The 55688-nt window shown below is 63.4% G+C and carries 54 protein-coding genes and 1 tRNA gene (1 of these 55 only partly in view); 28 read left to right on the top strand and 27 right to left on the bottom strand.

Going from position 1 to position 55688, the window contains the following annotated elements; all coding sequences use genetic code 11:
• Nucleotides 1-2: 2 nt before the first annotated feature.
• On the bottom strand, nt 3-1070 hold the full coding sequence (locus tag ACT6VE_RS15045) for an alpha/beta hydrolase family protein (protein WP_444799378.1): 1068 nt from the start codon (nt 1068-1070) through the stop codon (nt 3-5).
• A 20-nt stretch (nt 1071-1090) separates the two neighbouring features.
• Here ACT6VE_RS15045 and ACT6VE_RS15040 point away from each other — a divergent pair, with 20 nt between their 5' ends.
• Nucleotides 1091-2227, top strand: coding sequence for a helix-turn-helix domain-containing protein (locus ACT6VE_RS15040; protein WP_444799377.1), 1137 nt, complete (start codon nt 1091-1093; stop codon nt 2225-2227).
• A 4-nt stretch (nt 2228-2231) separates the two neighbouring features.
• Here the strand turns inward: ACT6VE_RS15040 and ACT6VE_RS15035 are convergent, their stop codons facing one another.
• The 4 genes from ACT6VE_RS15035 to ACT6VE_RS15020 all read right to left on the bottom strand — a co-directional run bounded on the left by ACT6VE_RS15035 (nt 2232) and on the right by ACT6VE_RS15020 (nt 6084).
• Complete coding sequence (locus ACT6VE_RS15035) at nt 2232-3545, bottom strand: MFS transporter (RefSeq protein ID WP_444799376.1); 1314 nt, start codon at nt 3543-3545, stop codon at nt 2232-2234.
• Nucleotides 3546-3590: 45 nt separating this feature from the next.
• Nucleotides 3591-3956, bottom strand: coding sequence for a MarR family winged helix-turn-helix transcriptional regulator (locus ACT6VE_RS15030; RefSeq protein ID WP_444799375.1), 366 nt, complete (start codon nt 3954-3956; stop codon nt 3591-3593).
• A 145-nt stretch (nt 3957-4101) separates the two neighbouring features.
• Nucleotides 4102-5799 carry a caspase family protein gene (locus ACT6VE_RS15025; protein WP_444799374.1) on the bottom strand — a complete coding sequence of 566 codons (1698 nt, stop codon included), beginning with the start codon at nt 5797-5799 and terminating at the stop codon, nt 4102-4104.
• A gap of 39 nt (nt 5800-5838) precedes the next feature.
• Complete coding sequence (locus ACT6VE_RS15020) at nt 5839-6084, bottom strand: hypothetical protein (RefSeq protein WP_444799373.1); 246 nt, start codon at nt 6082-6084, stop codon at nt 5839-5841.
• A 173-nt stretch (nt 6085-6257) separates the two neighbouring features.
• Here ACT6VE_RS15020 and ACT6VE_RS15015 point away from each other — a divergent pair, with 173 nt between their 5' ends.
• Genes ACT6VE_RS15015 through ACT6VE_RS15005 form a run of 3 tightly spaced genes read left to right on the top strand, consistent with a single transcriptional unit; the run spans nt 6258 to nt 10612 of the window.
• Complete coding sequence (locus ACT6VE_RS15015) at nt 6258-7973, top strand: heparinase II/III domain-containing protein (RefSeq protein ID WP_444799372.1); 1716 nt, start codon at nt 6258-6260, stop codon at nt 7971-7973.
• Nucleotides 7974-8396 carry a hypothetical protein gene (locus ACT6VE_RS15010; RefSeq protein ID WP_444799371.1) on the top strand — a complete coding sequence of 141 codons (423 nt, stop codon included), beginning with the start codon at nt 7974-7976 and terminating at the stop codon, nt 8394-8396.
• Nucleotides 8393-10612 carry a glycosyltransferase gene (locus tag ACT6VE_RS15005; RefSeq protein WP_444799370.1) on the top strand — a complete coding sequence of 740 codons (2220 nt, stop codon included), beginning with the start codon at nt 8393-8395 and terminating at the stop codon, nt 10610-10612. The genes ACT6VE_RS15010 and ACT6VE_RS15005 overlap by 4 nt, the downstream gene beginning before the upstream one ends.
• Nucleotides 10613-10688: 76 nt before the next feature.
• Here ACT6VE_RS15005 and ACT6VE_RS15000 read toward each other — a convergent pair whose 3' ends face one another.
• Both ACT6VE_RS15000 and ACT6VE_RS14995 read right to left on the bottom strand, forming a co-directional pair.
• Nucleotides 10689-11918: a PD-(D/E)XK nuclease family protein gene (locus ACT6VE_RS15000; protein WP_444799369.1), complete on the bottom strand. Its 1230-nt coding sequence runs from the start codon at nt 11916-11918 to the stop codon at nt 10689-10691.
• Between the two features lie 229 nt (nt 11919-12147).
• Nucleotides 12148-12222, bottom strand: a tRNA-Gly gene (locus ACT6VE_RS14995).
• 220 nt (nt 12223-12442) lie between these two features.
• On the opposite strand from ACT6VE_RS14995, the gene ACT6VE_RS14990 reads away from it, so the two are divergent.
• From ACT6VE_RS14990 to ACT6VE_RS14975, 4 genes are all read left to right on the top strand, one after another.
• Complete coding sequence (locus ACT6VE_RS14990; protein WP_444799368.1) at nt 12443-12952, top strand: prolyl-tRNA synthetase associated domain-containing protein; 510 nt, start codon at nt 12443-12445, stop codon at nt 12950-12952.
• Between the two features lie 64 nt (nt 12953-13016).
• Nucleotides 13017-13982 (top strand): thioredoxin, encoded by a 966-nt coding sequence (trxA, locus tag ACT6VE_RS14985; RefSeq protein WP_444799367.1) that lies wholly within the window; start codon nt 13017-13019, stop codon nt 13980-13982.
• Between the two features lie 135 nt (nt 13983-14117).
• Nucleotides 14118-14798 (top strand): LON peptidase substrate-binding domain-containing protein, encoded by a 681-nt coding sequence (locus ACT6VE_RS14980; RefSeq protein WP_444799366.1) that lies wholly within the window; start codon nt 14118-14120, stop codon nt 14796-14798.
• A gap of 10 nt (nt 14799-14808) precedes the next feature.
• Entirely contained in the window at nt 14809-14997 is a 189-nt protein-coding gene (locus ACT6VE_RS14975) for a Trm112 family protein (protein WP_069060679.1), read from the top strand.
• Nucleotide 14998: 1 nt separating this feature from the next.
• Here ACT6VE_RS14975 and ACT6VE_RS14970 read toward each other — a convergent pair whose 3' ends face one another.
• On the bottom strand, nt 14999-16219 hold the full coding sequence (locus ACT6VE_RS14970) for a ubiquinone biosynthesis hydroxylase (protein ID WP_444799565.1): 1221 nt from the start codon (nt 16217-16219) through the stop codon (nt 14999-15001).
• A 110-nt stretch (nt 16220-16329) separates the two neighbouring features.
• Here ACT6VE_RS14970 and tesB point away from each other — a divergent pair, with 110 nt between their 5' ends.
• The 6 genes from tesB (at nt 16330) to ACT6VE_RS14940 (ending at nt 23967) form a co-directional block, all read left to right on the top strand.
• Entirely contained in the window at nt 16330-17217 is an 888-nt protein-coding gene (tesB, locus tag ACT6VE_RS14965; protein ID WP_444799365.1) for an acyl-CoA thioesterase II, read from the top strand.
• Nucleotides 17218-17448: 231 nt separating this feature from the next.
• Nucleotides 17449-17787: a P-II family nitrogen regulator gene (locus ACT6VE_RS14960; protein WP_444799364.1), complete on the top strand. Its 339-nt coding sequence runs from the start codon at nt 17449-17451 to the stop codon at nt 17785-17787.
• 30 nt (nt 17788-17817) lie between these two features.
• Entirely contained in the window at nt 17818-19179 is a 1362-nt protein-coding gene (locus tag ACT6VE_RS14955) for an ammonium transporter (RefSeq protein WP_444799363.1), read from the top strand.
• 354 nt (nt 19180-19533) lie between these two features.
• The gene (locus ACT6VE_RS14950; RefSeq protein ID WP_444799362.1) at nt 19534-22200 is read left to right on the top strand and encodes a DNA translocase FtsK; all 2667 of its coding nucleotides are present in this window, start codon (nt 19534-19536) and stop codon (nt 22198-22200) included.
• A gap of 97 nt (nt 22201-22297) precedes the next feature.
• Complete coding sequence (locus ACT6VE_RS14945; RefSeq protein ID WP_444799361.1) at nt 22298-22972, top strand: outer membrane lipoprotein carrier protein LolA; 675 nt, start codon at nt 22298-22300, stop codon at nt 22970-22972.
• A gap of 188 nt (nt 22973-23160) precedes the next feature.
• Nucleotides 23161-23967, top strand: coding sequence for an exodeoxyribonuclease III (locus ACT6VE_RS14940; RefSeq protein ID WP_444799360.1), 807 nt, complete (start codon nt 23161-23163; stop codon nt 23965-23967).
• A 3-nt stretch (nt 23968-23970) separates the two neighbouring features.
• On the opposite strand, the gene ACT6VE_RS14935 is transcribed toward ACT6VE_RS14940, so the two are convergent.
• Nucleotides 23971-24426 carry a cyclic nucleotide-binding domain-containing protein gene (locus ACT6VE_RS14935; protein ID WP_444799359.1) on the bottom strand — a complete coding sequence of 152 codons (456 nt, stop codon included), beginning with the start codon at nt 24424-24426 and terminating at the stop codon, nt 23971-23973.
• A 19-nt stretch (nt 24427-24445) separates the two neighbouring features.
• Nucleotides 24446-25129, bottom strand: a complete 684-nt coding sequence (locus ACT6VE_RS14930; RefSeq protein WP_444799358.1) for a response regulator transcription factor — start codon at nt 25127-25129, stop codon at nt 24446-24448.
• A 132-nt stretch (nt 25130-25261) separates the two neighbouring features.
• Here ACT6VE_RS14930 and ACT6VE_RS14925 point away from each other — a divergent pair, with 132 nt between their 5' ends.
• Both ACT6VE_RS14925 and ACT6VE_RS14920 read left to right on the top strand, forming a co-directional pair.
• Nucleotides 25262-25807, top strand: a complete 546-nt coding sequence (locus ACT6VE_RS14925) for a L,D-transpeptidase family protein (protein WP_444799357.1) — start codon at nt 25262-25264, stop codon at nt 25805-25807.
• A gap of 131 nt (nt 25808-25938) precedes the next feature.
• Nucleotides 25939-26769, top strand: coding sequence for an aldo/keto reductase (locus ACT6VE_RS14920; RefSeq protein WP_444799356.1), 831 nt, complete (start codon nt 25939-25941; stop codon nt 26767-26769).
• 34 nt (nt 26770-26803) lie between these two features.
• Here the strand turns inward: ACT6VE_RS14920 and ACT6VE_RS14915 are convergent, their stop codons facing one another.
• Both ACT6VE_RS14915 and leuC read right to left on the bottom strand, forming a co-directional pair.
• Nucleotides 26804-27316, bottom strand: coding sequence for a SixA phosphatase family protein (locus tag ACT6VE_RS14915; protein ID WP_444799355.1), 513 nt, complete (start codon nt 27314-27316; stop codon nt 26804-26806).
• Between the two features lie 70 nt (nt 27317-27386).
• Nucleotides 27387-28796, bottom strand: coding sequence for a 3-isopropylmalate dehydratase large subunit (gene leuC, locus ACT6VE_RS14910; RefSeq protein ID WP_444799354.1), 1410 nt, complete (start codon nt 28794-28796; stop codon nt 27387-27389).
• 348 nt (nt 28797-29144) lie between these two features.
• Between leuC and ACT6VE_RS14905 the strand changes: the two genes are divergently transcribed.
• On the top strand, nt 29145-31043 hold the full coding sequence (locus ACT6VE_RS14905; RefSeq protein WP_444799353.1) for a CASTOR/POLLUX-related putative ion channel: 1899 nt from the start codon (nt 29145-29147) through the stop codon (nt 31041-31043).
• 2 nt (nt 31044-31045) lie between these two features.
• Here ACT6VE_RS14905 and ACT6VE_RS14900 read toward each other — a convergent pair whose 3' ends face one another.
• Together ACT6VE_RS14900 and ACT6VE_RS14895 are read right to left on the bottom strand one after the other, a co-directional pair.
• Entirely contained in the window at nt 31046-31852 is an 807-nt protein-coding gene (locus ACT6VE_RS14900) for an amino acid ABC transporter permease (protein WP_444799352.1), read from the bottom strand.
• 9 nt (nt 31853-31861) lie between these two features.
• Complete coding sequence (locus ACT6VE_RS14895) at nt 31862-32659, bottom strand: transporter substrate-binding domain-containing protein (RefSeq protein WP_444799351.1); 798 nt, start codon at nt 32657-32659, stop codon at nt 31862-31864.
• A 142-nt stretch (nt 32660-32801) separates the two neighbouring features.
• Between ACT6VE_RS14895 and ACT6VE_RS14890 the strand changes: the two genes are divergently transcribed.
• Both ACT6VE_RS14890 and ACT6VE_RS14885 read left to right on the top strand, forming a co-directional pair.
• Entirely contained in the window at nt 32802-34130 is a 1329-nt protein-coding gene (locus ACT6VE_RS14890; RefSeq protein WP_444799350.1) for a caspase family protein, read from the top strand.
• Entirely contained in the window at nt 34130-34723 is a 594-nt protein-coding gene (locus ACT6VE_RS14885) for a peptidoglycan recognition protein family protein (protein ID WP_444799349.1), read from the top strand. The genes ACT6VE_RS14890 and ACT6VE_RS14885 overlap by 1 nt, the downstream gene beginning before the upstream one ends.
• A 67-nt stretch (nt 34724-34790) precedes the next feature.
• Here ACT6VE_RS14885 and rplS read toward each other — a convergent pair whose 3' ends face one another.
• Nucleotides 34791-35348, bottom strand: a complete 558-nt coding sequence (rplS, locus tag ACT6VE_RS14880; RefSeq protein WP_444799348.1) for a 50S ribosomal protein L19 — start codon at nt 35346-35348, stop codon at nt 34791-34793.
• A gap of 305 nt (nt 35349-35653) precedes the next feature.
• Between rplS and ACT6VE_RS14875 the strand changes: the two genes are divergently transcribed.
• A complete protein-coding gene (locus ACT6VE_RS14875; protein WP_444799347.1) occupies nt 35654-36400 on the top strand; it encodes a sulfite exporter TauE/SafE family protein in 747 nt (248 codons plus the stop codon).
• Here ACT6VE_RS14875 and trmD read toward each other — a convergent pair.
• The 5 genes from trmD to ffh form a co-directional block, all read right to left on the bottom strand.
• Nucleotides 36382-37074 carry a tRNA (guanosine(37)-N1)-methyltransferase TrmD gene (trmD, locus tag ACT6VE_RS14870; RefSeq protein WP_069060660.1) on the bottom strand — a complete coding sequence of 231 codons (693 nt, stop codon included), beginning with the start codon at nt 37072-37074 and terminating at the stop codon, nt 36382-36384. The two genes, ACT6VE_RS14875 and trmD, sit on opposite strands and share 19 nt — an antisense overlap.
• Nucleotide 37075: 1 nt before the next feature.
• Nucleotides 37076-37651 (bottom strand): ribosome maturation factor RimM, encoded by a 576-nt coding sequence (rimM, locus tag ACT6VE_RS14865; RefSeq protein WP_444799346.1) that lies wholly within the window; start codon nt 37649-37651, stop codon nt 37076-37078.
• Between the two features lie 138 nt (nt 37652-37789).
• Nucleotides 37790-38152 carry a 30S ribosomal protein S16 gene (gene rpsP, locus ACT6VE_RS14860; protein WP_444799345.1) on the bottom strand — a complete coding sequence of 121 codons (363 nt, stop codon included), beginning with the start codon at nt 38150-38152 and terminating at the stop codon, nt 37790-37792.
• A gap of 34 nt (nt 38153-38186) precedes the next feature.
• A complete protein-coding gene (locus tag ACT6VE_RS14855) occupies nt 38187-38510 on the bottom strand; it encodes a chorismate mutase (protein ID WP_069060657.1) in 324 nt (107 codons plus the stop codon).
• 11 nt (nt 38511-38521) lie between these two features.
• Nucleotides 38522-40090: a signal recognition particle protein gene (gene ffh, locus ACT6VE_RS14850; RefSeq protein ID WP_444799344.1), complete on the bottom strand. Its 1569-nt coding sequence runs from the start codon at nt 40088-40090 to the stop codon at nt 38522-38524.
• Between the two features lie 306 nt (nt 40091-40396).
• On the opposite strand from ffh, the gene ACT6VE_RS14845 reads away from it, so the two are divergent.
• The 5 genes from ACT6VE_RS14845 (at nt 40397) to ACT6VE_RS14825 (ending at nt 45914) form a co-directional block, all read left to right on the top strand.
• A complete protein-coding gene (locus ACT6VE_RS14845) occupies nt 40397-41479 on the top strand; it encodes an MBL fold metallo-hydrolase (RefSeq protein ID WP_444799343.1) in 1083 nt (360 codons plus the stop codon).
• A 79-nt stretch (nt 41480-41558) separates the two neighbouring features.
• Complete coding sequence (dapF, locus tag ACT6VE_RS14840) at nt 41559-42458, top strand: diaminopimelate epimerase (protein WP_444799342.1); 900 nt, start codon at nt 41559-41561, stop codon at nt 42456-42458.
• Nucleotides 42455-43744: a tRNA (N(6)-L-threonylcarbamoyladenosine(37)-C(2))-methylthiotransferase MtaB gene (gene mtaB, locus ACT6VE_RS14835; RefSeq protein WP_444799341.1), complete on the top strand. Its 1290-nt coding sequence runs from the start codon at nt 42455-42457 to the stop codon at nt 43742-43744. Before dapF ends, mtaB begins: the two co-directional genes overlap by 4 nt.
• Nucleotides 43745-43755: 11 nt before the next feature.
• Nucleotides 43756-45267: a signal recognition particle-docking protein FtsY gene (gene ftsY / locus ACT6VE_RS14830; protein ID WP_444799340.1), complete on the top strand. Its 1512-nt coding sequence runs from the start codon at nt 43756-43758 to the stop codon at nt 45265-45267.
• The gene (locus ACT6VE_RS14825) at nt 45264-45914 is read left to right on the top strand and encodes a septation protein A (protein WP_257950427.1); all 651 of its coding nucleotides are present in this window, start codon (nt 45264-45266) and stop codon (nt 45912-45914) included. The genes ftsY and ACT6VE_RS14825 overlap by 4 nt, the downstream gene beginning before the upstream one ends.
• A gap of 195 nt (nt 45915-46109) precedes the next feature.
• On the opposite strand, the gene ACT6VE_RS14820 is transcribed toward ACT6VE_RS14825, so the two are convergent.
• The 5 genes from ACT6VE_RS14820 to ccmA all read right to left on the bottom strand — a co-directional run bounded on the left by ACT6VE_RS14820 (nt 46110) and on the right by ccmA (nt 49186).
• Nucleotides 46110-46724 carry a DsbE family thiol:disulfide interchange protein gene (locus ACT6VE_RS14820; protein WP_444799339.1) on the bottom strand — a complete coding sequence of 205 codons (615 nt, stop codon included), beginning with the start codon at nt 46722-46724 and terminating at the stop codon, nt 46110-46112.
• Nucleotides 46721-46885 carry a heme exporter protein CcmD gene (gene ccmD, locus ACT6VE_RS14815; RefSeq protein WP_444799338.1) on the bottom strand — a complete coding sequence of 55 codons (165 nt, stop codon included), beginning with the start codon at nt 46883-46885 and terminating at the stop codon, nt 46721-46723. The genes ACT6VE_RS14820 and ccmD overlap by 4 nt, the downstream gene beginning before the upstream one ends.
• The gene (locus tag ACT6VE_RS14810) at nt 46882-47643 is read right to left on the bottom strand and encodes a heme ABC transporter permease (RefSeq protein ID WP_444799337.1); all 762 of its coding nucleotides are present in this window, start codon (nt 47641-47643) and stop codon (nt 46882-46884) included. The genes ccmD and ACT6VE_RS14810 overlap by 4 nt, the downstream gene beginning before the upstream one ends.
• A 60-nt stretch (nt 47644-47703) precedes the next feature.
• Nucleotides 47704-48363 carry a heme exporter protein CcmB gene (gene ccmB, locus ACT6VE_RS14805; RefSeq protein ID WP_444799336.1) on the bottom strand — a complete coding sequence of 220 codons (660 nt, stop codon included), beginning with the start codon at nt 48361-48363 and terminating at the stop codon, nt 47704-47706.
• Nucleotides 48364-48544: 181 nt separating this feature from the next.
• On the bottom strand, nt 48545-49186 hold the full coding sequence (ccmA, locus tag ACT6VE_RS14800) for a heme ABC exporter ATP-binding protein CcmA (protein WP_444799335.1): 642 nt from the start codon (nt 49184-49186) through the stop codon (nt 48545-48547).
• 267 nt (nt 49187-49453) lie between these two features.
• Here ccmA and acnA point away from each other — a divergent pair, with 267 nt between their 5' ends.
• From acnA to ACT6VE_RS14785, 3 genes are all read left to right on the top strand, one after another.
• Entirely contained in the window at nt 49454-52147 is a 2694-nt protein-coding gene (acnA, locus tag ACT6VE_RS14795) for an aconitate hydratase AcnA (RefSeq protein WP_444799334.1), read from the top strand.
• 173 nt (nt 52148-52320) lie between these two features.
• Nucleotides 52321-53082, top strand: coding sequence for a DUF1223 domain-containing protein (locus ACT6VE_RS14790; RefSeq protein ID WP_171902423.1), 762 nt, complete (start codon nt 52321-52323; stop codon nt 53080-53082).
• A gap of 336 nt (nt 53083-53418) precedes the next feature.
• Nucleotides 53419-53793 carry a DUF2794 domain-containing protein gene (locus ACT6VE_RS14785; protein WP_444799333.1) on the top strand — a complete coding sequence of 125 codons (375 nt, stop codon included), beginning with the start codon at nt 53419-53421 and terminating at the stop codon, nt 53791-53793.
• Between the two features lie 5 nt (nt 53794-53798).
• On the opposite strand, the gene ACT6VE_RS14780 is transcribed toward ACT6VE_RS14785, so the two are convergent.
• Complete coding sequence (locus ACT6VE_RS14780; RefSeq protein WP_444799332.1) at nt 53799-54350, bottom strand: GNAT family N-acetyltransferase; 552 nt, start codon at nt 54348-54350, stop codon at nt 53799-53801.
• A gap of 175 nt (nt 54351-54525) precedes the next feature.
• A protein-coding gene (pyc, locus tag ACT6VE_RS14775) for a pyruvate carboxylase (protein ID WP_444799331.1) crosses the window boundary here: on the bottom strand, nt 54526-55688 show its 3' portion. Its footprint extends 2296 nt past the window's final position; only the last 1163 of its 3459 coding nucleotides appear in the window; the start codon falls outside the window, past its right edge; it ends in the stop codon at nt 54526-54528.

Genomic DNA, 55688 nt, shown 5'->3' with positions numbered 1-55688 from the left:
GCTCAGAACGACCCCTTGAGGCTGCGCTGAAGCGCATCGACGATGAGGCGTTTCAGCTCCGCATGGATGTCCGCCCGCGACCGGCTACCCGTTTCGTCGCAGATCGGATCGATCTCGCCGACCGATTTCAGGAAGTCGCCAGCGCCGTCCTTGCACTCCGGCAGGAAGCTGAAATGCACGGCTTCCGTGACCGCCGCATAGCTTGCCTGCGGCACCAGCGCCGCCAGCTTGTCGGCGATCACCGCTTCGGGGATCACGCCCGGGCCGCCGAGATTGATGAAGCTCAACGGAATGTCGATCGCCTTCAGGCTGTCATCGACATAGGCCTGCGCCAACCCGGGATCCACCAGCACGGCCGCACGGATGCGCAGGTCTTGGTTCGACTGTTCGAAACGGGCCTTGTCGAGCTTGCGCAGGTCGACCTTTTCCACGTCGACGGGCATCTCGCCGACATAGCCGCGTCCGCCGGCAAACCAGGCGCAATCCCACTTGTCATAGCTGTCGCAATAGCGGGCATAGGCTTCGAGATCAGCCCGCGCGCCGGCAATTTCCAGCGCGGTCGAACCGCCAAGCGAGAAGCCGACGACGCCGATCCGCGCGGGATCGATCGCAGCACTCCACGTCGGATCGGTCGAGAAGCGGTCGATCACCGCAGAAAGATCGGCCGTGCGCTCCCAGATGAGGGGCGTTGCCGCAGGCGTGGAATCCCCGCTCGTCGTGCCGGGATGGTTGGGGCCGACCACGACGAACCCCGTTTCGGCAAGCTTCGTCGCCAGCCAACCCATGGTTTCGACACGCGCACCGGAGCCGTGCGACAGAAGCACGAGCGGAAAGCGGCCCGTGGCGATCGCCGCATCGCGCGTGGCGGGCTCTCCTTTGAAAATCCTGTTGTCGCCGACCAGGCCTGGCGTTCCACCGTCAGCGGCAGGGTACCAGACGGTGACCTCTATGTCGCGGCCACGTTCCGGCGCGGCAACGCCGAAGGTGCGAACGCCGACCTCGGCGGCATGGACGGATGTGATGGATGCACCCGCCATGAGAAGGACGGAAAACATGCGAAAGGGAAACATGGGAGCCTCGCTCGATTGATTTGACGGGCAAATCATCGCCGCTGACGCCCTTCCCGACGTCCTCGATCATGTTTGAGGTCGCCCTTGATCGCGATCCGGATCATGATGCGTCCATCGTCAACAGAACCGTTCCTGCCGTGCTCTTCATTCCCCTGCCCTTCGTCGTCGCCCTGTTGCTCGCCATCCGCTTCGTGGCGCTCCTGCGCAATCAGGAAAGCGGCAACCGACCGTTTCTCGCCTTGATCGGGCTCTGCATCCTGCAATCCGTCATCGTCGGCCTGCGCTGGGGCTACGACCTGACCGCACTACGCTATGTGCTGCCTGTGCTGGCGGCGTCGCTACCGCCGCTGGTGCTGGCGAGTTTCCGCAGCCTGATCCAGCCTGACCGGCAAGACATGCCCTGGCTCAACGGGCTGCCGCCGGTCGTCGTCATCGCCCTGCTGCTGTTTGCGCCCTATTTCATCGACGTTGCCCTCGTCGTCATCTTCGTCGGCTATGCCGCGATCCTGCTGCGGCTCGCCACGGCCGGCCCCGACGGGCTGGACGAGGCGCGGCTTGATGGCGCCGCGGGCGCACACAAGGCCCTGCTGATTGCTGCCGGCGCGCTCTGCATTTCCGCCTCCTTCGACATCGCAGTCGTGCTCGATTTCGAATGGAGCCGTGGGGAGAACGTGCCGATGATGGTCAGCAACGCCAACCTGCTCAGCCTCTTCCTCCTCGGCCTGACGGCGACCGTCGCCGCCCGCGCCCGCGCGCTCCCCGCGGCGCCCGGCGAGACGGATCAGGATCCTTCCGCGGATGAAAGGGACCGCGACGTTCTGGAGCGCGTCGACCGGCTGCTCGCCACGCAAAACCTTTTCCGCGATGAGAACCTGACGCTCTCGCGTCTGGCCCGGCGGGCAGGCGTACCGGCCCGGCAGATTTCCGGCGCCATCAACCGCCTCGCCGGCAAGAACGTTTCGCAATATATCAACGACTTCCGCATCGCCGAGGCCTGCCGGCTGCTGCGCGAGACCGACATGCCGGTGACCTCGGCCATGTTCGAAGCCGGCTTCCAGACGAAATCGAACTTCAACCGCGAATTCCGTCGGGTCACCACGCAGAGCCCCGCCAGCTGGCGGGCGGAGAATCGCTCGCCAAGCCCGGCAGGCAGTTGATGTTTCATGCCGGCTGCGGCGCCGCTTCCGGCATTTTCGGTTCGCGGATCGTAACCACGGCAAGGGCGCCGATGAGGCACAGCACGCCCGCAATGAAGAAGGCCGGGAGATAGGTCTCGTATGCCGTCCGGGTGAAACCCGCGCCCCAGGCGGCGAAGGCGGCGCCGAGCTGGTGACCGGCGAAGACCCAGCCGAACACCATGGGCGCCCGTGCTCCGAAGCGGTCGATGGTGAGCTTGAGGGTCGGCGGAACGGTGGCGACCCAGTCGAGACCGTAGAACACGGCAAAGATCGACAGTTCGTAGAAGCTGAAGCTGGTGAAGGGCAGATAGACCAGCGAAAGCCCGCGCAGCCCGTAGTACCAGAACAGCAGGATGCGGCTGTCGAATCGATCGGACAACCAGCCCGAACCGATCGTGCCGGCAATGTCGAAGATGCCGATGATCGCCAGCATGCCGGCAGCCGCGGTGGCGGCCATGCCGAAATCACCACAGAGCGAGATGAAATGTGTCTGCACCAGGCCGTTCGTGCTGGCGCCGCAGATGAAGAAGGTGCCGAAAAGCACCCAGAAGATCCGGGTTTGCGCCGCCTCCATCAGGACCGCAATGGGGGAGGCAAGCATCGCGCCCAATGTTGCCGGTGGTGCGGGGGCGACGACCACTCCGTCCTTCGCGCCATAGGGCGCCAGGCCGACGTCGGCCGGGTGATCACGCATAAAGACGAGGACCACGACGGCCGCGAGGAACAGCATGGCGAGAATAAGCGTAAGCGCGTCACGCCAGCCGAGGCTCTCCGTGAGCGACGCCATCAGCGGCAGAAACACCAGCTGGCCGGTCGCCGTGCTGGCCGTCAACAGGCCGACCACGAGGCCACGCCGGGTGGCAAACCAGCGCGTCGCAACCGTCGCGGCGAGAACCATGGCCGTCAGCCCCGTGCCGAAGCCGACAACGACGCCCCAGAGCAGGGTGAGCTGCCAGAGTTCCGTCATCGCGAAAGATCCGAGAATACCGGCGCCGATCAGTAGAAGCGCGACGCTCGCGACCCGGCGAATGCCGAAGCGGTTGATGAAGGCGGCGGCGAAGGGGCCCATCAACCCGAACAGCACGAGGCGGATGGCGAAGGCGGAGGAAATTTCCGACGTGCTCCAGCCGAATTCCTGTTGCAGGGGGCCGATCAGCACGCCCGGCGTGCCGACGGCACCCGCCGTCACCAGCATGGTCAGGAAGGTGGTGGCCGCCACCACCCAGCCATAGTGAACGCCATGGCGGGCGGCGAAGCGCGAGATCGTCGTGCCGGTGGAGAATACGGTGTTCGGCATGCGGCATCCAATCTACGGGTAGCTACCCGCTTAGCGGTCAAAAAATCACAGCAGGCTGTTCAGTTCGGTTATGAGTGCGAGCTTTTCCGGTCCGAGGCGGGCGGCCACGTCGTCCTGGCAGGCCTGCCAGAGCGGCACGGCGGTCTGCAATATCTCGGTGCCGCGGCCGGTCAGAAGCACCAACGCCTCGCGCTGATCGTCTCCACTCCCGAATTCCATCAGACCCATGCGTTCGAGGACGCGGACATTGCGTCCAAGCGTCGAGCGATCCAGTTCCATGTGCCGGCCAAGCTCCGTCAGGCTCACCGGTTGGCGCCGCTCGACATTTCTCAGCAGGGAAAACTGCGCAATATTGATGCCCGTCGGCTCCAGCGCGCCATCATAGAGGGCGCTGAGCTTGCGGTTGGCCATTCTCAAACGGTTGCAGTAACACGGTGCGGTCATTATGCGGGTATATGCCCACAACTAAGCTGCAGTCAAGCCCGTCCGCTTCAGCGGCCGGCTGGAGACATTGCCGGACGGCGCGAGCAACAAATCAAATCTGACGCGAAAACCATCAACCGAAACGGCCGCGTGCCCAGTCGTCCAGCCGCTGCTGCAGGATTTCCTTGTCGCCTTCGGACAGAACGGCCCGCGTCGCGCGCAATTTCTCCAGCGCGTCTTCCCGCCCCTCGCGTGACGCCAGCGTGAACCAGAACGCGGCCTGCAGCAGGTCCTTTTCGACCCCGCGGCCTTCCTCATAGAGATTGCCCAGATTGACATAGGCGGCAACCGCACCGAGCCGGGCCCCACGTGAATAGAAGTCGAAGGCCTTCTTCGGGTCCTTCTCGACGCCCTTGCCGTCCTTGTAGAGATTGGCAAGGTTGACCATGGCACTGCGATCGCCGAGATCCACGCCCTTCTGAAAATTCTCTGCGGCGACCTTCAGATCGACCTTCGTGTCGAGCCCCTTGAGATAGATGAGGCCCAGCTTGTCGTAGGCAGCGCCCCAATTCTGGTTCGCCGCCTTTTCCAGCCAGATGCGCGCCTTGCCGTAATCCTGCGCGACACCCTGGCCCTGGAAATACATGTAGCCGACATTGCTCTGGTCTTCGGGATGCCCGCGTTCGGCGGCATAGAGATAAAGCTCGAAGGACTTTGCCAGATCGAGCTTCACCCCGAGGCCCTTGCGATAGAGGTTGCCCATATTGTGATAGGCGGCGAGATTGCCGGCGGCCATGGCCACTTCATTGAGCTTGTAGGCCTCCTCGCCGCGGCCGGCCTTGTCGAAGGCACGGGCAAGCAGGGTCTTGAAGCGCATATTGGCCGGATCGCTCGCCACCGCCGCCTCGCAGGCCGGAACGGCGATCTGCGGATCAAGATTGGCATATTCCACGCTCGGACCGATACGTTCCGGATCGGAAGGATGGGCCGCCGCAAGATCGCACGGCGTCGCCTCGACGACCTTGGGACCGCCAGCCTGCGGGATGAGCACGACATCGCGGACGAGCGACGAATTCTCCCACGGGATCTGCTCGCCGCCGGTCGCCTCGACCACACGGGCCCGCGTTTCCTTGAAGATCGCCTCGATCGATTGCCCCGGCGTGCGCAGCGCGGCGGTCAGCGCCTTGGTATAGGGGCTGTTCCCGCCCTTGCCGTCCTGCGCAACGTCTCCCGGCGAAGTGGAGAAGGCGATCAGCGTTCCCGTATGCTTGCTGACGATGCGGGCAAGCCCGCGCGACAGGGAATCGCCGTTGCCGATGGAACGGGTCTTGCCGTCCTTGCCGAGGAAGGGGTTGTCCCGGCAGGCATCGAGAATGAAGATGATCGAACCGGCCTTCGTGCCCTCAAGCTGGCGCAGCACCTGACTTGCCGACATGGCGACGAGCGGCAGGTCCATCGCATCGGCAATCCTGGCATCGATCGGCACCAGGAAATTCTCTTCCGACGCCTGCAATCCATGGCCGGCATAATAGACGAGCACGACGGAGTCGGGCTCGATCTTGTTGCGGAAGTCGATGAGTGCGCGCTCCATGCCGGACTTGTCGGCATTGCGCACGAGCTGCACCTCGAAGCCCACGTCACGCAACGCCGCATCCATGGCATCCGCATCGGCCAGCGCGTTCTTGAGCGGGGGTAAATCCTTGTAGGCTTCATTGCCAAGCACAAGCGCAAGGCGCTTGACCGGAGACGCTTCGGCAAAGGCCAGCCCAGGAAGGAGAATGAGAAAAAAGGAAAGGGCATAAACAAGAAGGCCATGACGTCGCATGTCCATCAACTCCTCTCCACAGTAATTCTGCAGCACTGCCAGAAATCAGGCCGTCAATAGTCGCTTCTCGATGAATGAGTAGCCGAACTGCTTGCTTTTTGAGTTTTCTGAACCTTGGTGACTTTCACAGGTTGTTTTTTGACAACCTTCGCACACCGGGAAGACTTTGGATTCGTCTTGCAAATCTCCGGCGCACCAGCCGTCGTCTCGCAACCGCTGATGATCATCGATGCCGTAAAAAGAGCGACGAGCGCCGATATCTTCCCTGCCAGCAATCTCGCCATGGCCCATCCCCACTTCGCACGGTTATGGCTTGAGAATACAATACTGTCGAAAGAATTAAGTGCCCACATCCTCCGGGTTTATCTAGCGCTTGTCAAGTTTGGAAGCGTCGTGCTCTATGCTCTCTGTCGGACAATTCAAGGCGGGCCACGGAAGGGTCGATCCGGCCAGGGGCGTTTCCTATGATGCTCTTCGGGAAGAACAAACCGGATGGATTGCGGCGTCTCCTGGCGCAGAGTGCCCATGCCGCGGACATCGCCAGGACCATCGTCGCGCGCGCCGACGACATAGGCCGGGCCGCACCCATCGAACGCCGCATCGATCCGGCACGCGGCACCATGCTTGAGACGAGTCGACTGGCTGGCGAGCGCGTTTTTACGCTCGGAATGGCCTGGGCCGTCACCGGCCATGCCGCGTTCCGGCGGCGGATCGTCAGCGAAATTACGGCCGCTGCCCGGTTTCCCGATTGGAACCGGCAGATCTTCATCGACACTGCGGAAATGGCCGCTGCCGTGGCGATAGGCCGAAACTGGGTGCAGCCCGTCATGGCGAAAAGCGAACTGGCGCTGGTTGACGATGCCCTTCTTCGCCATGCGCTGCTTCCCGGCCTCCATTCGCTGCGCGGCGGATCGGGCTGGGCAACGGCGTACACCAACTGGACGCTGGTGTGCTGCGGCGGCCTGATCGCCGCTGCCGCGCTGACGCGCTCCGCCATGCCCGAAACCTGCGACGAACTGCTCGATCTCGCGCTTGCCCCGTTCCGGTCGGCCCTGTGCGTTTTCGACGCCAAGGGCGGTTGGCCGGAAGGCGCCGCCTATGGTGCCTACGCCGCGCGCTACGCCGTCCTCGCCATCGAGGCGCTCGCAGAGGCAGGCCTCTCCCATCGCGTGCCCGATGAGGCTGACCGCCTGCCTGCCCACTGGCGCTTCCAGCGGGCGCTCGTCGGCCCGTCCGGTCAGGGTTTCAATGCGGGCGATGAGCCGCCCGTGCACGAACGCTCCCCCATGCTGGGCTGGTTTGCCACACGCAGCCGAGAGGAGGGCGCCGCCGCATGGCAATGGCAGGCACCGGGTGCGGCCCATGCCTTCGATCTCCTCTGGTACCATGCGCCGCCCGAGCCGTCGGTCTCCGAAGCCCTACCCCGGATCGAGCTGTTCGACGCCGGATACGCCATCCTGCGCCACCACGCGGACGGACGGGAATGGTATCTGGCAGCACGCGCCGGGTGCAACACCACAAACCATTGCCATGCCGACCTCGGAAGCTTCGTGCTCGACTTGGGGGGAAACCGTCTTGTCTGCGATCTCGGGCGCGAAGACTATGCGGCGCCGGGCTATTTCGATCCCGCACGCCGCGCATCCTATTTCCTGACGCAGACCCGTGCGCACAATGTCGCCTTTGCCGACGAACAATCGAAAGAGGCGGAGGCGACCATCGTGGCGGACGGTCCTCGGATAGTGCTGGATATCCGCGACCCCGCTTCGCCGTTCCGGCATCTGCGCGGTTTTGCGCCCGGCGAAAATGGTGGCGTCGTCGTTGCGGACCTGATCGTGCCGAAGCGCGGCGGCGACGGGCCCTCGGTCCTTTGGCAGTGTCACACGCAGGTTGCGGCTTCCGATAGCAACGGACGGGTCCGCCTCGGCGATGGCGGCCAAGCGATCAGCGTTCGCCTTTATGCGCCCGCCGAACACCCGCTAACGATCGAGCCGGTCGCGGCCGATGAGGACCGCTTCAGCCAGATTCGGCGCTTGACCGCCCGGCTTGCCGTGCCGGCCGACGGCCTGTTCGTCGCATGCCTGTTTTCCGACCGGGAAGGTGAGCCGGCTCAACAGGCCCTGGAAGCCTGGATGAGGCAGATCGCCAGCGTGCGATGGCATAAACAATCAGAGGAGGCATGAATGGATCTTCTGCGGTTCTTCCGGGCCGATCGAGAGCCCGCGGCCACGGCCGCAGAGCAGAACGATCTCTACATCTACCGCTCGGCCGGGCCGAAACGCATCGTGGTCGTGACGCTGTTTGCGGTGGCTCGCGACAAACACGACGAGATCATCGCCAAGGTCGGCAAGACCTTTGCCGGTTATGACAAGATCGTCTACGTCACCGACGTGCCGCAATTCCTGCATTTTCGCGCCGCCGGCGCGGCGTTCGAATATTTCCCGTCGCTCGCAGAGCAGGCGCGGCACTGCGATACGCTTTCCTGGCACGCCTATCTGAGTGCCCGCTGGGAGATCATCCTTGCCAAATGGCAGCCCGAGCATGTTCTGGCCTACGGCGCCAACATCGACCGTTTCCTCGCCGCGACAGAGGAGCGGACTGCATGACGGTTTGCCGCTACGACATCGTTTTCGTCGCCGACGTGCGCTTCGAGGGGGGCACGTCCACGGCCCTTGCGGCGGAAATGGCGGCGGCGGCGCGCGAAGGCTGGAGCACGGGGCTCCTCATGGTCAAGGGACCGATCCTCGGCCTGCCCTTCCCGGTGCATGCGGATATCCGCGCCCATCTCGACAATGGCCTGACGGACCGGGTCGATCCGGCGCAGAAAGTCGAGGCCCGGCTGCTGCTGCTGCACCATCCCGGCATCCTGATAAACCCGCTGCAGCCGCGACCGATGATCGAGGCCGAAAAAGTGGTGATCGTGCTGCACCACCCCGCCATCGACCGGGCGGGAAACCGGCAATATGACGTTGCGACCGTCGTGAAACACGCGCGCTTCGCCTTCGGCAAGCCGGTGCTGCTGGCACCGGTCAGTGCCGTCGTCCGCAAAAGCCTGCCGCGCCATTTGCCGCAGGACTGCGCCCTGCTGGAAGAAGACTGGCACAACCTCATCGACCTCGACGACTGGCCCTGCCGCAAACCAAAGGCCCTCAAGATGCCGGTGCGCATCGGCCGACATTCCCGTCCGCACCCCCAGAAATGGCCCGACACGCTCCAGCAGGCAAAGGCCGTCTATCCGACGGATACCAGGCGCTATGAAATCCGCATGCTGGGCGGAGAGGAATTCCTTCAGGCCCATTACGGCGAGATCCCGGAAAACTGGAATCTCCAGCCGTTCGGCTTCGTGGGGGTCGCGGCATTCCTCGCGGACCTCGATTTCTATGTCTATTACCACAGCGACGCCTGGTCGGAGGCTTTCGGCCGTGCGATCCTGGAGGCGCTCGCCGTCGGCCTCGTCACCATTCTTCCAAAACATTTCGAGCCGCTGTTCGGCGATGCAGCACTCTATGCCGTGCCCGATGATGTCAAGATGCTCATCGACCACCACATCGCCAACCCGGCCCTCTATGCCGCCCAGAGCGAGCGCGCCCGCCGCTTTGCCGTGGAGCGGCACAGCATCGCGCGTTTTGCCGGCCGGATTGCCGCCCTGATACCCACCGATGCGGATAACCCGCCGTCACCCGTAACCCTCATGCCGCCGCTACCGGCGCGTCCCGTGCTCTTCCTGTCGTCGAACGGTGTCGGCATGGGACACATCACCCGCCAGATGGCCGTCGCCGACCGCCTGCCGCCGGACCTCGTTCCGGTTTTCGCAACCATGTCCTATGCCGCGAAGGTGGCGGTCGATGCCGGCTACCAGACGCATTTCTTCAACCATCACCGGGCCATGGGCGCGGATACGCAGGACTGGCGCAGCGTCTTCGCCGACGAGCTTTTCGAACTCGTCAGCCATTTGAAGCCCGCCGTCATTGCCTATGACGCGACAGCCGTCTTTCCCGCCATCGCCGACGTGCTGGCGCTCTTTCCGGATATCTATTCCCTCTGGATGCGCCGGCCGATGTGGCGGGAAGGCCATCGCCTCTTCCTCGATCTGGAAAGCGCTTTCGACGCCGTCATCGAACCGGGCGAGTTTGCCGAGGAATTCGACACCGGGCCGACCAGGGATGTTCGCCACCGCGCCTATACGGTGCCGCCCGTGCTGCACATCATACCGGAAGATCGCATGGACAGGCGTGAAGCCCGCCACCTGCTCGCTCTGCCGGCGGACAGCACGGTTGTCGCTCTGCAGATCGGCTCGGGCAACAATTTCGACATGGCAGGGGTTCGCACGGCCGTCATCGACGCTGTGCTGTCGCATCCCGATACGGTCATCGTCGAATTCCAGTCACCGATTCGCGCGGCCGTCGAGCCCGTCCAGCCATCGGGTCCGCGCCACCTGGTGCGCGAGGCCTATCCCATTTTCCGCTACAGCCGCGCCTTCGACGCTGCCGTATCGGCCGCCGGCTATAACGGTTTCCACGAAAACCTGCTCGGCGCCATCCCGACCCTCTTCGTGCCGAACGAGGCCGATGAAATGGATATGCAGCTCAGCCGCGCCCGTTGGGCGGAACTCAACGGCTACGGCTGGACCATGCGGCGCGACACCGACCTGCCGCGCTGCCGCGACTTCATCGCTCGGCTTCTCGATCCATGGCAGCGGCGCCACATAGCGGCGCGCTGCGAGGCCATCGACTGGCAGAACGGCGCCGAGAGGATCGCCGCCTTCATCACCGATCACGCGCGGCTCGTGCGCTCCGACCGCAAGCTCGCCGAATCGCTCTAGGGTATTGTTTGTCGCATGATCCGGCGCCGAAGCGGCGCCGCTTCGGCTGGAAATGCTCACATGGGCGAAATTCAGACTATTCAGGTTGCCGAGGACGCATCACTTGGTCGAGTTCCAAGAAAACTCGTGCCACAAAGAGATTGAATGCGGCAGATACCGTCCGAACCGCCTCTTCCTGGTTGAATTCGAATGGGTCGGCCGGCTTGAAGACCTCTGCTTCGTTGAGCATCGACCATTTTCTGGTCTGTGCTTCCGCCTTGGTGATCACGCCCTTCTCCAGCAGCGCTGACAGGAATCGTTTGCGAAGTGGATTTGAAGAGGGGCCGATGCAAGCGAACAAGTTCAGGCCGCCGTTGCCATACTTGAGCTCGAAGAGAACGAGCCGCCCTGAAGCTGTCCAGTCCTTCGAAGACAAGAAGCCAGGTACGGCGTCCCACTCGGTAACGCCGAAACGAACATTCCCCGACGCAGGCTCGTCAGGGACAACGGTGATGCCTGGCGTGCTTGCCCCTTCTGCGAGATCACCGGCCTGAGACTTTAGCGTCTCGAACAGCTGACGAAGGGGGTTGGGCCGATTCCGCATCAGATAATCCAAAGCCTCGCCATGCTGCGCCCAAAGCTGTCGTGCGGCATCCTTGAGCATATGATCGCCCACGTGGTGCCTCCTCATCATTGAAATGTAGTGAACAAGGGTTTCGCGCGCTGGAGTATGTAGACCCTTGGCGGCAATCTCATCGAATTTATGAACGACCTGAGCAAGACGCAATTGCTCCCAGTTATCCTGAGCGGCCTCGTCAGTCTTTGTCATGAATACGAATTTGTGGGTCCAACCATCATTTGCCAACCAATGGCGTTCGACAATTCCCCGATATTTTTGAAGCTGGTCTTTTCCCTGGCTTGCATCGATCTTCAGCTCGAAAACGATGATAGTCTTCGTGACAGGAAGCACGATCATCAGATCGATATCCCTCCACTCTCGCCGGATTTCGATGGCAGTGGCGTTCCGTTCCAGCAGACCCTTTGCGTCGAAAGGAGCATCACCGTCGAAGAGAACCTCTAGAAATGCCTCCAACAGTCGTGACCCATAGCCATGCGGCTTGCGGGGATCGAGCATGTAGGCGAGGAAGCTTCCGTGGCGAATCTCCGCACGGACCATTCCAGTCGCTTCAAAGGGGCAGAAGCGATTAAAGCGGCTGGAAAGCAAGGTGAACTCTTTGCTTTCGATCATCGAATCGAAGCGCAGAGCAGCATCAACTTTAATGGTCGTCTCCATTTCATCCGCAAGCGTACGGATCGCCAGCGTCATATTATTCACTGCGCAAAATAGAGACGCCGCATTGGAACACAAGCAGAATGCCTCTGGTCAACGGGTGTCGTCGCCTACTTCTTCAAAGTTGCGATTTCATATCGCTCGATTGAGCGAAGACGTAACCCGACGGTAACCGCGCCCTCTTTCGCCGCTTCGGCTGGAAATGCTCCGAGAGCCAAAACCACAAAAGCCCCGGCGAACCGAGGCTTTGAAGGTCTTGAAGATTTGGAGCGGGTGAGGCGATTCGAACGCCCGACCCCAACCTTGGCAAGGTTGTGCTCTACCCCTGAGCTACACCCGCTCATCATCGTCGGCCTGGGGTAGTGGTTGGCCGAAGGTCGCTGCTGCGTTGCGGCGACGGGCGCTATATGGCCCAAGGCCTTTTTAAATGCAACAGAGAAATGTCGGATTTTGCAGAAAAAATCGTGGCGGCTTTCAAAGCGCCGGTTTTCCGGGCGGTTGCGCTGGGGCTGCCGAAGCCCTATCAGCGGGCAGGAGCAATTCATGCCGGGAAGACCAGAATGACCGACACGCAGCCGAAGACCGACAAGGACCTCTTTCAGTTTCTCGATGGGCTCGGCATCGCCCACAGCACGAAGGAACACGCGCCGGTCTTCACCGTCGCCGAATCGGTGGCGCTGCGCGACGAAATTCCCGGTGGCCACACGAAGAATCTTTTCGTGAAGGACAAGAAGGACAATTATTTCCTGATGACGGTCGAGGAGCATGCGACGGTCGACCTCAAGTCCATCCATTCCGTGATCGGTGCGGCAAGCCGCGTCTCCTTCGGCAGGCCGGAAAAGCTGATGGAATATCTTGGCGTCATCCCGGGCGCGGTCACCGCCTTCGGCGTGATCAATGATGCCGCGGGCAAGGTGAAGATCATCATCGATGCCGACCTGATGGCCTATGACACGATCAATGGGCATCCGCTGCGCAACGATGCAACGACCTCGATCGGCTCGAAGGACCTGTTGCGCTTTATCGAAGCGACCGGACACGAGCCGCTTGTCTTGAAAGTCACGTCCTGACATACGATTTTGGGCGCAGCGACGACGGATTAAAGGCGCGCGGTTCGCGCCACAGGAGAGACCCATGAGTGCAGGCGACAACCCCTATGCATCGTCCTATGGCGGGCAAATGAACGTTTCGGCGAACTATGGCGGCGCGGCACCGGCGGCGGACGACCTGATCAAGGACACCACGACCGCGAATTTCACGCGCGACGTGCTGGAAGCCTCGCGTCAGCAGCCCGTTCTGGTCGATTTCTGGGCGCCCTGGTGCGGCCCGTGCAAACAGCTCCAGCCGATCATCGAGAAGGTCGTGCGCGAAAGTGCGGGCCGGGTGAAGCTCGTCAAGCTCAACATCGACGACCATCCCTCCATTCCCGGCCAGCTCGGCATCCAGTCGATTCCCGCCGTCGTCGCCTTCGTCAACGGCCGGCCGGCCGATGGCTTCATGGGCGCCGTGCCGGAAAGCCAGGTGCGGCAGTTCATCGACAAGATCGCCGGCCCCGCGGGCGCCGACGAGAAGGCCGAGATCGAGGCGCTGCTGGCCGAAGCCAAGACGCTGTTCGACGCAGGCGATCTCGATGGCGCAGCCGATCTCTACAGCACCTTGCTGCAGGCCGATCCGGAGAATGCGGCCGCTCTTGCCGGCATTGCCGACTGCATGATCGCCGTCGGCCAGCCGGAGAATGCCCGCCAGGCGCTCAGCGACCTGCCGGAGGCGGTTGCTGCCGATCCGGCCGTCGTGGCCGTGCTGAAAAAGCTCGACCAGATCGAGGAAGCCCGCAAGCTCGGCGATCCGACAGCACTCGAACAGGCACTGGCGCTCGACCCCGACGACCATGCCGCTCGGCTCAATCTCGCCAAGATCCGCAATGTCGAGGGCGACCACCAGGCGGCGGCCGACCATCTGCTGCTCATCATGAAACGCGACCGCACCTTCGACGACGACGGTGCCCGCCGTGAGCTTTTGCAGTTCTTCGATGTCTGGGGACCGAAGGACCCGGCGACGATTGCCGCCCGGCGCAAACTGTCGTCGATCCTGTTTTCCTGAGGCATTTTTCCGTGGAACGGTGCGGCCTCCCTTGAGAAATGCCGCACCTACCCCACATTCGGGAGGAGGCGCGAGGACGAGGGGCGGGAGATTTTCACCGCGCCGCGGACCGACCGGGAATGGGAAGGCAATGCCATGCATGTGGGAAATGCGCGTTATCTGAAGCCGGCGGACCTGCCCGAGGCCATCCCCGTCTTTCCGCTGACGGGCGCCCTGCTGCTGCCCGGCGGGCAATTGCCGCTCAACATCTTCGAGCCGCGTTATCTCTCCATGTTCGACGACGCGCTCGCCACGCACCGGCTGATCGGCATGGTGCAGCCGGTTTTCGGCGACCACCGCACTGATGACGCCACGAGCGAGACGCCGGCGCTGTGCCAAGTCGGCTGCATCGGCCGAATCACCTCGTTTGCCGAAACCGGTGACGGGCGCTACATCATTTCGCTCACCGGCGTATGCCGCTATCGCCTGCTCGAAGAGGTGCGCGACAGCAAATCCTACCGCAGTTTCCGCATCGCCCCCTTCATCACCGATCTGACCGCGCACGACGACGATACGGGCGTCGATCGCGATGCCCTGCTGTCCGCCTTCAAGGCCTATCTCGACGCCAACAAGCTGGAAGCCGACTGGGAGAGCGTGGAACGCGCCAGCAACACGACGCTGGTCAATTCCATGGCGATGATGTCGCCCTATGGACCGGCGGAGAAACAGGCGCTGCTGGAGGCGCCGGACCTCAAGACCCGCGCGGAAACGCTGATCGCCATCACCGAGATCGTGCTGGCGCGCAGCTACGGCGATGTCGACACGATGCTGCAATAGGACGCCAGCAATGAATGCCAGCACCAGCCAGGTCGATCCCAAGCTGCTCGAACTGCTCGTCTGCCCGCTGACCAAGGGCCGGCTGAGCTACAATGCGGCAACCGGCGAACTGATTTCGGAAAAGGCAAAGCTCGCCTATCCGATCCGCGACGGGATCCCGATCATGCTGATATCGGAAGCCCGAGAGATCAAGGACTGAGCTAGATTCTCTGCCCGACCAGCATGCGCGGATGACCGCCGCCGGATGTGCCTTCCGCCTGGCGGATGAAGAAGGATTTGAGGCCCGGCAGGCGATCGACGACGCCGAGGCCGACATCGCGCAGCACGCGCAGCGGCGTGGCGTCGTTGGAGAACAGACGGTTCAGCACATCCGTGGTGATGCCCATGCGCACCGTATCGAAGCGGCGCCAGGTCTCATAACGCTCCAGCACAGAGATCGCGCCGATATCGAGGCCGAGGCGGTCGGCCTCGACGATCGTTTCGGCGAGCGCCGCCACGTCCTTGAAGCCGAGATTGAGACCCTGACCGGAAATCGGGTGAATGCCATGCGCCGCGTCGCCGGCAAGCGCAAAGCGCGGTGCGACAAAGGCGCGGGCAAGCGTCAGGCCGAGCGGAAAGGCGCGGCGGCCGCCGACGACCTTCAGGCTGCCGAGCTTGTGGCCGAAACGGCGCTCCAGCTCTTCCTCGAAGACCAGGTCATCACTCTCGACGAGGCGGCGCGCATCTTCCGTGCGCTCGGTCCAGACAAGCGAGGAGCGGTTGCCGGTGAGCGGCAGCGTGGCGAAGGGGCCGGCGGGCAAAAAGTGTTCTTCTGCCGTGCCATCATGCGGGCGCTCGTGCTCGACCGTCGTGACGATGCCGGACTGGCCGTAGTCGAAGCGCACGGTCTTGATGCCGGCCATGTCGCGCAACTTGGAACGCACACCATCGCAGGCAACGAGCAGCCGGGTCTGGCGCTCGGAACCATCCGAAAGACGGACTGCCGTGGCATGTTGGCCGGTGGTAAAACCCTCTGCTGAGGTCGCCCAGCGCACAGCAATACCGAGCACCTCGGCCTGGCGCAGCAGGCTGCCGGTCATCGCGCGGTTCGGCACCATATGGGCGAAGGGCTGGCCGTCGTCACCGGAGCCGGTTCCCTCGAAGGTGAGGAAGACCGGGCGGACGGGATCGGCCGTGCGCGAATCGGTAATGACCATGCGGCGGATCGGTTCGGCTTCCGGCGCGATCTCGTTCCACACACCAAGCACGTCGAGCAGGTTGCGCGCCGCGGCAACGATCGCCGAGGCGCGCTCGTCCTTCTGCCAGACATGCTCCGGCGCGCCATCGACGACTTCGACGGCGAGGTGCGGCGCGGCTTTCTTGATCGACACGGCCAGCGACAGGCCGACATAACCACCGCCGGCGACAAGGACGTCGAGCATGGGGGCTTCGGGCATGGCGTTCTCCTGGACGCTTGAGGTCTGCTTTTGCTCTATATAGAGGAAGAAGGCCCGCTTTCCTACCTTGGGCCACCCTTGGGAGCCACGTCCAAATGTCGCGCCAACCTGAACAAAACCCCGCCATGGATGTCCTTCTGGAGACGCTCGACCTGGAACGGCTGGAGATCCGGCTGTTTCGCGGCAAGAGCCCGCAGGTCGGCTGGCAACGTGTGTTCGGCGGGCAGGTGATCGGCCAGGCGCTGGTGGCGGCGACGCGAACCGTCGAAGAACCGGGCCGCTTCGTGCATTCACTGCATGCCTATTTCGTGCGGCCGGGTGATCCCGCCGTGCCGATCCTCTACGATGTCGAAAACATCCGCGACGGCGGTTCCTTCGCGACGCGCCGCGTCGTCGCCATCCAGCACGGCAAGCCGATCTATTTCATGACGGTGTCCTTCCAGGACGACGAGGACGGTTTTGAGCACCAGGCCCCCATGCCGAACGTGCCGCCGCCGGAGGAATTGCTCGGCGAGGCGGACCTGAAGGCGCAGTTCATGACGCAGGCGCCATCGCATATCCGCGCCTATTGGGAGCGCCCGCGACCGATCGAACTGCGCCCCGTCTCGCTCACCCATTATTTCTCGCGCGACAAGCTGGAGCCCAGCCAGAACATCTGGGTGCGCACCACCGGGCCGGTGCCGGCCGAACGCCACCTCCAGGCAGCGGTGCTTGCCTATCTCTCCGACATGACGCTGCTCGACACGTCGCTCTTCGCACACGGCACCTCGGTGCTCGACCACTCGCTGCAGGTGGCGAGCCTCGACCATGCCATGTGGTTCCATCGGCCGCCCGTTCTCGACGACTGGCTGCTCTACAGCCAGGACAGTCCGTCAGCATTTGGCGGCCGCGGCATGACCCGTGGCGCAATTTTCACCCGTTCAGGCACCCTCATTGCCTCCGTCGCCCAGGAAGGGCTGATTCGGAAAAAGGCAACTGAGTAATTTTTACTCATTGGCCTACTAACGCCTATTTTTTGACCATTTGCGGTGATGATTTTTTGCGCCGCAACATCGGCGCGATTTTTATCGATTTAAATTCATAACCTTAGCGGATCATTTTCGATCCGTTCGAATCTGGCACGCCCCTTGAATGTGTAGTTCCCAGTCGTTGCGTTTGCCGCGGCAAGGAGAGATGGCCCCGGCTGGGGGACAAGCACGAAGGATGGGAACCAGATGAAAATCGTAATGGCCATTATCAAGCCGTTCAAACTCGATGAGGTGCGCGAAGCCCTCACCGCCGTTGGCATCCAGGGCCTGACGGTGACCGAGGTGAAGGGTTACGGACGCCAGAAGGGACACACGGAAATCTACCGTGGCACCGAATATGCCGTGAGCTTCCTGCCGAAACTGAAGATCGAGATCGCCGTGCCGAGCGATATCGTCGACACCGCCGTCGAAGCAATCACCGTTGCCGCCAAGACCGGCCAGATCGGCGACGGCAAGATCTTTGTCTACTCCATCGATCACGCCGTGCGCATCCGCACCGGCGAAACCGATTCCGAAGCGCTTTAAGCAAACGGCCTTTCAGGGAGCCTATTTACAATGTCGTCATTCAAGTTTTCTCATACCCTTTCCCGCGTGGCTGCCGCCACGACGGCCATGTTTGCGCCCGTTGTCGCCTTCGCGCAGGAAGCAGCGCCAGCTGCGACCGAAGCCGCTGCTGCGGCACCGGTTCCGGACAAGGCCGATACCGCCTTCATGTATCTCGCCACCATCCTTGTCCTGTTCATGCTCGTCCCGGGCCTCGGCCTGTTCTACGGCGGCCTCGTGCGCGCCAAGAACATGCTGTCCGTGCTGATGCAGTGCACGGTCATCGGCGCCGTCATGATGATCGTCTGGGTCGTCTATGGCTATTCGTTCGCCTTCGGCGGCTCGACGAGCGCCTATTTCGGCGGCTTCGGAAAGCTCTTCCTGTCAGGCGTCACGATCGACAGCACGTCGGCCACCTTCACGGATGGCGTCGTAATCTATGAATATGCCTTCATCGCCTTCCAGATGACGTTCGCCGCCATCACGCCGGCCCTCATCGTCGGCGCCTTCGCGGAGCGCATCAAGTTCTCGGCCGTGATTCTCTTCACCGTGCTCTGGGCCACCTTCGTCTATTTCCCGATCGCTCACATGGTCTGGGACGCCAATGGCCTGATCTTCGGCATGGGCGCTCTCGACTTCGCCGGCGGCACGGTCGTTCACATCAACGCCGGTGTTGCAGGCCTCATCGGCGCAATCATGGTCGGCAAGCGTACCGGCTTCGGCAAGGACATGATGGCGCCGCACTCGATGACGCTCACGCTCGTCGGTGCCGCAATGCTCTGGTTCGGCTGGTTCGGCTTCAATGCCGGCTCCAACCTCGAAGCATCGGGCGGTGCGGTCCTCGCCACGATCAACACCTTCCTCGCAACCGCCGGCGCGATCGTTGCCTGGTGCCTGGCGGAAAACTTCACCCGCGGCAAGGCTTCGATGCTGGGTGCTGCCTCGGGCATGATCGCCGGCCTCGTCGTCATCACCCCGGCGGCCGGCTCGGTCGGTCCGATCGGTGCCATCGTGCTTGGCCTCATCGCCTCGCCGGTCTGCTACTTCTTCGTCTCCACGGTGAAGAACAAGTTCGGCTTCGACGACACGGCTGACGTCTTTGGCGTTCACGGCATCGGCGGCATCATCGGCGCTGTCGGCACCGGCATCTTCACGGCACCGAGCCTCGGCGGCACGGGTGCTGCAGACTTCTCCATCGTCTCCCAGACCTACACCCAGATCGTCGCCGTTCTCATCACCATCGTCTGGTGCGGCGTCGTCTCGGCGATCCTCTACAAGATCGTCGACATGGTCGTCGGTCTGCGCGTCTCCGTCGAAGCCGAGCGCGAAGGCCTCGACCTCTCGTCCCACGGCGAAGCAGCTTACCACTCGTAAAAAGTTCGCGGCGGCTAAAGCAATTCCAGCAGAAGTGCGCAGCGGTTTTGCGTCCGGAACTGCGTAAGAACCAAGGGCAGGAGCATTTTCACGACTCGAAGAAAAGCGGAAATCCTCCTGCCAGCCGCTGCCACGATCCCGTCGCGGCCATAGGAAACTATGCCGCCCTTGGCCCGGACCCTTGTGTCCGGGCTTTTTTATGCGTGGAGCGCTCGCCAGTCTGGGTAAATGCCCGCCAAATTTGCATGGTTAATACGCCATTAAGGCTTCTTTCGTAGGGTTTACAGTCAGGCACATCCGCGAATCGCGCGGGCGCTGTGCAATTTTCCTTGGCGTGGAACACAGGCTGTACCCATGAGCAGAAGCATTTCGGCAGGACTGGATAACCGTCACGACCGTTTCGTTCTGTCGGCATTCGTCTGGCGACAGACGCAGATCCTGTTCGGGCTCTGCGTCTTCCTCGGCCTCGCCTTCGCCATTGCCGCACTCTCCACCTGGAATGTCGCGGACCCCAGCCTCTCCTATGCCTCGAGCGGCGACCCGGCCAATATCCTCGGTTATTCCGGCGCCGTCTTTGCCGATCTCTTCATGCAGTTCTTCGGCCTTGCCAGCGTCATCGCACTGCTGCCGGTCGTCGCCTGGGGGCTGGCGCTGATCAGCGGCCGGCGCTTCAACCGCGTGCCGCAACGCGCAGGCGCCTGGTTCGGCGGCGCGATCCTCGCCTCCGCAGCACTCTCCTGCGTTCCAGCACCCGTCACCTGGCCGCTGCCGACCGGGCTTGGCGGCGTCTTCGGTGATATGATCCTGCGCTTCCCGGCCCTCTTCACCGGCGCCTACCCGACCGGCATGTTCGCGAACATTCTTGGCGGCATCATCGCCATTCCCGCCGCCTGGCTGATGGCCTTCAGCGCAGGCCTCATCGGCTCCGTCGCAATCGACGACGAGGAGGACTTTGCCCCCGTCCCGACGGCGAGCCGCGCCCGCACGATTGCCGAGGAGAACGAGGATGACGAGCGGGGAGGCCCGCTCACCGTTCTCGCCGGGGCGATGACCCATGCCTGGTACACCGGCCACGCCCGCTTGCGCCGTCTCTTCGGCCTCGGCAACCAGCGCCGCCGGGCGCGTGGTATCGAGCAGCCCTACGATTTCAACGAGGACGAATTCGGCACGCTGAACGAGCCGGCGCGCGCCCGCACGCCGACGCGCTCCACCGAGCGTGTCGAGCCCTCGCTTGACGGCCGCCGGGTGGTTACCGCCCCGCCGATGGCCGCCGACGATGACGATGTGCCCTTCGATATGGACGAGCCACTCACCCGACCGAGCGGCATCCTGTCGGACGACGATTCCGACGACATTGCCGCCGACTGGGCACCGCGCCGCGCGCCTCCCCGGCAGACGGCACCGGCCACAACCGCACGCGTGGCACCGCCCGCCGCACGGCCGAAGCCCGGCCAGCGCATCGAGCGCGAGGCGCAGACCTCGTTCGTCGGCGCGGACGGCTTTGCGCTGCCGCCGATCCACCTGCTCGCCGAACCGCGCGGCCAGGTGCGTGACAGCACGCTTTCCGCCGACGCACTGGAGCAGAACGCCCGCATGCTGGAAGGCGTGCTGGAAGATTTCGGCGTCAAGGGCGAGATCATCCATGTCCGCCCCGGCCCGGTCGTGACCCTCTATGAACTGGAGCCCGCACCCGGCATCAAGTCGTCGCGCGTCATCGGCCTTGCCGACGATATCGCCCGCTCGATGAGCGCGATCGCCGCCCGTGTCGCCGTCGTGCCGGGCCGCAACGCCATCGGCATCGAGCTGCCGAACCAGACCCGCGAAACCGTCTATCTTCGCGAACTCATCGCCAGCCGCGATTTCGAAACCAGCAAGACGAAACTCGCCATGGCGCTCGGCAAGACGATCGGCGGCGAGCCGGTCATTACCGATATCGCCAAGATGCCCCACCTGCTCGTCGCCGGCACCACCGGCTCGGGCAAGTCGGTCGCCATCAACACCATGATCCTGTCGCTGCTCTACCGGTTGAGGCCGGAACAGTGCCGGCTGATCATGATCGACCCGAAGATGCTCGAACTCTCCGTCTATGACGGCATCCCGCATCTGCTCTCCCCCGTCGTCACCGATCCGAAGAAGGCCGTCGTCGCCCTCAAATGGACGGTGCGCGAGATGGAGGAGCGCTACAAGAAGATGTCAAAGATCGGCGTGCGCAACATCGACGGCTTCAACAGCCGCGTCGAGCAGGCGCTGGCCAAGGGTGAGCAGATCAGCCGCACCGTGCAGACCGGCTTCGACCGCCAGACCGGTGAGGCGATGTACGAGACCGAGGAATTCGATCTCCAGCCGATGCCCTATATCGTCGTCATCATCGACGAAATGGCCGACCTGATGATGGTCGCCGGCAAGGACATCGAAGGCGCCGTGCAGCGGCTTGCCCAGATGGCGCGTGCCGCCGGCATCCACGTCATCATGGCGACGCAGCGTCCTTCGGTCGACGTCATCACCGGCACGATCAAGGCGAACTTCCCGACCCGCATTTCCTTCCAGGTGACGTCGAAGATCGACAGCCGCACCATCCTTGGCGAGCAGGGCGCCGAACAGCTGCTCGGCATGGGCGACATGCTCTACATGGCCGGCGGCGGGCGCATCCAGCGCGTGCACGGCCCCTTCGTCTCGGACGGCGAGGTGGAAGCCGTCGTTGCACATCTGAAGAGCCAGGGCGCACCGCAATATCTCGATGCCATCACCGAGGACGACGACGAGGACGGAGAACCGGGCGGCGGCCCTGCCGGTACTGCCAACCTCGACGATTCGGACGATCCGTACGACCAGGCGGTGGCCGTGGTGTTGCGCGACGGCAAGGCCTCGACGTCCTATATCCAGCGCCGTCTCGGCATCGGCTACAACCGCGCCGCCTCGCTGATCGAACGCATGGAGAAGGAGGGGCTGATCGGCCCCGCAAACCACGCCGGCAAGCGCGAGATCCTCGTGCCGACGGAAGACGAAATTTCGGGACGATGACCGGGAACGGAGCGCCTCGAGCGGCGTTCCAATCCTCACGTCCCTCGGTGCGGGCCGATGCCATCATGGCGCCGCGTTTGGCTCGCATGACATGCCCATGAAGGAGACTGACATGACCCGATCCGAGAATGGTCGCGCGACCGGAACGCTGACGCGCCGCGGCTTTACCTGCCTGATGGCCTTCACGCTTACCGCCGGCCTTTCGGTGCTTTCGCCCGTCGAGGCGTCGGCGCAGGCAAGTGCCACAGCGCAGAAGATCGCCGACCATTTTTCGTCGGTGAAAACCATGATGGGCGAATTCGTGCAGTTCGGCCCGCGCGGCGAACAGACCGGCGGCAAGTTCTTCATCGACCGCCCGGGAAAAATCCGCTTCAACTATGAAGACCCCTCGCCGATGCGCGTGATCGCCGACGGCAAGTCGGTGGTCATCGGCAACCGCAAGCTCAAGACCTGGGACATCTACCCGCTCTCCAAGACGCCGCTGAACCTGCTGCTCGGCAACAAGATCGACCTGTCCGCCAAGATGGTGCGCAACGTCAAGGAAGAGGCGGACCTGACGACCATCGTGCTGGGCGACCGCAACATGTTCGGCGATTCGACCATCACCATGATGTTCGACCCGAAGACCTATGACCTGCGCCAGTGGACGATCACCGATGCCCAGGGCAAGGACACGTCCGTGATGATCTTCAACGTGAAGACCGGCGTACCGCTCGACGACAAGGTATTTTCGATCCCCTACGAGGAAATCCGCAACCGCGGAACGAAGTAATAAGCCGTTTCCGTTTCGGAACACATGCGCTACAGCGCCGTGCGCCATTCGTGACGCACGGCGCTGTAGCATTATAAAATTGCTGCATAATTTTATCCTTAAACCGATACCGGTTTAAGGAATTATGCAGTAAGACGCCCCGACCGGCCCGTGAGAACGGGCCGGATGTTTTTGAGGGCGAAACAAGCATGGCACTTTCGATTGCGACGTGGAATATCAACTCCGTGCGGCTGCGCATGCCGCTCGTCGAGCATTTCCTGAAGACGTTTGCGCCGGACATCCTGTGCCTGCAGGAAACCAAATGCCCGAACGATCTGTTCCCTTCCAAGCCGCTGAAGGCGCTTGGCTACGAGCACATCGTCATACACGGCCAGAAGGGCTATCACGGCGTCGCCACCATTTCCCGCCTGCCGCTGACCGAGATCGTCGAGCGGCGTGACTATTGCGGTGTCGGCGATGCGCGCCACGTCTCGGTGCTCTTCCATCACCGGGGCAAGTCGATCCGCCTGCACAATTTCTATGTGCCGGCCGGCGGCGACGAGCCGGACCGCACGATCAACACGAAATTCGGCCACAAGCTCGATTTCATCGAGGAGATGAAGCTGCTGCATGCGGAAGCCGAAGCCGGCATTTCCTCGATCCTCGTCGGCGACCTCAACATTGCGCCGCTGGAACACGATGTCTGGTCGCACAAGCAGCTCCTGAAGATCGTCAGCCACACGCCGATCGAGACCGAAGGCCTGAACGATGTGATGACGAAGGGCGCCTGGGTCGACCTGATGCGCCGCAAGGTGCCGGCCGAGGAGAAGCTCTATACGTGGTGGAGCTACCGCTCGGCCGACTGGCAGGCCGCCAACAAGGGCCGCCGCCTCGACCATATCTGGTCCTCCGCCGACCTCGATCCGCACCTCACCGACATCAAGGTGATCCGCGAGGCGCGCGGCTGGGAACGGCCGTCGGACCACGTGCCGGTCATCGCCGAGTTCGATTTCTGAGATTTAGGCAAACCGCCCGGCAAGGCCGCGCATCTGGGTGATCATCGCCGCGAGGTTTTCCCGGATGCGCGCATCGACGAGCACGGCGACATCCGGATATTCCTCCAGCATGCGCCGGAACAACGGGCGGTTGATGCGGATGACCTCGCTGTCCTCGATGGCCACCGCCGTATATTTCCGCTCAACCGCAGAAATCATCGCAAGCTCGGAGAGCAGCGTACCAGCGTCCGCCGAGCCTTCGTCGCGCGTCGAACCGTCCCGCAGCGTCGAGGTCAGGCCGAACGCGCCATAGGCGACGACGAAGCCGCAATCCGCAGACGTACCCTCGCGAAACAACGTCTGCCCTTCCACAAGCCGGCGGCGTTCGGCGCCGAAAGCCATCAGCCGCAACTTGTCATCGGAAAGCCCCGCAAAGAGCGGCACGCGGGACAGAAGGGCAATGTCGTCAGCGAGTGCCACGTCGGGCGCTCCTCTTGGATTACGGTACGATCTTGTACCCGCCGTTCTCTGTCACGAGAATCTCCGCATTGGAAGGGTCGCGCTCGATCTTCTGGCGCAGGCGGTAGACGTGGGTCTCCAGCGTGTGGGTCGTCACACCGGAATTGTAGCCCCAGACTTCCTCCAGCAGCACGTCACGCGTCACCACCTTCTGGTCGGCGCGGTAGAGGTAGCGGATGATGGCCGCCTCCTTTTCCGTCAGCCGGATTTTCTGGCCATTTTCCAGCGTCAGCAGCTTCTGGCCGGGCTTGAACGTATAAGGGCCGACGCTGAAGGTGGCGTCCTCGCTGCTCTCATGCTGGCGCAACTGCGCACGGATGCGCGCGAGCAGCACGGCGAAGCGGAACGGCTTCGTCACATAGTCGTTGGCGCCGGCTTCGAGCCCGAGGATCGTGTCCGAATCGGTGTCGTGCCCGGTCAGCATGATGATCGGCGCCTTGAAGCCGCCCTTGCGCAGCAGCTTCACCGCCTCGCGGCCGTCCATGTCCGGCAGGCCGACATCCATGATCAGCAGGTCGATCTGGTTGGCGCGGGCCGTCTGGATGCCCTTGCCGGCAGTGGTTTCCTCGAGCGTGGTGAATTCCTCATAGAGCGAAAGCTGCTCGACGAGCGTTTCACGGAGGTCGTTGTCGTCGTCGACTAGAAGGATCGTGCGGGATGTCATGCTTTACCTCTCGGCATTCCCCTGGAAAGTAAGGGAGTTGTGCCCAAAATTCAAATGGAAGGGATGGCCTTCCGGGTGCGCCTATGTCTTAGCCTGTTAAATCGCCCCGTGGCGCGAATATGGCAGGGACAGATGAGCCGGATCACTTCTCCTAAACATTGCGTGAAGACTATCCTCGTACGCCCGGCACCGGGCAACAAGACCCGCGCGATCGTGCAGGTCGGTTCCTTGCGCATCCCCGCCGTCATCGGGCGCTCCGGTCGCACCAGCCGCAAGCGCGAGGGCGATGGTGCAACGCCCATCGCCGCCATGCAGCTTCTCTCCGGCTTCCTGCGAGGGGACCGGCTGTCCCAGCCGAAGACAGCCTTGCCGCTTCGCCGCGTCCGCCCCTCCATGCTCTGGTGCGACGATCCCGGCCATCCTAACTACAATCGCCTGGTCCGCGCCCCCTTCAAGCCGAGCCATGAGGACATGCAGCGCGAGGACGCGCTCTACGACATCTGCCTCGTGCTCGATTGGAACGTCACATCGCGCCGTCGCAATGCCGGATCGGCGATCTTCTTTCATCTTTTCGACCCGGACCGCCCGCAAACCGCCGGCTGCATCGCCGTTTCCCGACGGAACATGCTGCTGATCCTGCCGCATCTGCGCCGCGGCACGGTCGTGCGGGTTCTCTGAATTTTCTGCCGGAGCACCGCTGAAATAGCGCGCCGCCGGACCTATATGCATCCCGACCGTCGCCAGGCTGCAAGGCGCCACGGGAAACCTTCGGGTTCAAGCACGCCATCCATTTTCACGGAGACATCCTGATGAGCGATCAAACGACAATCACATTTCACGACGGCAACAGCATTCCCCAGGTCGGCCTCGGCGTCTGGCAGACCCCGAACGACACCGCCGTGACTGCAGTCAAGGCAGCGCTCGCCACCGGCTATCGCCACATCGACACGGCTGCCATCTATGAGAACGAGCAGGGTGTGGGCGAGGGTATCAGCACGTCCGGCGTCGACCGGTCGGAAATCTTCCTCACGACAAAACTCTGGAATTCCGACCAGGGCTACGAGCAGACCCTGAAAGCCTTCGACGCCAGCCTGAAGCGGCTCGGCACCGATTATGTCGATCTCTACCTCATCCACTGGCCGGCACCGAGCCGCGGCCAGTATGTCGATACCTGGAAGGCCTTCATCCAGCTGCAGAAGGAAGGCCGCGCCCGCTCGATCGGCGTTTCCAATTTCTATCCCGTGCACCTGCAGCGCCTGATCGACGAGACAGGCATCACGCCGGTCATCAACCAGATCGAGCTGCATCCGGACTTCCCGCAGACCGAGACGCGCGCCTACCACGACAAGCACCGCATCATCACCCAATCCTGGAGCCCGCTCGGCCAGGGCACGCTGCTGGAAAATCCGGTGGTCGCCAAGGTCGCCGCCAAACACGGCCGCACGCCGGCACAGGTCATCACCCGCTGGCATATCGACAACGGGCTGGTGGTCATTCCGAAGTCGGTGACGCCGTCGCGCATCGCGGAGAACTTCAAGGTCTTCGACTTCAAGCTCGACGCCGAGGACATGCAGACCTTTACCAGCCTCGAAAAGGATGGCAAGCGCATCGGACCCGATCCAATGACTGCAGCGTTCTGATCCTGCGACGGGCGGCTTCGGCCGCCCGTTTCGTTTACGGCAACGTCTTCGGCGTGACGAAGCCTTCAAGCCGACCTGTTCCCGGCGCGGCATTCTCCCAACGCTCAACGTCGAAGACAATCACCGCCAACCCCGCCGTCGGATATTTCGCCCGCAGCCGTTCCAGCGCATCCCCATCGCCGTCCGGCGCCAAGAGCGCGGCCAAATTCTCAAAACCCGGATTGTGGCCGATAACGAGCAGCGTTTCGCTCTCCCCCGGTGCCGCCTGGATCGCCGCGAGAATGGCCGCCGGCTCGGCTTCATAGATCGACGGCACCGTGCGGGACGGGCAGGGCTTCGCGAGGGCCTGCTCGACGAGCGCCCAGGTTTCTTGCGTGCGCCGTGCGGACGAGACCAGCGCGAAATCCGGCTGGAGGCCGGCGGAGGCCAGGTAGGCGCCCATGCATGGCGCGTCCCGACGACCACGGTCGCTGAGGGGGCGGTCGTGGTCTTCCACGCCCTCCGGCCAGGCCGATTTTGCGTGACGCAGCAGCAGGAGGCGTTTCATGGGATCTCCTAAAACAAAAAGGCCGGGAGCGTGCTCCCGGCCTTTTATCACAACGGCAGTGAAGCCGTGATCAGTTCCACTCGCGAATATCGACGAAGTGGCCGGCGATCGCGGCGGCCGCGGCCATGGCGGGCGACACGAGGTGCGTGCGGCCCTTGAAACCCTGGCGGCCTTCGAAGTTGCGGTTCGAGGTCGAGGCGCAGCGCTCGCCCGGCTTCAGGCGGTCGTCGTTCATGGCAAGGCACATGGAGCAGCCCGGCTCGCGCCAGTCGAAGCCGGCTGCCTTGAAGATCTTGTCGAGGCCTTCCCGCTCGGCCTGTTCCTTCACGAGGCCCGAACCCGGAACGATCATCGCGCTGACGGTGGAAGCAACCTGCTTGCCTTCCACGACGACCGCGACGGCGCGCAGGTCCTCGATACGGCCATTGGTGCACGAGCCGATGAAGACGCGGTCGATGGCGATGTCGGTGATCTTGGTGTCCGGCTTCAGACCCATATAGTCGAGCGCGCGCCACTTGGAGGAACGCTTGGTCTCGTCATCGATCTCGTCCGGGTTCGGCACGACGCCCTGCACGGAGACGACGTCTTCCGGCGAAGAACCCCAGGAGACGATCGGCGGCAGGTTGGCGGCATCGAGCACGACGACGCGGTCGAAATGCGCGCCTTCTTCCGTGTAGAGCGTCTTCCAGTAATCGATCGCCATGTCCAGCGCCTTGCCCTTCGGCGCGCGCGGCTTGCCCGTGATGTATTCGAAGGTCTTTTCGTCCGGCGCGATGAGGCCGGCGCGCGCGCCGCCTTCGATCGTCATATTGCAGATCGTCATACGGCCTTCCATCGAAAGCGCGCGGATGGCCTCGCCTGCGAATTCGATAACGTGGCCGGTGCCGCCGGCAGTGCCGATCTCGCCGATGATGGCGAGGATGATGTCCTTGGCGGTAACGCCCGGCGGCAGCTGGCCGTCGACGCGCACCAGCATGTTCTTCGCCTTCTTCTGGATCAGCGTCTGGGTCGCGAGCACATGCTCGACTTCCGACGTGCCGATGCCATGCGCCAGCGCGCCAAAAGCGCCGTGCGTGGAGGTGTGGCTGTCACCGCAGACGATGGTCATGCCCGGCAGCGTAAAGCCCTGCTCGGGGCCGACGATGTGCACGATGCCCTGGCGCACGTCCTTTTCCGAATAATATTCGACGCCGAATTCCGCGGCATTGGTCGCAAGCGCCTCGACCTGGATGCGGCTCTCCTCGTTCTTGATGCCTTGCGCGCGATCCGGCGAGGTCGGCACGTTGTGGTCGACGACGGCGAGCGTCTTTTCCGGCGCGCGGACCTTGCGGCCGGCCATGCGCAGGCCTTCGAAAGCCTGCGGCGACGTCACTTCGTGAACGAGGTGACGGTCGATGTAGAGAAGACAGGTGCCGTCTTCCTGGCGCGAGACGATATGGTCGTCGAAAATCTTGTCATAGAGGGTACGGGGTGCGCTCATAGCTCTTCATCCGCTTGGCATGTTGAGGGTACAGGAATTCGCAAGCACACGGGCTTGCAGGATCGAGAACGATCAGGCGAGGCGGCTGGTGAGCGCCCCGAAAACACGCGCAAAGAAGCGTGCCGGCAGGCGCTTATGGTCCTGCAGCACGACGACATGCTTTTCCGTGCATCCGAATTTGGATTCCATGGTCCCGCATATAGCGATTTTTCGCAGGCTCGGCAAGTTGGTGGCTACTCCGCCATGCAAGCTGTTTCCGAAAATATCCGCCCGTCCTCCTTGCCCCGGCTCCGAATATTTGACACTCGATAGGCGTATCCGGCTAAGGGTCGGCCAAGGGGACAGAATATGAAGACGATTACCTGGCGGGACCGCCTGCGCTACCAGTTCGACAAGAGCATGGCGGCAGGGCCGATCGCGCTGATCGGCTGGCTGACCGTGATCTCGCTGGTCGTGATCGTCGTCGCCGGCCTGTTCCTGGCGATAACCGGCATTACCCAGCAGGGCAGCGAACCCGTTTCCTTCATCGAAGGCGCCTGGGAATCGCTGATGCGCACGATGGATGCAGGCGCCATGGGCGGCGATGTCGGCTGGGGGTTCCGCGGCGTCTCGCTCTTCGTCACCGTCGCCGGCATCTTCGTGTTCTCCGCCCTCATCGGCGTGCTGAGCTCGGGCCTCGACGAAAAGCTCGACGAGCTGCGCAAGGGCCGCTCGCATGTGCTCGAAAAAGACCACACGATCATCTTCAACTGGTCGCCGTCGATCTTCGACGTCATTTCCGAACTCGTCATCGCCAACCAGAGCCGCCGCAATGCGCGCATCGTCATCATGGCCAACAAGGACAAGGTGGAGATGGAGGACGAGATCGCCAACAAGATCGAGGACCTCGGCAGCACCCGCATCATCTGCCGCAGCGGCGACCCGACCGACCTCTACGACGTCAACATCGTCAATCCGCAGGCGTCGCGCTCGATCATCGTGCTGTCGCCGGAAAGCGACTACGCCGATTCCGAGGTCATCAAGACCGTGCTCGCCCTCGTCAACGATCCCGGCCGGCGCAAGGAACCCTACCGGATCGCCGCCGAAATCCGCGACGAGAAGAATGCCGAAGTCGCCCGCATCGTCGGCGGCACCGAATTGCAGCTGGTGCTCGCCGATGAATTGATCTCCCGCATCGTCGTCAGCTCCAGCCGGCAGGCCGGCCTTTCGGCCGTCTATACCGAACTGCTCGATTTCGACGGCTCGGAAATCTACACCGTCGAACAGCCGGCGCTTGTCGGCAAGTCGTTCGGCAATGCTGTCATGGCCTATGAGACATCGACGCTGATCGGCCTTTGCGACAATGACGGCGTAGTGCATCTCAACCCGCCGACAAACCACATCATCCTCGCCGGCGAACGGGCAATCCTCATTGCCGAGGACGATGCGACCATCAAGCTCAGGACGGGAGAATTCGAAGTCGACCGCGAGATCGTGCGCCCACGCGTCCACCGCGAGCCGGGACCGGAGCGCACGCTGCTGCTCGGCTGGAACCGGCGCGGGCCGATCATCACACAGGAGCTGTCACGCTACGTCTCGCCGGGCTCCGAGCTGATGATCGCCGCCAACACCCCCAATCTCGAGGCGGAGGTCGCAGGGCTCTCCTATTTGCAGGAGAACCTGACGGTTCGCTGCACGGCGATCGACACGTCGAACCGCGCCGCCCTCGATGCGCTCGACGTGCCGTCCTACGACCATGTACTGGTACTCGGCTACAGCGACCACATGGCCGCCCAGCCGGCCGACACCGCAACGCTGGTGACGCTGCTGCAGCTGCGCAAGATCGCGGATGCCGCCAACCAGCATATCGGCATCGTCAGCGAGATGATCGACGTGCGCAACCGCAACCTCGCGGCCGTCACCCGCGCCGACGACTTCGTCGTCAGCAACAAGCTGGTCAGCCTGATGCTGGCGCAGGCCTCGGAAAACGAGCTGATGGCGCAGATCTTTGACGAATTGCTCGACGAGGACGGCTCGGAAATCTACATGCGCCCGGTCACCGACTACATCGCCATCGATCGGCCGGTGAATTTCTACACCGTCAACCTCGCCGCCCTCATCCGCGGCGAAGTGGCGCTCGGCTACAGCCGCGCCAATGCGCCGGGCCACGACCCGCGCAACATGGGCGGCGTCGTGGTCAATCCGGTGAAGTCGGAAAAGATCACGTTCGATCCCACCGACCGCCTGATCATCCTCGCCCGCGAGTAAGCTCAGTTGCGGCGCAGGCGCCTTTCCAAGCCGCGAAGGCCGAGCGAAAGGCCGATCGTCAGGATGAGATAGACATAGGCGACGATGGAATAGGTCTCGAAGAACCGGAAGGACCCGGAGGCGTAGACCTTGCCCATCTGCGTGATGTCGGCGACGCCGAGCACCGAGACGAGCGAACTGTCCTTCACCATCGCGACGAAATCGTTGCCGAGCGGCGGCAGGATGACGCGCACCGCTTGCGGGAAGACGACGAGCCGGAAGCGCTGGAAACGCGACAGGCCGAGCGCCTTGGCCGCCTCGATCTGCCCCTTGTCCACCGCCTGGATGCCGGCACGGAAAACTTCAGCGATGAAGGCGGAATAGCCGATCATCAGCGCGAAGATCGCCCGCCACATCAAGGAGAGGTCACGCACCTGCATCGGCTCGGCAAGGCCGGCACCGACAAGCGGCGAGAGCACGAGATTGATCAAGGCCACCAGCGCCGGCGCGCCGACAAAGGCGATGTAGAACAGCAGCACGAGGATCGGCACGCCACGGATCACCTCCGTGTAGAAGCGGGCGATCTGGCGCAACACCTTGCTGTCCGACAGCGCCATCAGCGCAACGCCGAGGCCGAGCATGGTGGCGAGCAGGAAGGCGACAAGGGTCACGAAAATCGTGACCCACAGCCCCTTCAGCACGACGCTGAACACCTGTGTGTAGAGATCATTGGCGACGATGACGCCGGCAAGCGCCAGCGCAATCACGCCGAGCGCGACCAGCCACCAGGGATAGTCGCCCTTCGACGCATCAGAAGAAACGGGAGCCATGGCCGCCCGCTACTGGCCCATCTTGTAGTCGAGGAACCACTTCTTGTTGAGCCCGTCGAGCGTGCCATCCGCCTTGAGCGAGGCGATTGCCGCGTTGACGGGTGAGACGAGATCAGACCCCTTCGGGAAGATGAAGCCGAAATCCTCCGTGCCGAGCGGCCCGCCGACGACCTTCAGCTTGCCGTTGGAAGCGTCGACATAACCCTTGGCGGCAACGCTGTCGGTCAGCACGAGATCGACATCGCCGCCCTGGAGGGCCTGCACGGTCGCGCCAAAGGTCTCGAAGAGCTTGATACGCGGGTTCTGCTCGTTGCCGTCGAGGATTTCGTAGACGGCGGTGTAGAAGGGCGAGGTGCCCGGCTGCGCGGCGATCAGGCCATCCGTCAGGGCAGCGAAGGACTTGGCGTCGGTGAAGCGCGTCTCGTCGGCACGCACCAGCATGAACTGCTGCGAGCGCATGTAGGGGTCGGAGAAGTCCACCTTCTCCTTGCGATCGTCCTTGATGGTGATGCCGGTCATGCCGATGTTGTACTGGTTGTCGGAGACGGCCTGGATCATCGCGTCCCACGAGGTGTTCTGGTACTCGACCTTGAAATTCAGCCGCTTGGCGATCTCGTTCATCGCGTCATATTCCCAGCCGATCTGCTCGCCCGTCTTGGGATCGACGAACTGGATTGGCGGATAGGCATTTTCCGTCACGACGACGACGGTCTTGCCGCCGAGGTCCGGCAGGTCCGAGGCGAAAGCGACGGCGGGCATGAGGGCAGCGGCAGCAAGGCCTGCAAGGACGGCGCGGCGGGAAAACATCAACTATGCTCCTGAATTGTGGCGGCGGAACACTGTCACAGTTACCGTTCGCTAGGCAAGCCGCGCGCTTCCTTCACCTTTGCTCTTTTCGCACGAAGAGCATGGGCGTAGGCTTGGGGAATGGCATGGCCGGGGGGCTTCCGTGAGATATCTGTTCATCATTCTGGCTTGTCTTTTGTTCGGCACGGTTCCTGCCGCAGCCAAACGCGTGGCGCTCGTCATCGGCAACGACGCGTATGAGGCCGTGCCGCAGCTCCAGAAGGCCGTGAACGACGCGCGCGCCGTCGCGCAGTCACTGGCCAGGCTCGATTTCGCCGTCGATCTCGGCGAAAATCTGACGCGGCGCCAGATCAATGCGAAGTTCGCCGACTTCGTCGAACACATCTCGCCCGGCGACACGGCCTTCTTCTTCTTTGCCGGCCATGGCGTGGCGATCGACGGCCAGAACATCCTGCTGCCGGTCGATATTCCAGATTCCAGCAATGCCGGCCTGGTGCGCGACGAGGCCCATGTGGTCGACGACCTCCTGGCGCGCGTGCAGGGCAAGGGGGCGGCCGTCAGCTTCTTCGTGCTCGATGCCTGCCGCAACAATCCCTTCGCCTCGAAAGGTGGCCGGAGCGTCGGCGCGACACGCGGCCTTCAGGTCGTGGCACCACCGACGGGCACCTTCGTGCTGATGTCGGCGGGCGCCGGGCAGGAAGCGCTCGACCGGCTCGGCGACAATGACGCCAATCCCAACTCGATCTTTACACGCACCCTGCTGCCGCTACTGCAAACGCCCGGCATGAGCCATATCGCGCTTGCCAAGGCCGTACAGCGCGAGGTGGAGGCGACGGCAAAGACTGTCGGTCGCAAGCAACAACCCGCCTTCTACGACCAGATCACGGGCGAGATCGTGCTTCTTTCCGGCAACAGTGAGGCTACGCCGGTCGAGACGGCCAAGGAAACGCCGGACGAGACAAACAACCGGGGCTCCGTTCAGGTCGAGGTCGATCCCGCGCTCGAGGAATGGAACGCCATCAAGGACCTGCGCAGCCTGAAGATCCACCAGGCTTTCCTGCGCAAACATCCGGACAGCCGCTACGCTCCCTATGCACGCGCACTCGTGGAGGAACTGGAGGCGGAGGCCGCGAGCAAGGCGAAGGTGGAGGAGGTCAAGCAGATACCGACCACGGACGAGGACGTGGAACCCGAGGCAAATACCGGGCTCGAGACCCAGCGCGTCTCGGCTGGCTGGTTCGTCATCCTCGGCTCCTTCCCGCAGGGCCAAGCGGAAAAGGCCCGCAAGCGCGCCGGCTTGATGCGAAACCGGGGCTACGACGTCTCCATCATCGATACGAACAACTACCGAAGCCTAGCCGACGGGCTCTACTCCGTGGTGATGGGGCCTTACAAGAAAAGCACGGCCCTGCGGGAACTTGGCAACGCGCAACAGGTTGTGGGAGACGCATACATCAAGGAAATCCGCTGATGGGCATCACAAGACCGGCATTTCTTCTCCTCGCCTCGTTCGCGATGGCGTCTTCCGCGGGCGCCGCTGAGGTGATGAGCCGGGCCGAATGGGGCGCCCGCAAGCCGGTGCTGGCGATGGAAAAACAGACGCCGTCGCGCATTACCGTGCACCACACCGCAACGCGCAGCAAACACGGCCTGTCGATCGTCAAGAAGATGACGTCGCTGCAGGCCTTTTCACAGGCGAAATCCAAGCTTGCGGACGGGCGCACAAAGGAGCCCTGGGCCGACATTCCCTACCACTTCTACATCGCCGTGAACGGCAAGATCGCCGAGGGCCGGCAGATCAGCTTCGTCGGTGATACCAACACGAAATACAATCCGGCCGGCCATATCACGATCGTCGTGGAGGGCAATTTCGAGAATGAGAAACCGACGGCAGAGGAGCTGGCCGCGCTGAAGACGCTGATCCGCGATCTTTCCAGGCAGTACGGCATTCCGGCCGACCGCATCGGCACCCACAAGGATTTCGCCCAGACCGCCTGCCCCGGCAAGAATCTCGAAGGCGAGGTTCACCGTATCGCCGCCGAACTCGGCGCGAAAAACCCGTAAAACCCGCAGAAACGAAAAAAGCCGCCGGCACAGGCCGACGGCTTCGATCGATCAGATGCGACGCTGCTTATTCAGCAGTGGCTTCTGCAGCCTTTGCGGCTTCAGCAGCTTCTGCTGCTGCCTTTTCGGCAGCGGCCTTCTCGGCGGCTTCAGCTGCGGCCTTTTCAGCGGCGAGTGCCTGGGCTGCTGCGACCTTCTCGGCTTCGAGACGGGCCTTTTCTTCAGCAATGGCGGCGCGCTCGGCGTCGTTCAGGCTGCGGGCGCGCGTGCCGGTGTTCTCGACGATACGAGCCGACTTGCCGCGACGATCGCGCAGGTAATAGAGCTTGGCGCGACGGACCTTGCCGCGGCGCACGACTTCGACGCTTTCGACGAGCGGCGAGTAAACCGGGAATACGCGCTCGACGCCTTCGCCGTAGGAAATCTTGCGAACGGTGAAGCTCTCGTTGATGCTGCCACCCGAACGGGCGATGCAGACGCCTTCATAGGCCTGTACGCGGGTACGGGTACCTTCCGTCACGCGGACGTTGACGCGGAGCGTGTCGCCCGGGGAGAATTCCGGAAGCGTGCGCTTGGCTTCGATCTTCGCGGCCTGTTCGGCTTCGAGCTGCTGGATGATGTTCATCGGTCTAAACCTTCTGGTTTTTTCTGAAACAGCCAGAGCGCTCGACGGTCACCTGTTGAGGTCATGCCTCTCGGGTTAGCCCGTTGCCGGGCGGAGCGGATTCGCCATTCTTTGCTTGCAGGTCGGCTGGGAAACCCCAAATCCGTGCGGGCCAATACACCAATCGGACCGGCTTGTCATCCCCGAGGCCGAAAGAATCCGCCTTGAAGAGCCGGTTTTCGGCGCTTGCCGGTCCCTTGCGGCCACGCTATCACCCCAAAAGGGAGGAGCGGCACGGCATCCCGGCCGCTGCCGCCGGGAATATCATGTCCATAGCCGATGCCATACTGCTTTTCGTTGCCGGCTTCCTGTCGGGCGTGGTGAACGCCATTGCCGGCGGCGGCACGTTCCTCACCTTCGGCGCGATGACGCTGACCGGCCTGCCGCCGATCGTCGCCAATGCCACCTCCTCGATCACCCAGTTTCCCGGCTATGTCACCTCCTCGCTTGCCTATGCCAAGGAAATCAAGGCGGACTGGCGCGAAGCGGCACTGCTCGGGGTGATTTCCCTCGTCGGCGGCCTTGGCGGGGCGCTGCTGCTGCTGTCGCTCGACAATCCGTCCTTCCGCGCGCTGGTGCCCTGGCTGCTGCTCGCCGCGACCGTCATCTTCGCCGCCGGCCCCTATCTCAAGCCGAAGACGCTGCATGCCGAAACGCCGGTCTCGCCGCTCGGCCTTGCGGGACAGTTCGCGACCTCGATCTATGGCGGCTTCTTCGGCGCCGGCATGGGCATCATGATGCTCGCCGTGCTCGGCCTGACCAAGGGCGGCGACTACCACCGGCTCAATGCACTGAAGAATTTCCTGGCCGTGGTGATCGCCGGGGTCGCCATCGTCGTCTTCGCCAGCGGCGACGTGGTCGGCTGGCCGCAGGCGGCCGTCATGGTACCGGCCGGCGCGTTGGGCGGCTGGTCCGGCGTCTGGGCGGCACGACGCGTGCCGCAGCCGGTCATCCGCGCCCTCGTGGTCGCTGTCGGTGCGGCGCTGACGGTCTATTACTTCGTGACGGGCTGAGCGAGAAGATCGGGCCGACGCTCGCGCGTCAGCGCCTCGGCCTCCTCACGGCGCCATCTGTCGATCGCCGCATGGTGGCCGGAGGTGAGCACGCCGGGGATTTCCTGGCCTTCCCAGACCTGCGGGCGCGTATAGTGCGGATGCTCCAGAAGCCCGCCCTCGAAACTTTCATGCTCGCCGGACAGCGCATTGCCCATCACACCCGGCAGGATGCGCACGATGGCGTCGAGCAGGATCATCGCCGCCGGCTCGCCGCCCGAGAGAATGTAATCGCCGATCGACACTTCTTCGAGTTGCCGCCCGTCAATGACGCGCTGGTCGACACCCTCGAAACGGCCGCAGACCACAATCACGCCCTCACCCGCAGCGAGTTCGCGCACGCGGGCCTGCGTCAGCGGCAGCCCACGCGGGCTCATCAGCAGCCGTGGGCGGCTGTCGCCCTCGGAGGCATGATCGATGGCGCGCGCCAGAACGTCCGGCTTCAACACCATGCCGGCGCCGCCGCCGGCCGGCGTGTCGTCCACGGTGCGGTGGCGGTCGGTGGTGAAATCGCGGATCTGCACGCAGTCGAGCGCCCAGTCGCCGCGATCCAGCGCCTTGCCGGACAGCGACTGGCCCAGGAGGCCCGGAAACATTTCCGGGTAGAGCGTCAGGATGGTGGCGCGGAAAGCCACGTCATTCCCCGTCGTCTTCGGGGGGACGCCGCCGCCGGCTGCCGGGGCCTTCCTTCTCTTCTTCCTCAAGGCCGGCCGCAAAGGCGTCGATCACCAGGCGTCCGCCCTCGACATCGATTTCCAGCACGGCGGCTTCGGAAAAGGGGATGAGCACCGGGCGCTTGCCCGGTCCCTTGAGCTCAAGCAGATCGCCTGCGCCAAAATCGAAGATGCCGGTCACCGTGCCGTGGCTGCGGCCCTGCGTATCGACGGCCTCCAGCCCTTCGAGATCGGCATAGAAGAACTCGTCTTCGTCCAGTTCCTCGTCCGGCAGGTTGTCGCGGTCGATATAGAGATCTAGGCCATTCAGCGCCTCGGCCGCATTGCGGTCGTTGATGCCGCGGAAGCGCGCCACGACGACGTTCTTCGCCTCGCGCACCTCCAGCACCTCGAAGGACCTGCCGTCCTGGGTGTGCAGATGGCCGTAGTCACCGATCGCCGTCGGGTCGATGGTGTAGGATTTCACACGGACTTCGCCGCGCAGGCCCTGTGCCGCGCCGATGGTGCCCATGAGGATAGGATTTTCCGGTTTCGTCATGGTTCGGTTCCGAACGTTCGATCTCTTGTCTTATGGCAATGCCAAGCGGAAACCGCTTTACGATGTTCCGGGCGATGCGCCAAATGAAAACGGGCGGCATGAGACACGCCGCCCGTTTCAAAATCATGTCGCCGTTAATTATTCGGCAGCAGCAGCAGCGGCGTCTTCTTCCTTCTGCTTCTTCTCGGCAGCGCGCTCGACCGCCTTCTTGCCCGGCTTTGCCTTGTCCGGGTTGTTGCGGGCTTCGCGCTTCACGACGCCGGCTTCATCGAGGAAGCGGGCAACGCGGTCGGTCGGCTGGGCGCCCTTGGAGAGCCATTCCTTGATGCGGTCGGCATCGATCTGGACGCGGGTCGCGTCTTCCTTGCCGAGCATCGGGTTCCACGAACCGACCTTCTCGAGGAAGCGGCCATCGCGCGGCGAACGGGCGTCGGCAACAACGATCTGGTAGTACGGACGCTTCTTGGAGCCACCGCGGGCGAGACGAATTTTCAGTGCCATGTCATTTCTCCTTGGATGTAGGTGACCGCTTGTTTCAAGCGGTATTCTGGTTTGCGCCGCTGTGTTCAGCGGCAATGGCTTCATGGTGCCGGATCACCTCGTGGATGATGAAGTTCAAGAACTTCTCCGCGAAATCCGGATCCAGATTGGCATCCTTCGCCAGGCGGCGAAGGCGCTCGATCTGGTATTCCTCGCGCGCCGGGTCGGCCGGCGGCAGTTCATGCGTCGCCTTCAGAACGCCCACCGCCTGGGTGCAGCGGAAACGCTCGGCGAGCATATGCACAAGGGCAGCGTCGATATTGTCGATCGACTGCCGGTATTCCCCCAATTGCTGCTTGACCGTCGGATCGATCGTCATGCCTCAATTCCTCACTTCTTCTTCGGCAGGCCGGGAAGGCCCGGCAAGCCACCAAGACCCGGAAGACGGCCGCCGCCGAGACCGGGAAGACCACCGCCGCCCAGGCCCGGCATGCTGCCCGGCTTGATGCCGGCGGCTTCCGCCTGCTTGGCAAGCGCTTCGAGCTGCTTCGGGTCCATCTTCGACAGATCGGGCATGCCGCCCATGCCGCCGCCAAGGCCACCAAGGCCCATCTTGCCGGCAAGGCCGCCCATCATCTGCTTCATCATGCCGCCGCCCTTCTTGCCGCCCATCATCTTCATCATGTCCGCCATCTGGCGGTGCATCTTGAGAAGCTTGTTGATGTCGGAGGCATCGGTGCCGGAGCCGGCGGCGATGCGCTTCTTGCGGGAATGCTTGAGCATGTCCGGGTTGGCGCGCTCGGCCTTGGTCATCGAATTGATGATGGCGATCTGGCGGCCGAAAAGCTTGTCGTCGAGGCCGGCGGCGGACATCTTGTCCTTCATGCCGGCCATGCCGGGCATCATTCCCATGATGCCGCCCATGCCGCCCATCTTCTGCATCTGGCCGAGCTGGTCGGCGAGGTCGTTCAGGTCGAACTTGCCCTTGGCCATCTTGGCGGCCATGGCGGCCGCCTTCTCGGCGTCGATATTCTCCGCCGCCTTCTCGACGAGCGAAACGATATCGCCCATGCCGAGGATGCGGTCTGCGACGCGGCGGGGATGGAACTCTTCGAGTTCGCCCATCTTTTCGCCGACGCCGATCAGCTTGATCGGCTTGCCGGTGACGGCGCGCATCGAAAGCGCGGCACCGCCGCGGCCATCGCCGTCCATACGGGTCAGCACGAGACCGGTAATGCCGACGCGGTCGTCGAAATTGCGGGCGAGGTTGACAGCGTCCTGACCGGTCAGCGCATCGGCAACAAGCAGGATTTCATGCGGATTGGACTTCCGCTTGATCTCCGCCATCTCGATCATCAGCGGTTCGTCGATATGGGTACGGCCGGCGGTATCGAGGATGACGACATCATGGCCGCCGAGTTTGGCGGCCTGCACGGCACGCGAGGCGATGTCGGTCGGCGACTGGCCGGCAATAACAGGCAGCGTATCGATGCCCGCCTGGACGCCCAACTGGCGCAACTGCTCCTGCGCTGCCGGACGGCGCGTGTCGAGCGAGGCCATCAGGACCTTCTTCTTGTCGCGCGTCTTCAGCCGGTGGGCGATCTTGCCCGAGGTGGTGGTCTTGCCGGAGCCCTGCAGACCGACCATCATGATGACGACGGGGGCAGCCGCATTGAGATCGATCGAGACGCCCTCGGAGCCGAGCATCGAGATCAGCTCGTCATGCACGAGCTTGACCACCATCTGGCCGGGCTTGATCGACTTCAGGATTTCCGCGCCGACGGCCTTTTCGCGCACCGCATCGGTGAAGGAGCGCACCACTTCCAGCGCCACGTCCGCTTCGAGCAGCGCACGGCGGACCTCGCGCAGCGCTGCCGAGACATCGGCCTCGGAAAGCGCGCCACGGCCTGTCAGTCCATTCAGAATGGAGCCAAGGCGGTCCTGGAGTGTTTCAAACATCACGTCTTCCTTCTTGTTTCCGCACGTGCCGGAAACGTCGGTGCTACCCGTGACAAAAACAAGACGCAAAGCCAAAAAGCACCCGAGGGCGCATCGCGCTGTCGGGTGTTGACCTCCGGGATCTGTTTATACCGCTATGGGTCCCGGTCGGTGGCTTCAAGTCGTCTCACTTGTCGCAGATGCGCGGCTTAAACAGCAAAGAGGCCGGAAAGTCAAGGATCAGCCGGCAGGCGAGGCGTCGGTCACATTTCCGCGAGCCCCGCGCGGCACATTGCGGCGTCGTCCGGCAGGACTTATGTATTGTCAATGAACCGTCGCAAGTTCCTGAAATGGTCGAGCCTTGGTGCCCTGGCAACGCTTGCCGGCGGAGCTTTCGCCGGTCGCAGCATGGCTGCCAATCGCTATTATGACGGCCCGGTCAGCGATCACTTCGACGGCACCTATTTCTTCAATCCCAACGGGGAAGAGCCGAACAGCTTCTTCGAGCTGATGCGGTGGAAACTGGGTGGCGGTCAGGCGGCCTGGCCGCTCGACTGGCCAAGTCCGTTTCCCTTCGCCGTGCCGGAGCCGCGGGTCGATGGCGAGCGCCTCGTCGTCACCATGGCAGGGCATGCCGCGCTGCTGATCCAGACGGCCGGCCTCAACATCCTGACCGACCCGGTGTGGAGCGACCGTGCGAGCCCGATCGGCTTTGCCGGCCCGAAGCGCGTCAATCCGCCGGGCATAAAGCTTGCCGACCTGCCGAAGGTCGACCTCGTGCTCGTCACGCACAACCACTACGACCATCTCGACCTTGCCACGCTGAAGGCGCTGGCCGAGCGGGACGATTGCCGCATCGTCACACCACTTGGCAATGACAGGATCATCGGACCGGTTGTCGGCGAAGGGCGTGTGACGACCATGGACTGGGGCGGCAACATGCCGGTCGCCGACGGCGTAACCCTCCATTGCGAACCCTGCCACCACTGGTCGGCCCGCGGGCTGGGCGATCGCCGCATGGCCCTGTGGGCGGCCTTCCTCATCGAAACGCCCGGCGGCAAGATCTACCATATCGGCGATACCGGCTTTCACCAGGGCATCAACTATCGGGCGATCCGCGAAAAACACGGCGCGATCCGCCTCGCCAACCTGCCCTTCGGCGCCTATGAGCCGCGCTGGTTCATGCGCCCGCAGCACCAGAACCCGCACGAGGCGGTCCAAGGCATGGTGGCGAGCGGGGCGGCCTATGTCGCCGGCCATCACTGGGGTACGTTCCGGCTGACGAACGAGGGCGTCGACGAGCCGCTCGCCGCGCTGGAAACCGCCCTCGATGCAGCCGGCGTTGCCCGGGCGCGTTTTCGCGCCTTGAGGCCCGGCGAAGTCTTCGAGGTCCCTGCCGCCACGGCCTGATGCAAGGCACTGGAAATCCGCGGGCTTTTCCGCCATATACGCCCCCAACGGGGCCTTTTGGCCCGATCGGGCAGACGTGATGACAAAGACGGTCGACTTCGCGAAGATGAACGGGCTGGGAAACAACATCCTGGTCGTGGACATGCGTGGCCGCAAGGATGTCGTGACGCCGGCCGCGGCGATAGCGCTCGCAGCCGATCCCGCCACCCGCTTCGACCAGATCATGGCGGTGCATGACCCCAGGGTCGACGGCACCGATGCCTGGATCGACATCCTCAATTGCGATGGCACGAAGGCGCAGGCCTGCGGCAACGGCACGCGCTGCGTCGTGCAGGCGCTCGCCGCCGAGACCGGCCGCAAGGTCTTCACCTTCCAGACCGTCGCCGGCATCCTCAATGCTGTCGAGCATGAGGACGGCACCATTTCGGTCGACATGGGCAAGCCGGTCTTCGAATGGAACCGCATTCCGCTGGCGGAAGAATTCTACGACACCAGCCGCATCGAATTGCAGATCGGGCCGATCGACGATCCGATCCTGCATTCGCCCGCCGCCATGTCGATGGGCAACCCGCACGCCGTTTTCTGGGTCGATCGCGACCCGATGACGTTCGACCTCGACCGTTTCGGCCCGCTGCTCGAAAACCATCCGATGTTCCCGGAAAAGGCCAACATCACGCTGGCACAGGTCACGTCGCCGACGTCCATGACGACCCGCACCTGGGAGCGCGGCGCCGGCCTGACACTCGCCTGCGGTTCTGCCGCCTGCGCTTCGGGCGTTTCCGGCGCACGCACCGGCCGCACCAGCCGCAAGGTTACGATCACCGTCGCCAGCAGCCCGAACCGTGGCACGCTGCAGATCGAGTGGCGCGACGACGACCACGTCATCATGACCGGCCCGGCCGAATGGGAATGGTCGGGCACGCTGGACCCCGCGACCGGCGCCTTCCGCCGGGACGACGCCGAGGCGGCCGCCCTTTGAGCGGCGTCGAGGTCATAACCTTCGGCTGTCGGCTCAACACCTACGAATCGGAAGTGATGCGCGCGGAGGCCGAGAAGGCGGGGCTCAACAATGCCGTGCTGGTGAACACCTGCGCCGTGACGGGCGAAGCCGTGCGCCAGGCGCGCCAGGCCATCCGCCGCGCCCGCCGCAACAATCCCCATGCCCGCATCATCGTCACCGGCTGCGCCGCGCAGACGGAAAAACACACTTTTGCCGAGATGCCGGAAGTCGACGCCGTGCTCGGCAACGAGGAGAAGCTGAAGAGCGCCTCCTACCGGGCGCTACCGGATTTCGGCGTGTCGGCGGAAGAAAAGCTGCGCGTCAACGACATCATGAGCGTGCGGGAAACCGCACCGCAGATGGTGAAGCTGATCGATGGCCATGTGCGCGCCTTCGTGCAGGTGCAGAACGGCTGCGACCATCGCTGCACCTTCTGCATCATCCCCTACGGCCGCGGCAATTCCCGCTCCGTGCCGATGGGTGCCGTCGTCGACCAGGCACGCAAGCTCGTCGAGAGCGGGTATTCGGAAATCGTGCTGACCGGCGTGGATGCCACCAGCTACGGCGCCGACCTGCCCGGAAAACCCAGCCTCGGCCAACTCGCCAAGGCGCTTTTGAAGCAGGTGCCGGAAATCCAGCGTCTGCGCCTCTCTTCGATCGACAGCATCGAGGCGGATGATCACCTCTGGGACCTGATCGCCGACGAACCGCGTTTCATGCCGCACCTGCATCTCTCGCTCCAGCACGGCGACGACATGATCCTGAAGCGCATGAAGCGGCGCCATTCCAGCGCCGACGCCGTCGCCTTCTGCGAGCGGGTGAAAACCTTGCGTCCGGATGCGAGTTTCGGCGCCGATATGATCGCCGGCTTCCCGACGGAAACGGAAGAGATGTTTTCCAATGCCAGGCGGCATGCCGAAGACTGCGGCATCGCCCATCTGCACGTCTTTCCCTACAGCCCGCGCGTCGGCACGCCGGCCGCGCGCATGCCGCAACTCGACCGCGCTGTCGTCAAGGAACGCGCCGGCCGGCTGCGCGACACTGGACAACGGCTGCACGAGGCCCATCTCGAGCAGATGGTCGGCACCGTGCAAAAAATCCTCGTCGAGAACAACGGCCTCGCCCATACGGAAAACTTCACGCTCGTTGATGCCGCGGGCCTCAAACCTCGCGACCTTGTGCCGGTGACGATCACCGGCCACAATGGCAGACACCTGACGATGCAGCCGGCGAATGCTCCCGGCCCCGCCCCCCTTCGCAACTAGCGGACACTTTTATGGCCCTCGGCTTCATCAAGAAGATTTTTACATTCGGAAAAGACACCGCCCCTGCGCCCAAGCCGGAGGCGGAAGCCCCCGTCGTTGCGCCCGAGGTGATCGAACCGGCACCGGAGCAGGCGGCCGCCGTCATCGATGCTGTCGAGGAGCGTGACGCGCTGCTCGACGAGGCGGAGGCCGCCAACCCCGAAGCCGCCCATCATGTGCCGGAGGAAGCGGAGCCCGATATCTATCCGCTGCCGCATGCCCCGGATCTGCCGGTTGCCGAGGATCCGGTCGCACCGGCTGAGGTGGAAACCGCAGCCGGGCCGGAGAGTGATGACGTCACCTCCGAGGAAGACGCTATTGAAGCGCCTGCCGAAGAAGAGCCGGCGGCTCCGGTAGAGGCCATCGTTGAAGATGCGCCGGCCCCGCCAGTCGAAGAGATCGCCGAACCGGAACCGGAAATCGTCGCGATCGAGGAAGCACCGCCTGCCGAGGTCGAAGATCCCGTTCTCGAAGAGGCGATCCGCACCGAGCCGAAAGTACTGCCGAAGGGTTTTGCGACAGCCGAGCGTTCGGCCGTCGTGGAGACACCGGTGGCGCAGCCCAAGCGCACCTGGTTCCAGCGCCTGCGCGACGGGCTTTCGCGCACCTCCTCGCAACTCACCGGCCAGATCACCAGCCTGTTCACCAAGCGCAAGCTCGACGACGCGACGCTGCAGGATCTCGAAGACCTGCTGATCCAGGCCGATCTCGGCGTGGAAACGGCGCTGCGCATCACCGACACGCTCGCCTCCGAACGCTACGGCAAGGATGTAACGGGCGGCGACGTCTCGCGCATCATGGCAAGCGAAATCACCAAGGTGCTGTCGCCGGTCGCCAAGCCGCTGGAACTTGACCTTAATCACAAGCCGCATGTCATCCTCGTCGTCGGCGTCAACGGCACCGGCAAGACGACGACGATCGGCAAGCTCGCCGCCAAGCTCTCGGGCGCCGGCCTGAAGGTGATGCTGGCAGCCGGCGACACGTTCCGTGCCGCTGCCATCGAGCAGCTGAAAATCTGGGCGGAGCGCACCGGCTCCGACATCGTCTCGTCCAAGCTTGGCGCCGATGCGGCGGGCCTCGCCTACGAGGCCTACGAACAGGCCAAGCTGAAGAAGAGCGACGTGCTGATCGTCGACACGGCCGGCCGTCTGCAAAACAAGACGGAATTGATGGCCGAGCTGGAAAAGATCGTCCGTGTGCTCGGCAAGCTCGATCCGGACGCACCGCACACGGTTCTCCAGACGCTTGACGCCACAACCGGGCAGAACGCGATGAACCAGGTCGAGATTTTCCGCAACGTCGCGGGCGTCACGGGCCTGATCATGACAAAATTGGACGGTACGGCCCGCGGCGGCATCCTTGTGGCGATTGCCGCCAAACACAAGCTGCCGGTCTATTTCATCGGTGTCGGGGAGGGGGTCGACGATCTCGAACCCTTCGAGGCCAAGGATTTCGCGGAAGCGATCGCAGGAGTTGGAGAATGAGCAAGGTTACGCTGGAAACCCCGGCCAAGACGGAGGAGAAGGTCAGCCCCCTCCTCAAGATGGTGCTGGAGCTCGGCCCCCTCGTCGTCTTCTTCTTCGCCAATTCGCGCGGCGAATGGCTGGCGGCGCAGTTTCCGGTGCTTGCCGAAATGGGCGGACCGATCTTCATCGCCACCGGCCTCTTCATGGCGGCCACCGCGCTCGCACTGATCGTCTCGTGGATCCTGACCCGCACGCTGCCGATGATGCCGCTGATCTCAGGCATCGTTGTCCTGGTCTTCGGCGCGCTGACGCTGTGGCTGCAGAACGACACCTTCATCAAGATGAAGCCGACCATCGTCAACACGCTGTTCGGCACCATCCTGCTCGGCGGCCTTCTGTTCGGCAAATCCCTGCTCGGCTACGTGTTCCACGCCGCCTTCAAGCTGACCGACGAAGGCTGGCGCAAGCTGACGCTGCGCTGGGGCCTGTTCTTCCTCGTGCTTGCCGTGATGAACGAAGTCGTCTGGCGGTCGTTCTCGACCGACTTCTGGGTGGCGTTCAAGGTCTGGGGCACGATGCCGATCACCATCCTCTTCACGCTCTCCCAGATGCCGCTGATCATGCGCCACTCGATCGAGCAGCCCGAAGAGGGCAAGGCGCCGTAAGGACACGTCGCGGGCACTGCTTTTCCGTCATCGGATGCTGTGTGGATTCTCGGTTCAAGCCCGAGGATGGACGAAAGAAGAGGCGAACGGCGGCTCAAGCAACGACGTCGCCTTCCGCGCCGTCCAAAGGTCTTGGGGGTCTCTCCTCCCCTCCGTCATCCTCGGGCTTGACCCGAGGATCTACGGCAAACACCATCAGCCCGCTTTAGCAGGAGCGCCTAGCGCCTTCTCGATCGCCGGAAAGAGCCCGTCCTTCAGGCTCTTTTCATCGAATGGCCCGACCTTCTTGTAAAGGATCGTGCCATCCGGGCCGACGAGATAGGATTCGGGGATGCCGTAGACGCCCCAGTCGATCGCCATTTTCCCCACGGGATCGAGGCCGATGGCGGAGAAGGGATTGCCGAGTTCGCCGAGGAAACGCAGGGCGTTTTCGCTGCCGTCCTTGTAGTTAACGCCGACCACGGTGAGGCGCGGGTCCTTGGACAGCGACAGGATGACCGGATGCTCCTGCCGGCACGGCACGCACCACGACGCCCAGAAATTGACCAGCGTCAGCTTACCCTTCGCCGCTTCCGCCGAAAGGGCGGGAACCTGCACGCCATCTCTTAGCGCACCCACCAGAGGCTCGAGATCGCGGAACGGCGCCTTGGTACCGATCAGCGCGGAGGGGATTTCAGAGATATCGCGGCCGGAATTGAGCTGCGTCCAGAAGATCAGCGCGAGACCGAGAAAAATCGCCAGCGGTAGTGCTGCAAGAATCAGGCGCGTGCGCGTGCCAGCACCCTGTGCAGTGCCTTCTGATTCGCTCATTGGGTTTCCTCACGGGCGGAGCGGCGGCGCACGCCGGCCGCTTCCAGCCGTTCAAGCTCGCGATGACGGCCGCGATGATCGAGCCAGACCCACAGGATGAGGCCGATCGAGACCGAGAAGGCGGCGATATAGGACGCCGTGACGTAGAAGGCGTGGCTCATGCGGCACCTCCGGCGGAACGGGCGGCGCGGCGGCGCAGCGCGGCAATGCGCCGACGCAGGATCTCGTTGCGCATGGCGAGAATGTGCAGCGTGAAGAACAGCATGGTGAAGGCGATGGCCATCACGAGCAGCGGGCGGAGGAATTCGCCGGAAATCGTCGGCCCGTCCAGGCGGATGACGCTTGCCGGCTGGTGCAGCGTGTTCCACCACTCGACGGAAAACTTGATGATCGGGATGTTGACGAAGCCGACGAGGATCAGCACGGCGCTGACTTTTGCAGCGCGGGTCGGCTCGTCCATCGCGCGATTGAGCGCGATCAGGCCGAGATACATCAGGAACAGCACGAAGACGGAGGTGAGGCGCGCATCCCACACCCACCAGGTGCCCCACATCGGCTTGCCCCAGAGCGAGCCGGTGACGAGCGCGACGAGGGTGAAGCAGGCGCCGATGGGTGCCGCGGCCTTCGCCGAGACATCGGCCAGCGGGTGGCGCCAGACGAGCGTGCCGAGGGCGGACAGCGCCATGACGGTGTAACACATCATGGAAAGCCAGGCGGCCGGCACATGCACATACATGATGCGCACCGTCTCGCCCTGCTGGTAATCGCCCACCGTCGTGAAGGAAAGATAGAGCCCGACCGCGAACAGACAGAGCGTCAGCCCGGCAAGCCAGGGCCAGACGGTCGAGACCAGCGCCAGGAACCGGGTCGGGTTGGCGAGATCGCTGAATTTGCGGATGGCAAGGCTCGGTTCGCTCATGATGGTTCTTTAACGTGTAAGCCCGATATCTTCAATTGATCTGCCGCAATCACATTCGTGTCAGTCGCTGGAAAGGCGAAGCGCCGCCGCCGCCGCGACCGGCCCGAGCACGGCGAAGAACAGATTGATCGCGACAAGAATGAGGAAGGGCGGCAGGAAGGGCGCCGGCTCCTGGATCGCCGCATAGACCGCGCTCACCCCGAAGATCAGCACGGGGATGGCGAGCGGCAGCACGAGGATCGAGACGAGGAGCCCACCGCGCGGCAGGGCCACGGCAATTGCCGCGCCGGCCGCTCCGATGAAGGTGATCGCCGGCGTGCCTGCCAGCAGCGTCAGCGTCGTCGCCCCGATCGCCACCTCGTCCATGTTCATGAATAGGCCGAGCAGGGGCGAGGCGATGACGAGCGGCAGGCCGGTCGCGACCCAATGCGCGATGCATTTGACGAACACCGTCAGCACCAGCGGCGTCTCCTGCATCAGCAGAAGATCGAGCGAGCCATCCTCGCGCTCCGCCTGGAACAGACGGTCGAGGCCGAGCAGCGAGGCAAGCAGGGCGCCGATCCAGAGGATCGCCGGGCCGATTCGCGACAGGAGATTGAGGTCCGGCCCGACGCCGAAAGGGATGACGGCAACGACCGTCATGAAGAACAGCACGCCGATGAGGGCACCACCGCCGGCACGGACGGAGAGTTTGAGGTCGCGGGCGAGGAGGGCGATCATGCGGGGACCTTGTCGAATAGCGCAGGCGGCGCTTGTGTGCCCCCCTCATCCGACCCTTCGGGCCACCTTCTCCCCGTGGAGGAGAAGGGAAAACGAGAGGTTAGCGACCTTCCCCGTCTCCCCCACGGGGAGAAGGTGCCGGCAGGCGGATGAGGGGGCTTCGTCGCGTATGCTGACGTCATCACCACACACCCTCTGCCACACCCGCAAACCCCGTCATCCGCAACTCCCTTACCCCCTCCAGCCCGAGCGGCTGGTGCGTCGCGGCAATCGCGATGCCGCCGCGGGCGAGATGAGTGGTGACGAGGCTGGCGAACATCTTTTCGGCGTCCACATCGAGCGCGGCCGTCGGCTCGTCGAGAATCCACACCGGGCGCCAGGCGACGAGAAGCTTTGCCATGGCCATGCGGCGCTGCTGGCCGGCGGAGAGATAGCCGAAGGGAAGGTGGGCGATGTCGCCGAGGCCGACTGATTCGACAGCTTCGTCGACGGAGACGCCAGCGCCGCCTGCAAAATCACCGAAAAAGGCTTTCCAGAAGGCGAGATTCTCGTCGACGGTCAGTTCGCGCTTCATGGCATTGCGGTGACCGAGATAGTGGCAGGCCTCGCCGAGACGTTCCACCGGTTGCGCCGCAGCAACGAGTTTTGCCGTGCCCGTTTCCGCCGGCAGAAGGCCGGCCAGGACACGCAGCAAGGTCGACTTGCCGGAGCCGTTCGGCCCCTTGACGACGAGGGCCTCGCCGCGCGGAATTTCAAAGGAAATATCCTGAAAAATCAAGTCCTCGCCGCGCTTGGCGCTCAATCCCTCGGCGACGAGCCGCATGGCGTTTCACTTTCCTTTTACGACATTGGTCGCAATGCAAAAAATTGTCCAGATTTGCCCTTCGACACTCTGGAACCTTGTTTAGAAATTATCTATAACGCCCGCAACACGCCAGCGGTCGGCGTGAATTTCATCCAAGCGCCGAACACGGAATGAATTCCGCGTACGGACAGCGGAAATGACCGTACCCGCATCCCATAACGCGCTTCAACAGCGCACGGGCGTTCGTACGTCAGCTTTCTGGCGCCAGACGAGACGGGGTATAAAGTGTCCAAATCCCTAGACAGTTTCAATTGTCGTTCGACCCTTACGGTGAACGGCACCGACTATGTGTATTACAGCCTTCCCAAGGCTGAGGCGAACGGGCTTACCGGCGTCTCGAAACTGCCCTATTCCATGAAGGTGCTTCTGGAGAACCTGCTGCGCTTCGAGGACGGCCGTTCGGTCACCAAGGAGCACATCCTGTCCGTCGCCGACTGGCTGACGAACAAGGGCACCGTCGAAAACGAAATCGCCTATCGCCCGGCGCGCGTGCTGATGCAGGACTTCACCGGCGTTCCGGCTGTCGTTGACCTTGCGGCCATGCGCGACGCGATGGTGTCGCTTGGCGGCGACCCGGAAAAGATCAACCCGCTCGTTCCCGTCGACCTCGTCATCGACCACTCCGTCATCGTCGACGAATTCGGCACGCCGACCGCCTTTGCCCGCAACGTCGAGCTGGAATACCAGCGTAACGGCGAGCGCTACCGCTTCCTCAAGTGGGGCCAGCAGGCGTTCAAGAATTTCCGCGTGGTTCCGCCCGGCACCGGCATCTGTCATCAGGTCAATCTGGAATATCTGGGCCAGACGGTCTGGACCAAGGAAGAAGACGGCGAGATCATCGCCTACCCGGATACCTGCGTCGGCACCGACAGCCACACGACCATGATCAACGGCCTTGGCGTTCTCGGCTGGGGCGTGGGCGGCATCGAGGCGGAAGCCGCCATGCTCGGCCAGCCGGTGTCCATGCTGCTGCCCGAGGTCATCGGCTTCAAGCTGACCGGCAAGCTCAAGGAAGGCGTCACCGCGACCGACCTCGTGCTGATGGTCGTGCAGATGCTGCGCAAGAAGGGCGTGGTCTCCAAGTTCGTCGAATTCTTCGGCCCGGGCCTCGACAACATGACGCTCGCCGACCGCGCGACGATCGGCAATATGGGCCCGGAATACGGCGCGACCTGCGGCTTCTTCCCGGTCGACGGCGAAACCGTCAACTACCTCACCATGTCCGGCCGCGAAGAACAGCGCATCGCGCTGGTCGAAGCCTATTCGAAGGCTCAAGGGATGTGGCGTGACAATGACGGGTCCGACCTCGTCTTCACCGACACGCTCGAACTCGACCTCGGCGCCGTCGTGCCGGCCATGGCCGGCCCGAAGCGTCCGGAAGGCCGCATCCCGCTGGAAAACATCGCGTCGGGCTTCGCCGGTTCGATGGACACCGACTACAAGAAGCCGGGCCAGCTTTCGAACCGCTACCCGGTCGAAGGCACCGACTATGACCTCGGCCATGGTGACGTCGCCATTGCCGCCATCACGTCCTGCACCAACACGTCAAACCCGTCGGTCCTCATCGCCGCCGGCCTGCTCGCACGCAACGCGGTCGCCAAGGGCCTGAAGACGAAGCCGTGGGTCAAGACGTCGCTGGCACCGGGGTCGCAGGTCGTCGGCGAATACCTTGCCAAGTCCGGCCTGCAGGCCGATCTCGACAAGCTCGGCTTCAACCTCGTCGGCTTCGGCTGCACGACCTGCATCGGCAATTCCGGCCCGCTGCCGGCGCCGATCTCCAAGACGATCAACGACAAGGGCCTGATTGCCGCCGGCGTTCTCTCCGGCAACCGCAACTTCGAAGGCCGCATTTCGCCGGACGTGCAGGCGAACTACCTCGCCTCGCCGCCGCTCGTCGTCGCCTACGCGCTCGCCGGTTCGGTCCAGAAGGACCTGACGACGGAGCCGCTCGGCGAAGACCAGGATGGCAACCCGGTCTACCTCAAGGACATCTGGCCGACCTCGCAGGAAATCCAGGAATACATCCTGAAATACGTCACCCGCGCGCTCTATGCGGCAAAGTATGCCGACGTGTTCAAGGGCGACGAGAACTGGCAGGCCGTGCAGGTGCCGGAAGGCCAGACCTATGCCTGGGACGACCACTCGACCTATGTGCAGAACCCGCCCTACTTCGTCGGCATGGGCAAGACCGGCTCGGGCCTCAAGAACATCGAGGGTGCGCGCGTCCTCGGCCTGTTCGGCGACAAGATCACCACCGACCACATTTCGCCTGCCGGTTCGATCAAGGCCGCGTCTCCAGCCGGTGCCTACCTGACGGACAACGGCGTTGCCGTTGCCGACTTCAACCAGTACGGCACGCGCCGCGGCAACCATGAAGTGATGATGCGTGGCACCTTCGCCAATATCCGCATCCGCAACCACATGCTCGGCCCGAACGGCAAGGAAGGTGGCTACACGATCCACTATCCGACGAAGGAAGAGATGTCGATTTACGACGCGGCCATGAAGTACAAGGCCGAGGGCGTTCCGCTCGTCATCTTCGCCGGCGTCGAATACGGCAACGGTTCGTCGCGCGACTGGGCGGCCAAGGGCACCAACCTGCTCGGCGTCAAGGCCGTGGTGGCACAGTCCTTCGAGCGCATCCACCGCTCCAACCTCGTCGGCATGGGCATCGTGCCCTTCGTCTTCGAAGAAGGCACGACCTGGGCGTCGCTCGACCTCAAGGGCGACGAAGTCGTCACGATCGAGGGCCTGGAAGGCGACATAAAGCCGCGCGAGAAGAAGATCGCCAAGATCACCTATGCCGACGGCACGGTGAAGGAGGTTCCGCTGCTTTGCCGCATCGATACGCTCGACGAAGTCACCTACATGAACAATGGCGGCATCCTGCAGACCGTTCTGCGCGACCTCGCCGCCTGATCGATTTCAACGTCAAAACACGAAATGCCGGGGCCAAAACCCCGGCATTTTTCGTTTTCCGGAGCCTTTTTCTCCGCTATGAAGCTCACTCCATCGTGACTTCCTGTTGAACCGGCAAGCGCGTATGACGGGCTCAACAGGCTGGCATTGCCGGCGCTCCATTGGAAATGATCATGCCGAGACCGCACATACTGGATTGTCTGGCGATCCTGCTCGCGTTGGGAGCCGGCACAGGGGCTGCGCATGCGCAGGAAATAACGAAGCCCAAGGGTGTCGTCGAACTCTTCACCAGCCAGGGCTGTTCCTCCTGCCCGCCGGCCGACAAGGCGCTCGAAACGCTTGCCCGTGAAGGCGAGGTCGTGGCGCTCTCCTACCATGTCGACTACTGGAACTATCTCGGCTGGGCGGACACGCTCGCTTCCAAGGACAATACCGACCGGCAATATGCCTATGCCCGCATGTTCGGCCGCAATGGCGTCTACACGCCGCAGGCCGTGTTGAACGGCCGCGAGCACATCAACGGTGCGGATATTTCGGGCATCCGCTCGCGCATCGGTGCCATGCCCGACGAGGGCAAGGGGCTGACGGTGCCGGTCGACGTCGAGGTCAAGAACGACGAATTGCGCATCCGCGTCGGCCCCGGCGAAGGCAAGGCCAATATCGTCATCGCCTATTTCGAGCGCGAGCGCACGATCAACATCGACAAGGGCGAGAATCTCGGCAAGACGGTCAACTACTGGCACGCCGTGACCGACATGGAAACGATCGGCATGTGGGAAGGCAAGGAGACCAACCTGGTGCTGCCGGCCGACATGCTGAAGAAGAAAAAGAAGTCCGGCGGCTGCGCCGTGCTTATCCAGCGCATGCAGACAGCCGATACGCCCGGCGCCATTCTGGGCGCGACGGTGCTGACGGGCGACAAGAAGTCTCGGTAAATTCCCCCTTGGGGGGAGGCCCGGTCCGGTTTCTTCGAGGGGCTGGGGCTTGAGGGTTCGAAGAAACACGGACCGGACCAAGACGAAGTTACCGGCAACGGAATACAGGGCAACTTCGACAGGCGCTCGCCCTACCAAACCGGCTTCCCGCACAAGGCAGCAGGCAGGCATGGGCTGCGACTGGCGAACTCTCGCTGCAAATTTGGGCGTCTGTTTGTCTGAAATGCGGCGAAGTCGATTTTTGCGAAAACGCAAGTCTCGGCCCATCCGCCTTGCATTTCGGCTCCGGTCAGGCACACTGTCACCTCGCCGTCACAGACGAGGTGCGGAGATTCGATGACTGATCAGCCGGATTTGCAGGCTTCCAATGGCGTGGTCGACCTCAGGGAATACAGGAGCAGCAAGGATCCGCTGCCCATAACGTTCCATCGACGGGAGCTCGACGCAATCCTTCGGGTCTACGGCCGCATGGTCGGCGAGGGCGAATGGCGCGACTACGCCATCGACCATATGCGCGAGAAGGCGGTGTTCTCCATCTTCAAGCGTTCGGGCGAAATGCCGCTCTACCGTGTCGAAAAAACCCCCAAGCTCACCGCCAAGCAGGGCGCCTACAGCGTCATCAACCAGCACGGCACCATCCTGAAACGCGGCCACGAGTTGAGCCAGGTTCTCAAGGTGTTCGACAAGGCCCTGCGGCTCATCGAGACGTAGCGGCTTTACGCCATCGTTCCCGGATAATCCTGCGTAGACGGCTCCGTGCCGGCGCCCTCGCCGAGCGCGCGCTGCATGAACACCGTATCCAGCCAGCGCCCGTGCTTGAAGCCGGTTGCCGTCATGCGGCCTGAATGTTCGAAGCCGGCCGCGCTGTGCACGGCGATGGAGGCGGGGTGTGCGCCGCCGATGACGGCCACCATCTGGCGGAAGCCGAGATCCGTGCAGCGGCGGATCAATTCCGCCAGCAACGCCTTGCCGACGCCCTTGCCACGCGCTTCCGGCGCCAGATAGACCGAATCCTCGACGAGCCAGCGATAGGCCGGTCGCGTGCGGAAGGCCGATGCGTAGGCATAGCCGAGAATGAGACCGGTCTGCTCGATTGCCACGATATAGGGGTAGCCCTTGTCGGTGATCGACTTGAAGCGCGTTCCCATCTCGTCAAGCGACGGCGGGTCGACCTCGTAGCTCGCCACCCCGTTCAGCACGGATTCGCGGTAGATTTCTGTGAAGGCAGCAATATCGCCGGGATCGGCGGTGCGGATGACGAAGCTCATGGAAAGCCCACGTTTGTATGACAATTCCGCCGCGTTTTGCGTCCGGCCTTCCCGGAAAGCAAGATCAAAAAGGGGATGGGGTTACCCCATCCCCCCGGTTTGTCGAAAAGCCTTTGCCACCACGACGTCATTCCCGGTCTCGACCCGAGGATGACGAAGGTGAGGTATGGGCCGCTCAGGCGCCGTAGACGATGAGCAGGTCCTTGGCGTCGATCTGGTCACCGGCCTTCACCAGCACTTCCGAGACCGTGCCGTCCTTTTCCGCATGCAGCGCCGTTTCCATCTTCATCGCCTCAATGGAGAGCAGCACGTCGCCGGCCTTGACCGACTGGCCGGCCGAGACCGAGACCGTCGAGATGACGCCCGGCATCGGCGCACCGAGATGGGTGGCGTTGGCGATGTCCGCCTTGCGGCGGGCCGTCGACGTCGCAGCGCGGTTGCGGTCCGGAACCTTGATGAGGCGCGGCTGGCCGTTCAGCTCGAAGAACACCTTCACCATGCCCTGCGTATCCGGCTCACTCTGCGCCTGGTGCAGGATGACGAGCGAGACGCCCTTTTCCAGTTCCGGCGACAGTTCCTCGCCGGGCGAAAGGCCGTAGAAATAGGCCGGCGTCGGCAGGATGCTCACAGGACCGTAGGTATCGGCCGCGAGCGCGTAGTCCGTGAAGACCTTCGGATACATCAGGTAGGAGGCGAACTCGAAGTCGTCGACCTTGCGCTCCAGCTTGTCCTCGATGGTTTTACGCTCGGCATCGAGATCGGCCGGCGGCAGCAGCGAACCTGGCACGGCGGTATAGGGCGCCTCGCCCTTCAGTGCCTTCTTCTGCAGTGCCTGCGGCCAGCCGCCCGGGGGCTGGCCGAGGTCACCCTTCAGCATCGAGACGACCGAGTCCGGGAAGGAGACGTCCTTCGACGGGTTCTCGACGTCCGCGACCGTCAGGTCCTGGCTGACCATCATCAGCGCCATGTCGCCCACCACCTTGGAGGATGGCGTCACCTTGACAATATCGCCGAACATCTGGTTGGCGTCGGCATAGGCCTGGGCGACCTTGTGCCACTTGGTCTCAAGCCCGAGCGAGCGGGCCTGTTCCTTGAGGTTGGTGAACTGGCCGCCCGGCATTTCATGCAGGTAGACTTCGGACGCCGGCCCCTTGAGGTCGCTTTCGAAGGCGGCGTACTGGTAGCGCACGGCTTCCCAGTAGAAGGAAATGCGGCGAATCCATGCCGGATCGAGGCCCGGATCGCGCTCCGTGCCCTTCAGGGCCTCGACGATCGAGCCGAGGCAGGGCTGCGAGGTGTTGCCGGACAGCGCATCCATTGCCGCATCCACCACGTCGA

The sequence above is a fragment of the Shinella sp. genome (genome assembly GCF_052438155.1).
Lineage (GTDB): Bacteria > Pseudomonadota > Alphaproteobacteria > Rhizobiales > Rhizobiaceae > Shinella.
Note: the sequence above shows the minus strand (reverse complement) of the source record. Positions and strands in the feature narration are given on the sequence as shown.

What these genes read in the sequence shown, in the direction of transcription:
- ACT6VE_RS14940 (WP_444799360.1), top strand. Translation starts at nt 23,161, where the DNA reads ATGGCACTTTCGATTGCGACGTGGAATATCAACTCCGTGCGGCTGCGC.
- ACT6VE_RS14855 (WP_069060657.1), bottom strand. Translation starts at nt 38,510, where the DNA reads ATGACGATCGATCCGACGGTCAAGCAGCAATTGGGGGAATACCGGCAG.
- ccmD (WP_444799338.1), bottom strand. Translation starts at nt 46,885, where the DNA reads ATGAGCCACGCCTTCTACGTCACGGCGTCCTATATCGCCGCCTTCTCG.
- ACT6VE_RS14895 (WP_444799351.1), bottom strand. Translation starts at nt 32,659, where the DNA reads ATGTTTTCCCGCCGCGCCGTCCTTGCAGGCCTTGCTGCCGCTGCCCTC.
- ACT6VE_RS14975 (WP_069060679.1), top strand. Translation starts at nt 14,809, where the DNA reads ATGAATGCCAGCACCAGCCAGGTCGATCCCAAGCTGCTCGAACTGCTC.
- ACT6VE_RS14885 (WP_444799349.1), top strand. Translation starts at nt 34,130, where the DNA reads ATGGGCATCACAAGACCGGCATTTCTTCTCCTCGCCTCGTTCGCGATG.
- ACT6VE_RS14945 (WP_444799361.1), top strand. Translation starts at nt 22,298, where the DNA reads ATGAAGGAGACTGACATGACCCGATCCGAGAATGGTCGCGCGACCGGA.
- ACT6VE_RS14970 (WP_444799565.1), bottom strand. Translation starts at nt 16,219, where the DNA reads ATGCTCGACGTCCTTGTCGCCGGCGGTGGTTATGTCGGCCTGTCGCTG.
- ACT6VE_RS15030 (WP_444799375.1), bottom strand. Translation starts at nt 3,956, where the DNA reads ATGGCCAACCGCAAGCTCAGCGCCCTCTATGATGGCGCGCTGGAGCCG.
- ACT6VE_RS14810 (WP_444799337.1), bottom strand. Translation starts at nt 47,643, where the DNA reads ATGAGCGAACCGAGCCTTGCCATCCGCAAATTCAGCGATCTCGCCAAC.
- ACT6VE_RS15025 (WP_444799374.1), bottom strand. Translation starts at nt 5,799, where the DNA reads ATGGACATGCGACGTCATGGCCTTCTTGTTTATGCCCTTTCCTTTTTT.
- ACT6VE_RS15045 (WP_444799378.1), bottom strand. Translation starts at nt 1,070, where the DNA reads ATGTTTCCCTTTCGCATGTTTTCCGTCCTTCTCATGGCGGGTGCATCC.
- ACT6VE_RS14950 (WP_444799362.1), top strand. Translation starts at nt 19,534, where the DNA reads ATGAGCAGAAGCATTTCGGCAGGACTGGATAACCGTCACGACCGTTTC.
- rimM (WP_444799346.1), bottom strand. Translation starts at nt 37,651, where the DNA reads ATGACGAAACCGGAAAATCCTATCCTCATGGGCACCATCGGCGCGGCA.
- ccmA (WP_444799335.1), bottom strand. Translation starts at nt 49,186, where the DNA reads ATGCGGCTCGTCGCCGAGGGATTGAGCGCCAAGCGCGGCGAGGACTTG.
- ACT6VE_RS14825 (WP_257950427.1), top strand. Translation starts at nt 45,264, where the DNA reads ATGAGCAAGGTTACGCTGGAAACCCCGGCCAAGACGGAGGAGAAGGTC.
- ACT6VE_RS14955 (WP_444799363.1), top strand. Translation starts at nt 17,818, where the DNA reads ATGTCGTCATTCAAGTTTTCTCATACCCTTTCCCGCGTGGCTGCCGCC.
- ccmB (WP_444799336.1), bottom strand. Translation starts at nt 48,363, where the DNA reads ATGATCGCCCTCCTCGCCCGCGACCTCAAACTCTCCGTCCGTGCCGGC.
- rpsP (WP_444799345.1), bottom strand. Translation starts at nt 38,152, where the DNA reads ATGGCACTGAAAATTCGTCTCGCCCGCGGTGGCTCCAAGAAGCGTCCG.
- ACT6VE_RS15015 (WP_444799372.1), top strand. Translation starts at nt 6,258, where the DNA reads ATGATGCTCTTCGGGAAGAACAAACCGGATGGATTGCGGCGTCTCCTG.
- ACT6VE_RS14930 (WP_444799358.1), bottom strand. Translation starts at nt 25,129, where the DNA reads ATGACATCCCGCACGATCCTTCTAGTCGACGACGACAACGACCTCCGT.
- rplS (WP_444799348.1), bottom strand. Translation starts at nt 35,348, where the DNA reads ATGAACATCATCCAGCAGCTCGAAGCCGAACAGGCCGCGAAGATCGAA.
- ACT6VE_RS14875 (WP_444799347.1), top strand. Translation starts at nt 35,654, where the DNA reads ATGTCCATAGCCGATGCCATACTGCTTTTCGTTGCCGGCTTCCTGTCG.
- ACT6VE_RS14780 (WP_444799332.1), bottom strand. Translation starts at nt 54,350, where the DNA reads ATGAGCTTCGTCATCCGCACCGCCGATCCCGGCGATATTGCTGCCTTC.
- ACT6VE_RS14790 (WP_171902423.1), top strand. Translation starts at nt 52,321, where the DNA reads ATGCCGAGACCGCACATACTGGATTGTCTGGCGATCCTGCTCGCGTTG.
- ACT6VE_RS14820 (WP_444799339.1), bottom strand. Translation starts at nt 46,724, where the DNA reads ATGAGCGAATCAGAAGGCACTGCACAGGGTGCTGGCACGCGCACGCGC.
- ACT6VE_RS14845 (WP_444799343.1), top strand. Translation starts at nt 40,397, where the DNA reads ATGAACCGTCGCAAGTTCCTGAAATGGTCGAGCCTTGGTGCCCTGGCA.
- ACT6VE_RS14785 (WP_444799333.1), top strand. Translation starts at nt 53,419, where the DNA reads ATGACTGATCAGCCGGATTTGCAGGCTTCCAATGGCGTGGTCGACCTC.
- ACT6VE_RS15035 (WP_444799376.1), bottom strand. Translation starts at nt 3,545, where the DNA reads ATGCCGAACACCGTATTCTCCACCGGCACGACGATCTCGCGCTTCGCC.
- ffh (WP_444799344.1), bottom strand. Translation starts at nt 40,090, where the DNA reads ATGTTTGAAACACTCCAGGACCGCCTTGGCTCCATTCTGAATGGACTG.
- ACT6VE_RS14925 (WP_444799357.1), top strand. Translation starts at nt 25,262, where the DNA reads ATGAGCCGGATCACTTCTCCTAAACATTGCGTGAAGACTATCCTCGTA.
- ACT6VE_RS14905 (WP_444799353.1), top strand. Translation starts at nt 29,145, where the DNA reads ATGAAGACGATTACCTGGCGGGACCGCCTGCGCTACCAGTTCGACAAG.
- tesB (WP_444799365.1), top strand. Translation starts at nt 16,330, where the DNA reads ATGTCGCGCCAACCTGAACAAAACCCCGCCATGGATGTCCTTCTGGAG.
- ACT6VE_RS15020 (WP_444799373.1), bottom strand. Translation starts at nt 6,084, where the DNA reads ATGGGCCATGGCGAGATTGCTGGCAGGGAAGATATCGGCGCTCGTCGC.
- ACT6VE_RS15000 (WP_444799369.1), bottom strand. Translation starts at nt 11,918, where the DNA reads ATGACGCTGGCGATCCGTACGCTTGCGGATGAAATGGAGACGACCATT.
- trxA (WP_444799367.1), top strand. Translation starts at nt 13,017, where the DNA reads ATGAGTGCAGGCGACAACCCCTATGCATCGTCCTATGGCGGGCAAATG.
- dapF (WP_444799342.1), top strand. Translation starts at nt 41,559, where the DNA reads ATGACAAAGACGGTCGACTTCGCGAAGATGAACGGGCTGGGAAACAAC.
- leuC (WP_444799354.1), bottom strand. Translation starts at nt 28,796, where the DNA reads ATGAGCGCACCCCGTACCCTCTATGACAAGATTTTCGACGACCATATC.
- ACT6VE_RS14920 (WP_444799356.1), top strand. Translation starts at nt 25,939, where the DNA reads ATGAGCGATCAAACGACAATCACATTTCACGACGGCAACAGCATTCCC.
- ACT6VE_RS14980 (WP_444799366.1), top strand. Translation starts at nt 14,118, where the DNA reads ATGCATGTGGGAAATGCGCGTTATCTGAAGCCGGCGGACCTGCCCGAG.
- ACT6VE_RS14915 (WP_444799355.1), bottom strand. Translation starts at nt 27,316, where the DNA reads ATGAAACGCCTCCTGCTGCTGCGTCACGCAAAATCGGCCTGGCCGGAG.
- ACT6VE_RS15010 (WP_444799371.1), top strand. Translation starts at nt 7,974, where the DNA reads ATGGATCTTCTGCGGTTCTTCCGGGCCGATCGAGAGCCCGCGGCCACG.
- ACT6VE_RS14960 (WP_444799364.1), top strand. Translation starts at nt 17,449, where the DNA reads ATGAAAATCGTAATGGCCATTATCAAGCCGTTCAAACTCGATGAGGTG.
- ACT6VE_RS14900 (WP_444799352.1), bottom strand. Translation starts at nt 31,852, where the DNA reads ATGGCTCCCGTTTCTTCTGATGCGTCGAAGGGCGACTATCCCTGGTGG.
- ACT6VE_RS15005 (WP_444799370.1), top strand. Translation starts at nt 8,393, where the DNA reads ATGACGGTTTGCCGCTACGACATCGTTTTCGTCGCCGACGTGCGCTTC.
- ftsY (WP_444799340.1), top strand. Translation starts at nt 43,756, where the DNA reads ATGGCCCTCGGCTTCATCAAGAAGATTTTTACATTCGGAAAAGACACC.
- ACT6VE_RS14990 (WP_444799368.1), top strand. Translation starts at nt 12,443, where the DNA reads ATGACCGACACGCAGCCGAAGACCGACAAGGACCTCTTTCAGTTTCTC.